The organism is Amycolatopsis bullii, assembly GCF_014654205.1.
Taxonomy (GTDB): Bacteria; Actinomycetota; Actinomycetes; order Mycobacteriales; family Pseudonocardiaceae; genus Amycolatopsis; species Amycolatopsis plumensis.
Window position 1 is genome coordinate 56,726 of record NZ_BNAW01000021.1, and the last position, 56,691, is coordinate 113,416.

At 72.4% G+C, this 56,691-nt stretch carries 52 protein-coding genes (2 of these 52 only partly in view); 24 read left to right on the top strand and 28 right to left on the bottom strand.

From position 1 onward, the window contains the following. The 7 genes from IE317_RS23105 to IE317_RS45495 form a co-directional block, all read left to right on the top strand. On the top strand, positions 1–307 hold the 3' portion of the coding sequence (locus IE317_RS23105; RefSeq protein ID WP_191313387.1) for a lycopene cyclase domain-containing protein. Its footprint begins 47 nt before the window's first position; the window shows 307 of its 354 coding nt (coding positions 48–354); its start codon lies off the left edge, out of view; its stop codon occupies positions 305–307. Further along, positions 304–624, top strand: a complete 321-nt coding sequence (locus IE317_RS23110) for a lycopene cyclase domain-containing protein (RefSeq protein ID WP_191313389.1) — start codon at positions 304–306, stop codon at positions 622–624. The genes IE317_RS23105 and IE317_RS23110 overlap by 4 nt, the downstream gene beginning before the upstream one ends. Beyond that, positions 621–1,352 carry a class I SAM-dependent methyltransferase gene (locus tag IE317_RS23115; protein ID WP_191313391.1) on the top strand — a complete coding sequence of 244 codons (732 nt, stop codon included), beginning with the start codon at positions 621–623 and terminating at the stop codon, positions 1,350–1,352. Before IE317_RS23110 ends, IE317_RS23115 begins: the two co-directional genes overlap by 4 nt. Beyond that, complete coding sequence (locus tag IE317_RS23120; protein ID WP_191313393.1) at positions 1,349–2,890, top strand: NAD(P)/FAD-dependent oxidoreductase; 1,542 nt, start codon at positions 1,349–1,351, stop codon at positions 2,888–2,890. The genes IE317_RS23115 and IE317_RS23120 overlap by 4 nt, the downstream gene beginning before the upstream one ends. Then, positions 2,887–4,128, top strand: coding sequence for an NAD(P)/FAD-dependent oxidoreductase (locus IE317_RS23125; protein ID WP_191313395.1), 1,242 nt, complete (start codon positions 2,887–2,889; stop codon positions 4,126–4,128). The genes IE317_RS23120 and IE317_RS23125 overlap by 4 nt, the downstream gene beginning before the upstream one ends. Before the next feature lie 318 nt (positions 4,129–4,446). Next, the gene (locus tag IE317_RS23130; RefSeq protein ID WP_191313397.1) at positions 4,447–6,321 is read left to right on the top strand and encodes a Calx-beta domain-containing protein; all 1,875 of its coding nucleotides are present in this window, start codon (positions 4,447–4,449) and stop codon (positions 6,319–6,321) included. Between the two features lie 129 nt (positions 6,322–6,450). Continuing rightward, complete coding sequence (locus IE317_RS45495) at positions 6,451–6,552, top strand: 3-hydroxyacyl-CoA dehydrogenase family protein (protein WP_373309099.1); 102 nt, start codon at positions 6,451–6,453, stop codon at positions 6,550–6,552. Here IE317_RS45495 and IE317_RS23140 read toward each other — a convergent pair. Beyond that, complete coding sequence (locus IE317_RS23140) at positions 6,537–7,373, bottom strand: PaaX family transcriptional regulator (RefSeq protein WP_229902871.1); 837 nt, start codon at positions 7,371–7,373, stop codon at positions 6,537–6,539. The two genes, IE317_RS45495 and IE317_RS23140, sit on opposite strands and share 16 nt — an antisense overlap. 159 nt (positions 7,374–7,532) lie before the next feature. On the opposite strand from IE317_RS23140, the gene IE317_RS23145 reads away from it, so the two are divergent. The 3 genes from IE317_RS23145 to IE317_RS23155 all read left to right on the top strand — a co-directional run bounded on the left by IE317_RS23145 (position 7,533) and on the right by IE317_RS23155 (position 10,896). Further along, positions 7,533–8,843: an MFS transporter gene (locus tag IE317_RS23145; protein ID WP_191313399.1), complete on the top strand. Its 1,311-nt coding sequence runs from the start codon at positions 7,533–7,535 to the stop codon at positions 8,841–8,843. Further along, the gene (locus tag IE317_RS23150; protein ID WP_191313401.1) at positions 8,840–10,186 is read left to right on the top strand and encodes an alpha/beta hydrolase; all 1,347 of its coding nucleotides are present in this window, start codon (positions 8,840–8,842) and stop codon (positions 10,184–10,186) included. The genes IE317_RS23145 and IE317_RS23150 overlap by 4 nt, the downstream gene beginning before the upstream one ends. 110 nt (positions 10,187–10,296) lie before the next feature. Continuing rightward, on the top strand, positions 10,297–10,896 hold the full coding sequence (locus IE317_RS23155; RefSeq protein ID WP_191313403.1) for an NAD(P)-dependent oxidoreductase: 600 nt from the start codon (positions 10,297–10,299) through the stop codon (positions 10,894–10,896). Positions 10,897–10,924: 28 nt separating this feature from the next. On the opposite strand, the gene IE317_RS23160 is transcribed toward IE317_RS23155, so the two are convergent. Next, complete coding sequence (locus IE317_RS23160) at positions 10,925–11,827, bottom strand: LysR family transcriptional regulator (RefSeq protein ID WP_191313405.1); 903 nt, start codon at positions 11,825–11,827, stop codon at positions 10,925–10,927. Positions 11,828–11,854: 27 nt separating this feature from the next. Here IE317_RS23160 and IE317_RS23165 point away from each other — a divergent pair, with 27 nt between their 5' ends. Continuing rightward, entirely contained in the window at positions 11,855–12,628 is a 774-nt protein-coding gene (locus IE317_RS23165; protein ID WP_191313407.1) for an inositol monophosphatase family protein, read from the top strand. 10 nt (positions 12,629–12,638) lie between these two features. On the opposite strand, the gene IE317_RS23170 is transcribed toward IE317_RS23165, so the two are convergent. After that, positions 12,639–13,793 carry a serine hydrolase domain-containing protein gene (locus IE317_RS23170; protein WP_191313409.1) on the bottom strand — a complete coding sequence of 385 codons (1,155 nt, stop codon included), beginning with the start codon at positions 13,791–13,793 and terminating at the stop codon, positions 12,639–12,641. A gap of 86 nt (positions 13,794–13,879) precedes the next feature. Here IE317_RS23170 and IE317_RS23175 point away from each other — a divergent pair, with 86 nt between their 5' ends. Further along, entirely contained in the window at positions 13,880–14,536 is a 657-nt protein-coding gene (locus tag IE317_RS23175; protein ID WP_191313411.1) for a response regulator transcription factor, read from the top strand. After that, positions 14,533–15,639: a sensor histidine kinase gene (locus IE317_RS23180; protein WP_191313413.1), complete on the top strand. Its 1,107-nt coding sequence runs from the start codon at positions 14,533–14,535 to the stop codon at positions 15,637–15,639. The genes IE317_RS23175 and IE317_RS23180 overlap by 4 nt, the downstream gene beginning before the upstream one ends. Positions 15,640–15,690: 51 nt before the next feature. Here IE317_RS23180 and IE317_RS23185 read toward each other — a convergent pair whose 3' ends face one another. Continuing rightward, the gene (locus IE317_RS23185; protein WP_229902872.1) at positions 15,691–16,614 is read right to left on the bottom strand and encodes an extracellular catalytic domain type 1 short-chain-length polyhydroxyalkanoate depolymerase; all 924 of its coding nucleotides are present in this window, start codon (positions 16,612–16,614) and stop codon (positions 15,691–15,693) included. Positions 16,615–16,795: 181 nt separating this feature from the next. Here IE317_RS23185 and IE317_RS23190 point away from each other — a divergent pair, with 181 nt between their 5' ends. Both IE317_RS23190 and IE317_RS23195 read left to right on the top strand, forming a co-directional pair. After that, positions 16,796–17,632, top strand: coding sequence for a PaaX family transcriptional regulator (locus IE317_RS23190; RefSeq protein ID WP_191313415.1), 837 nt, complete (start codon positions 16,796–16,798; stop codon positions 17,630–17,632). 77 nt (positions 17,633–17,709) lie between these two features. Then, positions 17,710–19,173 (top strand): hypothetical protein, encoded by a 1,464-nt coding sequence (locus IE317_RS23195; RefSeq protein ID WP_191313417.1) that lies wholly within the window; start codon positions 17,710–17,712, stop codon positions 19,171–19,173. Here the strand turns inward: IE317_RS23195 and IE317_RS23200 are convergent. Continuing rightward, the gene (locus IE317_RS23200) at positions 19,170–19,706 is read right to left on the bottom strand and encodes a 2'-5' RNA ligase family protein (protein WP_229902873.1); all 537 of its coding nucleotides are present in this window, start codon (positions 19,704–19,706) and stop codon (positions 19,170–19,172) included. The two genes, IE317_RS23195 and IE317_RS23200, sit on opposite strands and share 4 nt — an antisense overlap. 135 nt (positions 19,707–19,841) lie before the next feature. On the opposite strand from IE317_RS23200, the gene IE317_RS23205 reads away from it, so the two are divergent. Continuing rightward, positions 19,842–20,363: a MarR family winged helix-turn-helix transcriptional regulator gene (locus IE317_RS23205; protein ID WP_191313421.1), complete on the top strand. Its 522-nt coding sequence runs from the start codon at positions 19,842–19,844 to the stop codon at positions 20,361–20,363. A gap of 116 nt (positions 20,364–20,479) precedes the next feature. Here IE317_RS23205 and IE317_RS23210 read toward each other — a convergent pair whose 3' ends face one another. The 5 genes from IE317_RS23210 to IE317_RS23230 form a co-directional block, all read right to left on the bottom strand. Beyond that, positions 20,480–20,725: an ATP F0F1 synthase subunit C gene (locus tag IE317_RS23210; protein WP_191313423.1), complete on the bottom strand. Its 246-nt coding sequence runs from the start codon at positions 20,723–20,725 to the stop codon at positions 20,480–20,482. A gap of 278 nt (positions 20,726–21,003) precedes the next feature. Next, a complete protein-coding gene (locus tag IE317_RS23215; protein ID WP_229902874.1) occupies positions 21,004–21,453 on the bottom strand; it encodes a MarR family winged helix-turn-helix transcriptional regulator in 450 nt (149 codons plus the stop codon). Positions 21,454–21,534: 81 nt separating this feature from the next. After that, on the bottom strand, positions 21,535–21,696 hold the full coding sequence (locus IE317_RS23220) for a hypothetical protein (RefSeq protein ID WP_191313427.1): 162 nt from the start codon (positions 21,694–21,696) through the stop codon (positions 21,535–21,537). A gap of 194 nt (positions 21,697–21,890) precedes the next feature. After that, positions 21,891–22,685, bottom strand: coding sequence for an SDR family NAD(P)-dependent oxidoreductase (locus tag IE317_RS23225; protein WP_191313429.1), 795 nt, complete (start codon positions 22,683–22,685; stop codon positions 21,891–21,893). A gap of 4 nt (positions 22,686–22,689) precedes the next feature. Next, positions 22,690–23,490, bottom strand: coding sequence for an alpha/beta hydrolase (locus IE317_RS23230; protein WP_191313431.1), 801 nt, complete (start codon positions 23,488–23,490; stop codon positions 22,690–22,692). Positions 23,491–23,752: 262 nt separating this feature from the next. On the opposite strand from IE317_RS23230, the gene IE317_RS23240 reads away from it, so the two are divergent. Beyond that, entirely contained in the window at positions 23,753–24,175 is a 423-nt protein-coding gene (locus IE317_RS23240; protein ID WP_229902875.1) for a hypothetical protein, read from the top strand. Positions 24,176–24,179: 4 nt separating this feature from the next. Here the strand turns inward: IE317_RS23240 and IE317_RS23245 are convergent, their stop codons facing one another. Continuing rightward, positions 24,180–24,719, bottom strand: coding sequence for an ArsR/SmtB family transcription factor (locus IE317_RS23245; RefSeq protein ID WP_191313433.1), 540 nt, complete (start codon positions 24,717–24,719; stop codon positions 24,180–24,182). Between the two features lie 58 nt (positions 24,720–24,777). Here IE317_RS23245 and IE317_RS23250 point away from each other — a divergent pair, with 58 nt between their 5' ends. After that, entirely contained in the window at positions 24,778–26,013 is a 1,236-nt protein-coding gene (locus tag IE317_RS23250) for an MFS transporter (RefSeq protein ID WP_191313435.1), read from the top strand. Positions 26,014–26,115: 102 nt separating this feature from the next. On the opposite strand, the gene IE317_RS23255 is transcribed toward IE317_RS23250, so the two are convergent. After that, entirely contained in the window at positions 26,116–27,501 is a 1,386-nt protein-coding gene (locus IE317_RS23255) for an endo-1,4-beta-xylanase (protein ID WP_191313437.1), read from the bottom strand. Between the two features lie 166 nt (positions 27,502–27,667). On the opposite strand from IE317_RS23255, the gene IE317_RS23260 reads away from it, so the two are divergent. The 3 genes from IE317_RS23260 to IE317_RS23270 all read left to right on the top strand — a co-directional run bounded on the left by IE317_RS23260 (position 27,668) and on the right by IE317_RS23270 (position 33,562). Next, on the top strand, positions 27,668–29,326 hold the full coding sequence (locus IE317_RS23260) for an ArnT family glycosyltransferase (RefSeq protein ID WP_229902876.1): 1,659 nt from the start codon (positions 27,668–27,670) through the stop codon (positions 29,324–29,326). Beyond that, the gene (locus tag IE317_RS23265) at positions 29,323–29,694 is read left to right on the top strand and encodes a hypothetical protein (RefSeq protein WP_191313439.1); all 372 of its coding nucleotides are present in this window, start codon (positions 29,323–29,325) and stop codon (positions 29,692–29,694) included. Before IE317_RS23260 ends, IE317_RS23265 begins: the two co-directional genes overlap by 4 nt. Before the next feature lie 211 nt (positions 29,695–29,905). Further along, entirely contained in the window at positions 29,906–33,562 is a 3,657-nt protein-coding gene (locus IE317_RS23270; protein ID WP_191313441.1) for a glycoside hydrolase family 3 C-terminal domain-containing protein, read from the top strand. Positions 33,563–33,634: 72 nt separating this feature from the next. Here the strand turns inward: IE317_RS23270 and IE317_RS23275 are convergent, their stop codons facing one another. Further along, positions 33,635–35,224: a tannase/feruloyl esterase family alpha/beta hydrolase gene (locus IE317_RS23275; RefSeq protein WP_191313443.1), complete on the bottom strand. Its 1,590-nt coding sequence runs from the start codon at positions 35,222–35,224 to the stop codon at positions 33,635–33,637. After that, positions 35,221–36,612, bottom strand: a complete 1,392-nt coding sequence (locus tag IE317_RS23280; RefSeq protein ID WP_191313445.1) for an MFS transporter — start codon at positions 36,610–36,612, stop codon at positions 35,221–35,223. Before IE317_RS23280 ends, IE317_RS23275 begins: the two co-directional genes overlap by 4 nt. 146 nt (positions 36,613–36,758) lie before the next feature. On the opposite strand from IE317_RS23280, the gene IE317_RS23285 reads away from it, so the two are divergent. Then, a complete protein-coding gene (locus IE317_RS23285; protein ID WP_191313447.1) occupies positions 36,759–38,447 on the top strand; it encodes a helix-turn-helix domain-containing protein in 1,689 nt (562 codons plus the stop codon). Between the two features lie 3 nt (positions 38,448–38,450). On the opposite strand, the gene IE317_RS23290 is transcribed toward IE317_RS23285, so the two are convergent. The 11 genes from IE317_RS23290 to IE317_RS23340 form a co-directional block, all read right to left on the bottom strand. After that, positions 38,451–40,064, bottom strand: a complete 1,614-nt coding sequence (locus IE317_RS23290; protein WP_191313449.1) for a long-chain fatty acid--CoA ligase — start codon at positions 40,062–40,064, stop codon at positions 38,451–38,453. 287 nt (positions 40,065–40,351) lie between these two features. Then, positions 40,352–41,710, bottom strand: a complete 1,359-nt coding sequence (locus tag IE317_RS23295; protein WP_191313451.1) for a DUF6351 family protein — start codon at positions 41,708–41,710, stop codon at positions 40,352–40,354. A 12-nt stretch (positions 41,711–41,722) separates the two neighbouring features. After that, a complete protein-coding gene (locus IE317_RS23300) occupies positions 41,723–42,649 on the bottom strand; it encodes a poly(ethylene terephthalate) hydrolase family protein (RefSeq protein ID WP_191313452.1) in 927 nt (308 codons plus the stop codon). A 26-nt stretch (positions 42,650–42,675) separates the two neighbouring features. Then, positions 42,676–43,587 carry a transporter substrate-binding domain-containing protein gene (locus IE317_RS23305; protein ID WP_191313453.1) on the bottom strand — a complete coding sequence of 304 codons (912 nt, stop codon included), beginning with the start codon at positions 43,585–43,587 and terminating at the stop codon, positions 42,676–42,678. A 19-nt stretch (positions 43,588–43,606) separates the two neighbouring features. Beyond that, positions 43,607–44,830 (bottom strand): 2-hydroxyacyl-CoA dehydratase family protein, encoded by a 1,224-nt coding sequence (locus IE317_RS23310; protein ID WP_191313454.1) that lies wholly within the window; start codon positions 44,828–44,830, stop codon positions 43,607–43,609. Next, positions 44,827–45,831 (bottom strand): 2-hydroxyacyl-CoA dehydratase family protein, encoded by a 1,005-nt coding sequence (locus tag IE317_RS23315; protein ID WP_229902882.1) that lies wholly within the window; start codon positions 45,829–45,831, stop codon positions 44,827–44,829. The genes IE317_RS23310 and IE317_RS23315 overlap by 4 nt, the downstream gene beginning before the upstream one ends. Positions 45,832–45,836: 5 nt before the next feature. Beyond that, on the bottom strand, positions 45,837–47,075 hold the full coding sequence (locus IE317_RS23320; RefSeq protein ID WP_191313456.1) for a CaiB/BaiF CoA transferase family protein: 1,239 nt from the start codon (positions 47,073–47,075) through the stop codon (positions 45,837–45,839). Further along, on the bottom strand, positions 47,072–48,211 hold the full coding sequence (locus IE317_RS23325; protein WP_191313457.1) for a CapA family protein: 1,140 nt from the start codon (positions 48,209–48,211) through the stop codon (positions 47,072–47,074). The genes IE317_RS23320 and IE317_RS23325 overlap by 4 nt, the downstream gene beginning before the upstream one ends. Beyond that, on the bottom strand, positions 48,208–48,993 hold the full coding sequence (locus IE317_RS23330; protein ID WP_229902877.1) for an amino acid ABC transporter ATP-binding protein: 786 nt from the start codon (positions 48,991–48,993) through the stop codon (positions 48,208–48,210). Before IE317_RS23330 ends, IE317_RS23325 begins: the two co-directional genes overlap by 4 nt. Then, positions 48,990–49,865, bottom strand: a complete 876-nt coding sequence (locus IE317_RS23335) for an amino acid ABC transporter permease (protein ID WP_191313458.1) — start codon at positions 49,863–49,865, stop codon at positions 48,990–48,992. The genes IE317_RS23330 and IE317_RS23335 overlap by 4 nt, the downstream gene beginning before the upstream one ends. Next, positions 49,862–50,779 (bottom strand): transporter substrate-binding domain-containing protein, encoded by a 918-nt coding sequence (locus tag IE317_RS23340; RefSeq protein WP_191313459.1) that lies wholly within the window; start codon positions 50,777–50,779, stop codon positions 49,862–49,864. The genes IE317_RS23335 and IE317_RS23340 overlap by 4 nt, the downstream gene beginning before the upstream one ends. 188 nt (positions 50,780–50,967) lie before the next feature. On the opposite strand from IE317_RS23340, the gene IE317_RS23345 reads away from it, so the two are divergent. Next, the gene (locus tag IE317_RS23345; protein WP_191313460.1) at positions 50,968–51,957 is read left to right on the top strand and encodes a PaaX family transcriptional regulator; all 990 of its coding nucleotides are present in this window, start codon (positions 50,968–50,970) and stop codon (positions 51,955–51,957) included. A gap of 40 nt (positions 51,958–51,997) precedes the next feature. Here IE317_RS23345 and IE317_RS23350 read toward each other — a convergent pair whose 3' ends face one another. Beyond that, complete coding sequence (locus IE317_RS23350; protein WP_191313461.1) at positions 51,998–52,585, bottom strand: TetR family transcriptional regulator; 588 nt, start codon at positions 52,583–52,585, stop codon at positions 51,998–52,000. Positions 52,586–52,684: 99 nt separating this feature from the next. On the opposite strand from IE317_RS23350, the gene IE317_RS23355 reads away from it, so the two are divergent. Further along, entirely contained in the window at positions 52,685–53,722 is a 1,038-nt protein-coding gene (locus IE317_RS23355; RefSeq protein WP_191313462.1) for an NAD(P)-dependent alcohol dehydrogenase, read from the top strand. Positions 53,723–53,799: 77 nt separating this feature from the next. On the opposite strand, the gene IE317_RS23360 is transcribed toward IE317_RS23355, so the two are convergent. Further along, on the bottom strand, positions 53,800–55,245 hold the full coding sequence (locus IE317_RS23360; protein WP_229902878.1) for an endo-1,4-beta-xylanase: 1,446 nt from the start codon (positions 55,243–55,245) through the stop codon (positions 53,800–53,802). An 11-nt stretch (positions 55,246–55,256) separates the two neighbouring features. Continuing rightward, positions 55,257–56,691: the 3' portion of an arabinofuranosidase catalytic domain-containing protein gene (locus tag IE317_RS23365; RefSeq protein WP_229902879.1), read on the bottom strand. It continues 14 nt past the right edge of the window; 1,435 of the gene's 1,449 nt are visible here — the last part of the coding sequence; the start codon falls outside the window, past its right edge — the gene reads right to left on this strand; it ends in the stop codon at positions 55,257–55,259.

The following is a 56,691-nucleotide window of genomic DNA, read 5'->3' on the forward strand; positions in this document are numbered from 1 at the left end:
CACGCTGCCACTGGAGATCGCCGGGGCGCGCGTCTACCGGCAGCCCCGGCGGCTGGCGCGCGCGGTGCTGCCGGTCGCGCTCGTGTTCCTCGTCTGGGACGCGCTGGCGATCGCCGGCGGCGTCTGGGACTACGCGCCCGAGCACGTCACCGGGATCCGCGCGCCCTTCGCCGTGCCGCTGGAGGAAATCCTGTTCTTCGTGGTGATCCCCATCTGCGGGGTGCTGACCTACGAGATCGTCCAGCTCACCCTCGCGGTGCTCCGGCGGCTCGGCAGCAGGGTCGGCAGGCAGGAGGCCCGCCGGTGATCCCGTGGGGCTACACCGTGCCGGCGGTCGCCGCGGTGGCCGCGGTCGTGCTGGCCGAGCTGTTCCTGCTGCGCACGGGGTTGTTCCGCCGGCCCGCCTACTGGATCACGATCGTCATCGTGACCGCGTTCCAGATCCCGGTCGACGGCTGGCTGACCAAGCTCTCCGACCCGATCGTGCGCTACGCCCCGCAGCACATCAGCGGCCGGCGCTTCCCGTGGGACATCCCGGTCGAAGACTTCCTCTTCGGCTTCGCGCTGGTGACCGCGGTACTGCTGGTGTGGGAACGATCCGCGGCACGGGAGGAGCGCGCATGAACGCGATGGCGAAGGACGGTCTCCCCCGCGGTGCGGTGCCGTCGGCCTTCGACACCGAAGCGCGGTGGTACGACAAGCTGGTCGGCGCCAACCCGGGGTACCACGAGCACCTCCGGCTGTCGGCCCGGCGGCTCGGACTGCCGCCGGACGGGACGGGCCTGCGGCTGCTCGACGCCGGCTGCGGCACCGGCGCGTCGACGGCGGCGCTGGTGTCCGCCGCCCCCGGGGCGGAGGTCACCGCGTTCGACGCCTCCGGGGAGATGCTCGCCCAGGCCCGGGCGAAGGACTGGCCCGAAGGCGTCACCTTCGTCCACACGCCGGTCGAGGACCTCGACGGCATCTCGGGCCCGTTCGACGCTATCCTGGCGGCGTACCTGCTGCGCAACCTCACCGAGCCGACCCGGCAGCTGCGGCGGCTGCGCGGCCTGCTGCGTCCCGGCGGCCGGATCGCGGTCCACGAGTACTCCGTCCACGACTCGCGGCGCGCCCGGTGGGTGTGGAACGCCGTCTGCGCGGGCGTGATCATCCCGCTCGGGAAGGTCACCACCGGCGACGCGACCCTCTACCGCCACCTGCGCCGCAGCGTCCTGGAATTCGACGGGATCGCCGCGCTCGCCGGCCGGCTCGCCGACGCCGGGTTCACCGACGTCCGCACCGCCTCGATGCCCGGCTGGCAGAACGGCATCGTCCACACCGTCCTGGGCACCAACCCGCAGGAGCACCCGTGACCCGCCCCCTCGGCACCGATCCCCGGATCGAGACGCGGCCGGCCCCGCCCGGCCTGGCCGACGCCGCCCTGCTGGGCCACCGCCCGACCGCGGCGGTGATCGGCGGCGGCATCGCCGGCCTCACCGCGGCCACCGGGCTGGCCGAGCGGGGTGTCACGGTGACGCTCTTCGAACGCGACGACCACCTCGGCGGGCGGGTCGGCGGCTGGGCGGACCGGCTGCCGGACGGCACCGGCGTCACCATGAGCCGCGGTTTCCACGCCTTCTTCCGCCAGTACTACAACCTGCGGTCACTGCTCATGCGCACCGATCCCCGGCTCGACCGGCTGACCCCGCTGGCCGACTACCCGCTGCTGGACGCCCAGGGCCGCACGGACACCTTCGCGGGTCTCCCCCGGACGCCGCCGTGGAACGCGCTGGCGTTCGCCTGGCGCAGCCCGACCTTCACCCCGCGCGATCTGGTGCGCATCAACGGCCGCGGTGCCCTGCCGCTGGCGACGGTCAGCGTCCCGGAGACCTACCACCGGCTCGACACCACCGACGCGGCGAGCTTCCTCGACGCGATCAACTTCCCGGAAGCGGCCAAGCACCTGGCGTTCGAGGTGTTCTCGCGCAGCTTCTTCGCCGATCCGCGCGAACTGTCCGCGGCGGAGCTGGCGACCATGTTCCACCTGTACTTCCTCGGCTCCAGCGAAGGTCTCGTGTTCGACGTGCCTGCCGAGCCGTTCCCGCAGGCGCTGTGGGAGCCCCTCGCCGGGTACCTGGCCGACCGCCGGGTGGCGATCCGGACCGGCACCCCGGTCGCGGCCCTCGAGCGCACTTCCGGCGGGTTCGCGGTCACGACGGCGCACGAGACCGGGCAGTTCGACACCGTCGTGCTCGCCTGTGACGTGCGGGGACTGCGCGAGATCGTCGCCGCGTCGCCGAGCCTCGGCACGCCGGACTGGCGGGCGGCCGTGGCCGGCTTGCGCACGGCACCGCCGTTCCTGGTCCGCCGCCTGTGGCTCGACCGGCCCGTCGAAGCCACCCGGCCGGCGTTCCTGGGCACCGGGAGCGTGCCGCCGCTGGACAACATCAGCCTGCTCAACCGCTACGAGGGCGAGGCACGGCGGTGGGCGGCCCGCACCGGCGGCTCGGTCGTGGAACTGCACGCCTACGCGGCCACCACCGACGACCGGGAGACGCTGGTGAAGGCCGTCGACGACCGGTTGCACTCGATCTACCCCGAAACCCTGGGCGCACGGGTCACCGCGTCGATCTCCCTGTGGCGCGAGGACTGCCCGCTGTTCGGGCTCGGCGACTTCGCAAGCCGTCCGAAGGTCGTCACGCCGGACCCGGCGCTGGTTCTGGCCGGCGACGGCGTGCGGATCGACCTCCCGGTGGCGCTGATGGAACGGGCGGCCGCGACCGGCTGGGCCGCGGCCAACGCGCTCCTGGCGGGGTGGGGACTCGCCGGGCACCCGCTGCGCTCGGTCCCCAACCGCGGCCGGATCGGCCTGCTGAACCGGCTCGCCGCGACGAAGTACTTCGGCCGGTGACCGGGATGCCCGAAGTCGTCATCGCCGGCGCCGGGCTCGCCGGGCTGGCCGCCGCCGTCACGCTGCACCGGGCCGGGGTGCCCTGCGTCGTGCTGGAGGCCTCGGACGACGTCGGCGGCCGCGTGCGCACCGACGTCGTCGACGGCTTCCGCCTCGACCGCGGGTTCCAGATCCTCAACCCGGCCTACCCGGCGATCCGGCGGCTGGTGGACGTCGACGCCCTCGACCTCGGCCGGTTCTGGCGCGCGGTCCGGGTGGCCGACGACGACCGCGTCTCGCTGCTGGGCAACCCGCTGGACACGCCCAAGGCCCTGCGCGACATCGCGGCCCGGCGTTACCTGTCGGCGAAGGACCTGGCCGCGCTCGGCACGCTCTCCGCCCGGGTCGCGGCGGGACCGGTCCAGGCGGTCATCGACCGCGAAGACCGCACGACCGCCGGCGAACTGCGCCGTGCGGGGGTGTCGTCGCGGGCCGTGGAAACCGTGTTCCGGCCGTTCCTGTCCGGGGTGTTCCTGGAACCGGAGCTGAGCACGTCGTCCCGGTTCTTCCAGCTGGTGTGGCGCAGTTTCCTGCGGTCGGCGCCGTCGCTGCCGGCGCTGGGCATGGGCGAGCTCCCGAGGCAGCTCGCCCGGGCCTTGCCGACGTCGGCCGTCCGCCTGGGCACGCCGGTCGAGGAGGTCCGCGCGGGCCGGGTCCGCACGGCGGACGGCGAGGCGTGGACGGCCCGCGCGGTCGTCGTCGCCACCGACGGCTCCACGGCCGCCCGGCTCACCGGTGTCGCGGAGCCGCGCTGGAACAGCGGGACGACGTGGTACTTCGCCCCACCGCAGTCACCGCTGCGCGAACCGGTGATCGTGATCGACGCACGCGGCGGTCCGGTGGTGAACACGAGTGTGGTCAGCGAGGTGTGCCCGACGTACGCCCCACCGGGGGCCGCGCTCGTGAGCGCTTCGGCCCTGACGGCGCTGCCGGAAGACGAAGTGCGCCGGGCGCTGGGCCGGATGTACCGCACCGACGCGACGCGGTGGCCGCTGGTCGCCCGGTACGAGATCGTCCACGGGCTTCCGGCGATGCCACCACCGCACGAACTCCGGCGTGACGTGCGGCTGGGCGAGCGGCTGTACGTGTGCGGCGACCACCGGGACACGAGCTCGCTCCAGGGCGCCCTCGCGTCCGGCACCCGGGCCGCCCGCGCGGTGCTCGCCGACCTCGGCCAAGCGAGCCGGCCGGACCGCTGAGCCCTTCCTCGTTACGACATCCGGGCGGAAATTCGCGGCCCACGCTGTGAAATCCGGCCGGATTCCGGCCAACGGCCCCCACCCATCGTGCCGCTCGACCCCCTCTCCGTCGCTGGATCGAGTGAATCCCATCCGGCGATCTTCGATACTCCGGCGCAGTGGAACCTTCGTCCCCGTAGGCCGAACCGGAAGCCGTGACCCGTTGAGCGCCTTGACACAGGGCGCTCCGAGTGACGTTTCCCCGGCTCGCTAACGAATTCCCGGCTTTTCCGTCTTCCCGAGGCAACCCGCAGTAATCCGGCTTCGGAAAGGAAGTCCATGTCGCGGAGATCCTTGTTCGTCGCGCTGACCACGGTCAGCGCCTTGCTCACCCCGGCCGCCGTCGCGGCCGCGGCGCCGCCGGGAGTCGATCCGGCCACCGTCGACCTCACGCTCTCCGCCGGGCAGAGCACGACCGTCACCAAGCACGTCACCACTTCCCCCGTCCCCCCGAACCCCGACCTCGTGCTCCTCGCCGACACCACCGGCAGCATGGCCGGCGCGATCGCCAACGTCCGCACCAACGCCGGTGCCATCACCGGGGACGTGCTCGCCGCGCAGCCGACCGCCCAGTTCGGCGTCGCCGAGTACAAGGACTTCACCGACTCCGTGCCCTTCAAGGTCAACCAGGGCATCACCGGCGACACCGCCGCGGTGCAGGCCGGGATCAACCAGTGGGCCGCGTCCGGCGGCGGTGACTTCCCGGAGGCCGACCTCAACGCGCTCTACGAGCTGGCCACCGGCGCGGTCACCTACCGCCCGGACGGCACACGCATCATCGCGTGGTTCGGCGACGCGCCGTCGCACGACCCCAGCGGCGGGCACAGCCTGACCCAGACCATCGACGCGCTCAAGGCGGCGAAGGTCCGCGTGGTCGCGGTCAACGTCGGCAACCTGGACGCCGACGGCCAGGCGAGCGCCATCGCCACGGCCACCGGCGGTGTGCTGCTGAACAACGTGCCGTCGGACCAGGTGTCGCAGGCCATCCTCGAAGGCATCAAGTCCATCGAGGTCACGGTGACGCCGAAGGTCACCGACTGCGACCCGCAGCTGACCCTCACCAACGACCCGGCGAGCGTCAAGGTGCCCAGCGGGGACGTCGCGACGTTCACCGAGACCGTCGCCGCCGCGGCCGACGCCGCGCCCGGCACCTACCACTGCACGGTCGACTACCTCGTCGACGGCGTGTCCCGCGGGTTCGTCGAGACGACGACCGTGCGCGTGCTCGGCCTGAGCATCAACGACGTCACGGTGAACGAAGGCTCCGGCGGCGCGCCGGTGCCGGCGACGTTCACCGTGTCGCTGCTCGGCGGCGCGAGCCCGAACCCGGTGACGGTCCACTACGCCACCGCGAACGGCACCGCGACCGCACCGGCCGACTACCAGGCGGCGAGCGGTGACGTGACCTTCGCGCCCGGCGAGACGACCAAGCCGGTGACCGTGCTGGTCAACCCGGACACCGTCGACGAGCCGGACGAGACGTTCACCGTGACGCTCTCGGCTCCGGTCGGCGCCGGGCTGGTCGACCCGACCGGGGTCGGCACGATCGTCGACGACGACCGCGACGGCGTGTTCTCCTGCACCGGCACCGCCGCGAACGTCATCGGCGTCACCGCCGCCGTGGCCAACCCGGCGAACCTGCCCTGCGCCGACGACAGCAAGAGCGTCCTCGACGCGACGCTCAACGCCGGCCTGATCAAGGTGGAGACGCACGCGCTGACGTCCTCGACCGACCTGGCTCCCGACAACCAGTCGGCGGCTCCGGCGGCCGGTGACCACGCGCAGGCGGCGGCCAGGATCGACAAGACGGTGATCAGCACGGTCGGGCTGACCATCGAACTGGGCGTGATCCAGTCCCAGGCGGCGGCGACCTGCCAGCCGTCCCCGGGCGGGCTCGCCCCGGTGCTGAGCGGCAGCTCGAGCGTGGCGTCGCTCAAGATCAACGGCGTCTCGGTCACGGTGGGTTCGGCGCCGCTGACCATCGCGCTGGTCATCGGCTCGCTGAAGCTGAACGGCCAGACCATCGCGAACGGCGTCGTGAAGCAGCAGGCCGTTTCACTGGAGACCCCGCTGGCGAAGATCGTGCTCGCGGAGTCCCAGGCCGACGTGCACGGCACCGCCGCGCACCCGGCGGGCAACCCCTGCCGGCGGTGATCCGCTGAACCACCCGGGGCGGGCGGCCACCGCCCGCCCCGGCTTCACAGCTCGTGGGCCGTCGTGTCGGTCCCAGCGGGTCCGCAGCAACCGGACGCCGGAGTCGAACGCCGAGGTGTCACTCGGCCCGTGCCGATGTACCGCCCGTGCCCGCTGCTGACCGAGCTCGTCGGCTCCGGCAGGCTGGGCCGCAAGACCGGCCGGGGCCTGCACGCCTACCCGGCGGGCTGAGCCGCGGTCGGCAACAGCTCGAGCGTCTCGGCGGCGAGCCGGTCCGCGCCCTCGCGGAAGTCCGCGTCCAGCTTGCGGAACAGCGTCTCGGCCTCGATCGCGGGCCAGTCGCGCGGCAGGTGCCCGGCCGGCAGGTGCGGGTCGCGGCGGACGACGTGCAGCCAGTCCGAGTGCAGCATCAGCTGCCGGGTCAAGTCGTCCGGGAACGCCGGCTTCCCGCCGTCCCACTTGTCCATGAAGTCGTGGTAGCGCGAGGCGATCGTGGCCGTGTCGAAGGCTTTGCGGACGAGCTCGGCCGCTTCGGTGGGCTTCGCCGGGTGCGCCGTGAACACCGTGACGTGCCCGTCGAGGCCGAGCTGCTCGACGATGGCCGCGACGTCCCGGACGCCGGGGGCGACCCACAAGCCGTTCTGCAGCAGGCCGAAACCCGCCCAGGTCAGCTGGCGGCGCAGGTCGTGCCGGTCGCCGCGGCGGGTGTCGGGCAGGGAAAAGCCGACCAGCGTCCAGCCGCCGTCCTCCGACCGGTTGACCGCGCCGGTCTCCCAGATCCGCCGACGGCCGTCCTCGAGGACCGTCGCGAGGCGCTCGCTGAGACCGAAGTAGACCTTCCGCCCGTGCCGGTGGCGGGTCAGCAACCCGCTGCCCGCCATCCGGGTCAGCGTCGAGCGGACCGCCTCCTCCGAGACGCCGACGCGGCCGAACACGTCGATCACGCTGCCCGAGTAGATCGCGCTCGCCCGGTCGAGCAGGTGGATGCCCAGGAACGTGAGCATGACGGACTTCGGGCGGGGCCCGGAGCCGGTCTCGGCGGATGACGTCACGCGCGCCAGCGTAACCCGGACACCCGCCACTTGATGTTGTGCAGAATGTTGACGGCCGTCATGCCCCTGACTAACGTTGGGGCCCGCTCCCCCGTCGTCCACCCCGGACGAACCTGCCCCTCCCGCAGTGCCCCGCCCCCGAAGACGAGGGTGAACCCCATGAGCACTCAGCTCCGCAGAGCGGTCGCGTCGAGCTTCCTCGGCAGTCTCATCGAGTACTACGACTTCCTCCTCTACGCCACGGCGAGCGCGGTGGTCTTCGGCAAGGTCTTCTTCGCCGAGCTCGACCCGGCGCTGGCCACGGTCGCCAGCTTCGGCACGTTCACCACCGGCTACCTCGCCCGCCCGCTCGGCGGCCTGATCTTCGGCCACTTCGGCGACCGACTGGGCCGCAAGCGGATGCTCGTGCTGACCATGACCCTGATGGGCGTCGCGAGCTTCCTCATCGGCCTGCTCCCCGGTTACGACCAGATCGGCCCGGTCGCCCCGATCGGGCTGGTCCTGCTCCGCGTCGTCCAGGGCATCGCGGTCGGCGGCGAGTGGGGCGGCGCGGTGCTGATGTCCGCCGAACACGCGCGGTCCCGCCGCGGCCTGTGGGCCGGCTTCACCAATGCCGGCGCGCCGAGCGGCATGGTCGTGTCGACGCTGGTCATGTCCGCCACCGCCGGGCTCACCTCCGAGGCCGACTTCCTCGCCTGGGGCTGGCGCATCCCGTTCCTGCTCAGCATCGTCCTGCTCGCGATCGGCCTGTTCGTGCGCTCCCGGGTCGACGAGACGCCGGCGTTCCTGGCGACCCGCAAGGAAGAACGGCGGCGGCTGCCGCTGGTCGCCGTGCTGCGGGACCACCCGCGCGTGCTGGCGCTCAGTGTCGGCGTCGGGCTCGCCGCGTTCGTCGTCCAGGCCACGCTGACCACCTTCGTGCTCGCCTACAGCGTCCAGCACGGCCACCCGCGGCAGGACGTGCTCAACGCGCTCACGCTGTCCTCGGCGTGCGCGGTGGCGGGCATCCTGCTGTGGTCGGCGCTTTCGGACCGGATCGGCCGCCGCCCGGTCGTCCTGGCCGGGGTGGCCGCGATGGCGGTGTTCGGGTTCCTGCTCTTCCCGATGGTCCGCAGCGGCAGCGGCTTCCTGCTGGTCCTGGCGCTGGTGCTCGGCCAGGGCGTGATCCACCCGATGATGTACGGGCCGCTGGCCGCGCTGTACTCGGAGCTGTTCGACACCGAAAGCCGGTACACCGGCGCGTCGCTGGGGTACCAGCTGGCCGGGCTCGGCGCCGGGTTCGCCCCGCTGATCTTCGCCGAGCTCCAGCGCGCCAACGGCGGCGGTTCGACCACCCCGGTGTCGTGGACCATCGCCGCGTTCTGCCTCCTCTCCGCCGTCTGCGTGCTGGCGCTGCGGGAGACCCACCGCCGCGACCTCGCCCCCGAGCCGGGTGTGCCCGCGGCCGCCCAACGGGAAGGACTCCGATGAGCCGGTGGCTGCGCCGGGTCGGCGCCCTCGTCGCGACGACGCTGACCGCGTTCGGCCTCACCACGGGAAGCACGGCGCAGGCCGCCACTCCCGCGCACTACACCGGGCAGCTGCCCGACGGCGCGAGCTGGGTGGCGGACGTCCCGGCCTCCTGGAACGGGACCGTCATCCTCTACAGCCACGGCTTCGGCCCCCTCGAAGCACGCGACGCGCCCGACGAGCCGACCGGCCAGGCCCTGCTCGCGGCGGGTTACGCCCTGATCGGCTCGTCCTACAGCGGGCCGTCGCTGTGGGCGCTCGCCTCCGCACCGCGGGACCAGTTCGCTTCGCTCGACCAGCTCGTGCGGAAGATCGGCGAGCCCCGCCGCACCATCGCGTGGGGCACGTCGATGGGCGGGCTGGTCAGCGCACTGGAGGCCGAGTCCGGCAACCGGCGGCTCGACGGCGCGCTGACCACGTGCGGCCTGGTCGCGGGAGCGCTCAACCTCAACAACTACCAGCTCGACGGCGAATACGCGTTGTCCCGCCTGCTCGCCCCCGCCCGGCCGGTGAAGCTCGTGCGCTACACGAGCGCCGAGGAAGCGAGCGCGGCCGGCGCGGCTTTGACGAAGATCGTCACCGACGGCCAGGGCACCGCGGCCGGCCGGGCGCGGATCGCCCTCGGTGCCGCGCTGATGAACATGCCGCCGTGGCTGACCGGGGACAACCCGCCCGGGCCCGCCGACTACGCGGGCCAGGAAGAGCAACAGCAGCAGGCCCTCGCCCAGTTCGTGCTCGGGTTCGTGGTGCCCGGGCGTTACCAGATCGAGCTGGCGGCCGGCGGCAACAGCGCCTTCAACGCCGGCGTCGACTACCGCGCCCTGCTGTCCGGCAGCCCACTGGCGCGGCAGGTCCGGGCGCTGTACCGCACCGCGGGCCTCGACCTTGACGCCGACCTGGCCGAGCTGACCCGCCACGCGGACGTCACGGCCGACCCGCAGGCCGTCGGCACGCTGGCCCGCACGTCGACGGCGACCGGACGGCTGCGCGTCCCCTCGCTGGCCATCCACACCACCGCGGACCACCTGGTCCCGGTCGAGCAGGAGAACTGGTACGCCCACCGGGTGCGCGCGGCCGGGCGGGACTCGTTGCTGCGCCAGGCCTACGTGGGCGCGGCCGGGCACTGCGCCTTCCAGCCGTCGGAGACACTGGCGGCGTTGCACGCCCTGGAGTCCCGCATCACCACCGGCCACTGGCCCGACCTCCGGCCGGAACGCCTCAACGCGGCCGCGGCCGCCCTCGGCGCCCCGGGCCGCTACCTCCGCTACACCCCGGCGCCGCTCACCGGCTCGGACCGCCGCTGAGGCATGGGGGCGGCCGCCTTCCACGACGGCCGCCCCCTTGCGTCACGGTAAATCATCCCTTTCCGAACTGGCATTTGTAGTCAATCCGCCGCGTCCCTAGCGTGGTCGGCATGAACCTCACCGTCCTCGCGGCGTCCGGCCGGACCGGACTCGCGCTCACCCGGGAAGCCCTGCGGCGCGGGCACACCGTCACCGCGATCGCCCGGGATCCCCGGCGCATCGACGTTCCCCCGTCGGCCCGGGTGCACAAGGTGGCGGGGGACGTCGAGGACCCGGCGAGCCTCGCCCTCGCCGGCTCGACCGTCCTTTCCGGACTCGGCACGGACCGGGCGGGGGTGCTGGCGGCGGGCGCCAAGGTGGTGGTCGCGGCCGGGCCGTCGCGGATCATCTGGCTCGGCGCCTACGGCACGGGCAAGTCGGCGCCGGTGGCCGGGGAAGCGGCCGGGGCGCTCGCGAAGCTGCTGGGCGACCGGCTCGGCGACAAGGTCGAGGCCGACGCGACGATCCTCGCCGCCGGCGGCACGGTGTTCCACGCGGGGTTGCTGAGCGACGGCCCGGAAAGCCCGGGCCGGCGCACGGTGGGCCTGGAGGCCGGGCCACCACTGGACCTCGCCGCGGTGATCAGCCGGGCGACGGTCGCCGCGGCGATGCTCGACGAGGCCGAAACCCCGCGCTTCCCGGGCACGATCGCCCTCCCCCTCCCCGAGTGACACCCTCGCCTCGAGCGGGACCGGAACGTCAGGGGCCGGTGGTGATCTCGGTCAGGGCCGCCCGGACCTGGTCGCGGAGCCAGGCGTGGGCCGGGTCGGAATCGTAGCGCTGGTGCCACGTGCAGCAGATCTCCGCCTCCGGTGACTCGGCCGGGAGCGGGCGGGTGATCAGCCCGAACGCGTCGATCAGCGGACGGCTGAGCACCGCCGTGCAGCTGACCAGCGCGTCACTGCGCGCCGCCAGCTGCAGTGCCGTCGCGAGCGTGGCCACCGACGCGATCACCCGGCGGCGCAGGCCTTCGGCGGCCAGCACGTCGTCGATCGGGGCCGTGAGCCGGCCGCGGCGGGAGACCAGCACGTGCGGGTGCGCGGCGAACTCCCGCAGGTCGAGGCCCTCGGCCGCCGGGTGCCCCCGGCGCATCGCCACCACCAGGGGATCGTGGCCGAGCACCTCCGACCGGAACTCGGGCGACTGCGGGCGGGCACCGCCGAGTTCGACGTCGACGCGGCCGTGCCGCAGGTCGTCGGTGTCGGCGGAGTGCTCGGCCAGCACGCGCAGCCGCACGCCGGGCGCCCGGTCCTGGAGCCGGCCGGCCACTGCCGGGACGACCGACGTCGCGAGCGCGTCGTGGCACTGGATCGTGAACGTGCGGTCCAGCTCGCCGAGGTTCAGCTCGCGGGCCGGCTGCAGGACCTCCCGCGCCCGCCGGATCAGCCGGTGCACGTCTTCGCGGACGGCCACCGCGTACGGCGTCGGAACCATCGTGTGGCCGGTGCGGACCAGGATGTCGTCGCCGGTCACCGCGCGGAGCCGGCCGAGGGTGCGGCTGACCGCCGGGGACGACAGGTGCAGCCGCTCGGCCGCGCCCATCACGCTGCCCTCTTCGAGCAGCGCATCGAGCACCGTGAGCAAGTTCAAGTCGAGTTGCACGAACCCAAGACAACCACAGGAGAAATCATGACCCCGGATCTGCTCGCCGCCACCACCGCCGCCGTCCGCGCCGCCGGGGCCCGGATGCTGGCGCGCTACTCCCCCGCGTCCCGCCCGTCCGGCCTGCCCGAGTTGCTGAAGAGCCTGGACGACAACGACTCCGCGGTCGCCGGCGTGCTCCGGCCCGCACTGGCCGAAATCCGGCCGGAGGCGCGCTGGCTCGACGACGAACACGGGTCCGGCCCGCTGCCCGCGGGCGAGTGGTGGCTCATCGACCCCATGGGCGGCAACGTCAACGCGGTGCACGGCATGCCCGACTGGAACGTCGGCGTGAGCCTCGTCCGCGACGGCCGTCCGGTGCTGGCCGTGCTCTTCTTCCCGGTGCTCGACGAAATGTTCACCGCCACCGAGGGCGGCGGCGCCCACCTGAACGGTGAGCGGCTGCAGGTGTCCGCCAAGACGGCGCTGGACGGCGCCCTCGCGGGCACCGGCCAGGCGCAACACGGGTACGCGTTCCTCGACCGGATGGGCCGCTCGTTCACCGCGATGTCGGAAGCGGCGCTGTACGTGCGGATCTCCGTGCCGGTGACCCACCAGCTCGCCCAGGTCGCCGCGGGCCGGATGGACCTGCACTGGCAGTTCGACAACGTCCGGTCCCACGCCGCCGGCGTCCTGCTGGTCCAGGAAGCCGGTGGCGTGGTCACGGACCTCGAGGGCGGGCCGTGGGAAGTGACGAGCGAGGGCTACCTCGCCGCCGCGCCCGGGGTGCACGCCGCCGCGCTGAAGGTCCTCACCGCCTGAGCGCGCCGGTTCACGCGGTGATGATGTCGCGTGCCTTCTTCACGACCGGCGGGGGCCCGCCGTCGTAGTCGTAGTTGCTCAGGATCACCGTCACCCACTCGGTGTCGGGGTACAGCTGGAAGTCGGTCGACGTGCCCGGGGCGCCGCCACCGTGGCCGGTCACCCACTGGTTGCCGACGAGCAGTGTCATCGGGCCGTAGCACTGGAAGGCGGCGTGCGGGCCCGCGGGCGGCCCGCCGGGCTGCGGCGGAAGGGGCACCTTCCCGCTCAGGGTGATCCCGGTGAAGGCGCGGTCGAGCAGCTTCGAACCCTGCAGCGCAGCCGCGAACCGGGCCATGTCGGCACATGTCGTGAACGCGTCCCCGGACGGCGTGCCGACGTACAGCCGCTGGTCGATCGTGTCGGCGCGTTCGCCGGACGGCTGTTTCGCGTAGGGGTGGGCGATGCGGGGGTCGGTGTGCCACTGCGGCCTGGTGCGGAAGTCCGTGGCGGTCATGCCGGCCGGACGGAACACGTGCTCCCGCACGTAGTCGTAGTAGGACTGCCCGGACACCTCGGCCACGATCGCGCCGAGCAAGTGGTAGGCGGCGTTGCTGTAGCGGTACCCGGCTCCCGGCGCGAACTCCGGCGAACTCCGGCGGATGTAGTCGGTCGTGCCGTCCATCACCTGGTCGACGTCGGTCCAGGTGAGCGCTTCGGCCAGGTACCCCGGCATGGCGAAGGTGTCGCCGAGGCCGGAGGTGTGGGTGAGGAGGTGGTGGACTTCCACGGTGTCGGCGATCCCGGCGGGGAAACCGCTCAGGAAAGTGCCCAGCGTGCTGGTGTAGGCGAGCCGGCCGGCCTGCGCGAGCTGGGCGATGGCCACCGCCGTGAACAGCTTCGTCACCGAGGCCATGGCGAAGAGGGTGTCCGGGCCGTTGGGAGCAGCGTCGTTGGCCCGCCCGTAGGACCTGGCCAGCACGGGCCGTCCCCGGTGGACCAGCAGCAGGCTACCGGAGAACGCGTCCACGGCCGCCTGTTCCCGCACGAACCGGTCGAACGCGCGCACGTCGACGGAGGTGGGGGTGACGGCGGGGCCGGAAGCCGCTCCGGCGACGCCACCGGTGGCCAGCAACGCACCGGAAGCGCCGAGCATGCCCAGTGCGGATCGTCGTGTCGTGGTCATGGCCGGAGGTCTACCGAGCACGGCCGATCGCGGGCCGATCGCCCGCCCATACGTGATCCATATGCCGCGCGCGGGACACTGCCCGGGTGCGGGTGCTACTGGTCGAGGACGAGCAACCGCTGGCCAAGTACGTCGCGGCCGGCCTGCGCAAGCACGGGTTCGCCGTCGACGTCGCCTTCGACGGGCGCGCCGCGCTGGACAAGTGCGTGGCCACCCCCTACGACGTCGTCGTCCTGGACCGGGATCTGCCCGTCGTGCACGGGGACGCGGTGTGCCGCGAGCTCGCCGGGCACGGGGCGGCGCGGATCCTGATGCTCACCGCGTCCGGCGCGGTCGAGGACCGGGTCGCGGGGCTCACGCTGGGCGCCGACGACTACCTCGGCAAGCCGTTCGCGTTCTCCGAGCTCGTCGCCCGGGTACGGGCCCTGTCCCGCCGCAGCGCGCCCGCGATGCCGCCGGTCCTGCGCGCCGCCGGCGTGGTGTTCGATCCCGCACGGCGCACCGCGGAGCGCGCGGGCCGGCTCCTGCACCTGACACCCAAGGAGTTCGGCGTGCTCGAGCACCTGCTCGCCGCCGACGGCGCGGTGGTGAGCGCGGAAACGTTGCTGGACAAGGTGTGGGACGAACACGCCGACCCGTTCACCAACGCGGTCCGGATCACCGTCGGCACGTTGCGGCGCAAGCTCGGCGACCCGCCGCCCATCGAGACCGTGCCGGGTGCCGGTTACCGGCTCGTCCCGTGACCGCCCGCAGCCGGCTCACGCTCCTGTACGCCGCACTGGTCCTCGCCGCCGGCGCCCTCCTGACCACCTTGACCTCCTTGCTGCTGCGCCGCGACGGCGGCCACCGGGTATCGGTCATCACCCTCGGCCCGTCGCCGGAGCCGGCCGGGATACCGCCGTTGCCGCCGTCGATCAACGCGGTCACCCTGACCGATTTCGTCGGCCAGGCCGCGATCGCGCTCGCGGTGGTGACCGCCCTCGCCGCAGTCGTGGGGTGGCTGGTGGCCGGGCGCGTGCTCCGCCCCATCCGCACGATCTCCGCCACCGCACGACGCCTCTCGGCGGAGAACCTGTCCGAGCGGATACCGGTCACCCGGCCGCTCGACGAGCTCGCCACCCTGGCCGGCACCGTCAACGGGATGCTCGACCGCATCTCCGACGGCGTCGCCGAACGCGACCGGGTGCTCGTGAGCCAGCGCCTGTTCACCGCCAACGCCGCCCACGAGCTGCGGACCCCGCTGACCACCATGCGCACCGCCATCGACGTCACCCTCGACAGCCGGCCCGGCGTCGAAGAACTGCTGGCCATGGCCGCCGACGTCCGGACCGCCGTCGAGCAGAGCCGGCGCACCCTCGACGGGCTACTGGCGCTGGCCCGCAGCCAGGCCGGCACCGGCGTCCGGGACCGGGTCGACCTCGCCGAGATCGTGGCGAGCAGCCTCGACGGGGTGGCGCTCCCCGTGCGAGCCGACCTGCGGCCGGCGCCGGTCCGCGGTGAACCGGTCCTGCTGGAACGCCTGTGCGGCAACCTGGTCGACAACGCCGTCCGCCACAACCGTTCCGGAGGTCACGTCGAGGTCGCCACCGGCGGCGGTGACGGGCGGGCGTTCCTGCGCATCGGGAACAGCGGTGCGCCGATCGCGCCGGACGCCGTCGACCGGCTCCGGGAGCCGTTCGTCCGCGGCGACGGCACCCGGATCCACACCGGCCGCGGTGCCGGCCTCGGACTGTCCATCGTGGACGCGATCGTCGCCGCGCACCGGGGTGAGATCACCCTCGCCGCTCGCCCGGCCGGCGGCCTGGACGTCGTCGTTCACCTCCCGGCCGCCGACCATCCCGGGTGAGCCGTTCCGCGACCGGGCCGGCGGGGTGCGGCCCCGCCGGCCCCGGTGCGGTCACCCGCCCAGCCCGAAGAAGGCGATCGCGGCGGCGGCCATCCCGGTCGAAGGCAGGCTGTGCCCGGCGCCCTGGATGCTGTACGCCTCCACCTTGTCGGCGTAGCGGCGGCGGTTCCACCCGGCCTGCGGGGTGTCCGACGACGTCGGCGTCTGGCTCAGGCCGAAGACGTCGGTCCACTGCTCGATTTCCTCCTGCAGCAGCGCATAGGGCACGAGCGTGTCGGCGGTGCCGTGCCACAGCTGGACGCGCGGGCGGGAACCGGTGTAGCCGGGGTAGGCCTGCCGGACCGCGTCACCCCACTGCTGGGGCGTGCGGTTCGCGCCGCCGTTGCCGGTGCACTTGCTGCTCCACGGCGGGAAGTCCGCGGCGTTCGCGAAGCAGCCGAAGGGAACGCCCATGAACGCCGCGCCCGCCTTGAACACGTCCGGGTAGAGGGCGAGCATCTCGTTGGTCATCATGCCGCCGGAGGACGAGCCGGTGGCGAAGACGCGGTTCGGGTCGCCGCCGTAGTGCTGTTCGGCGTAGGTCACCATCGAGACGATCGACACCGGGTCGCTGCCGCCGCCCCGGCGCTTCGCCGCGTCGGACCAGGTGTCGAAGCACTTCCCGAAGCCGGCCTGCTGCTGGGCGCTGGGGTAGATGACGAGGAACCCGTAGCGGTTGGCCAGCGAGGCGAATTCGCTCCCGGAGTAGAAGCCGGGCCCCGAGCCGCCGCAGCCGTGCATCGCGACCACGATCGCGGGGTTGGCCGGCCGCGCGTCCGGCACGTAGACGTGCATGCGCATCCCGCCTGGATTGTTCCCGAAGCCGGTCACTTCCACCAGCGAAGCGGCCGACGCCGGGGCCGGGACCACGGCGGTGGTGAGGGCCATCAGCAGGGCACTGGCCATGGTCACGAACGCCGTTCTGAATCCACTCATCGGTGACCTCCGGTCGGCGATCCCCCCTCGCGCCTTGAGGTTAGGCAGATTCGGAACGACCGTCAACAATTCATCAAACATTCCGGGACACCGAAACTTTCGAACTCGGTGATATCCTCGAAATGCCGGACAAACGATTGTTGATCGTCGTGGAAACAGCGAAGAATCAGGCGAGGGACCCATGCTCGAAGCGGCCGGCCGGGCGGACGGCGAGGGTGCGCCGGGCGTGCGGCCGGAGGCCCTGCTGCTGACGCTGTTCGGCGACCACGTGCTGGACCGCGGGATCGCCGTGTCGACCGGCGGGGTCATCGCCACGCTCGACCGGCTCGGCGTCGGCGAGCACGCGACCCGGGCCACGCTGAGCCGGATGAGCCGCCGCGACTTGCTCCACACGGTCCGCCGCGGGCGGCAGGCGTTCCTCGGCCTGACCCCGCACGGCACGGCGGTGCTGCGCGACGGGCAGCGCAGGCTCGACGGCGACGTCGTCGACCGGCACTGGGACGGCCGGTGGACGCTGCTGACGTTCTCGGTACCGGAAACCCGCAGGGCGGATCGGTACGCCCTGCGCACCCGGCTGGGCTGGTTCGGGTTCGGCCCGCTGCGCAGCGGGCTGTGGGTCTCGGCGTCGGCCGCCGACATCGCCCCGGCACTGGCCGAGCTCGACCTGCTCGACCACGCCGAGGTGTTCCGCGCCGAGCCGTTCATGTGGACCGACCCGGCGCGCATCGCCCGCGAGGCCTGGGACCTGCCCCGGATCGCGGCCGGTTACGAGCAGTTCCTCCGCCGCTGGGGCGGCAGCGCGCCCGGAGACCTCGGCGACGAGCTGACGTGCCGCATCCGCCTCGGCGCGGAGTGGCTCCTGCTGATCCGCCGCGACCCGGTCCTGCCGCCGGCACTGCTGCCGCCGGACTGGCCGGGCACGCGAGCGGCGGCCCTGTTCCGCGCCCTGCGGCGGCAGTGGGCGGCGCCGGCCGGGGAACTGGCGGGCGGGCTGCTGGAGTTCCTCGTCGAGCAGTAAGGGGCCCGACGGCGGTTGCCACGTTGCATGCCACGTTGCAAACTGGGGTCCCCCGCTCCCCACCACGGAGGTCAACGGTGACCGACTTCGATCGACGCGACGTTCTGCGTGCCCTCACCGCGCTGGGCGTGACCGGCGTGACCGCGAGCCTGTTCGGCGGCACCGCCGAGGCGGCCGGCCCGGCCGCCGCCACCGAAGCGGCCGGTGAAAGCCCACTGGACCTGAAGTTCTCGGTCACCGAGCAGTTCCGGCCGTTCGACCTGATCGCGCCCAAGTTCGTCCAGCTCGACTCCCCCGCCCGGCCCGGCGCGCTCGTCAGGACCGGCATCCGGCCGAAGGCGCCGTACGGGACGGTGACCGTGCAGGTGCTCGACGACCGCGCGCCCGTCGTCGCCGGGCTGGCCGGAGCCGGGGTTTCGGTGCTCGGCCGCTACGACGCCGCCGCAGGGCAGGCGGCGATCGAGATCACCACGGCCGCCGGTACCGCCGTGGTCAAGACCGCGGCCGCGGACCTGCGGGCGCCGTTCGGCTTCGCCGTGGTGGTCAACGAGAACGCGGTCACGGTGCTGGCCGACCGGGGCACCGGCTGGCGGCCGCTGCTGACCGAGCGCGACCAGGTCCGGGCCCGGATCGACCTGCGCGACCCCGCCGTGCTGGGCCGGCTGGGCTACGCCTACGGCAGCCGCGCGCGGCTGGGCCGGGTCCGGGCCGGGTACTTCGGTCAGGCCGGCGTCCGCGATCCGCACGTCGTGCAGTACGCCGACGGCCGCCCCTACATCCGCCACGGCAAGCTCTACCTGACCATGACGAACGCCGGTCTCGGGTTCTTCCAGCAGGCGCACTGGGCGGTGTGGACGCTCGACCTGGCCGATCCCACCCGGCTGGAGCAGGTGGCGACGCTGTTCTTCGAGCGCGACGGCGTCGTGCTCGGCGACCACGCCGGCCAGATCGTCCGCGACGGCGACCGCTTCATCCTGCTGATGAGCTCCTGGGGCGATTTCTCGTTCAACGGCGTCCACGTGCGCCACACGGTCACCCGCGAGGACGTGCTGTCGGGCGTGCACGTCCTGCCCACCGAGCAGCTGCCGCTGCCGACGACGGTCAGTTCGTGGGACCCGGCCCTGACGAAGATCGGCGGCCGCTGGCACATCGCGTTCGTCGAAAGCCCGGCGCAGCAACCGGCTTTCGTGTTCCACCCGGCCCTGGCGGCGGCCCCGCGCGGCGCGGACTACGACGAGGGGCTCACGCTGCTGGGTGCCGATTTGTCGGTGAAGCAGACGGAGGGAACGATCCTGCAGCGGGTGGGCGGCCGCTGGTACCTGTTCGCCAGCGACGGTGACGCCCGCGAATACCCGGTGTACGACCTGAGCCTGCGCAAGCTCGGCACGCTGAACGCGCCCTACGGCACCAACATCCCGCACCCGATGCTGGTCCGGATCGGCCACCGCTGGTGGCTGCCGACGTTCAACGGCACCCAGTACGCCGAAGACGTCCTCGGCTACGGCGGCCACGGCGACTTCATCCTGATGCAGTCGAGCTAGAGCGCGAAGTCGGCCACCGTGCGCCACGAGCCCGCGTTCGTGGTGCCGGCGATCAGGCGCACCCGGTCGATGCCGGCCCGGATCGGGAGGCTTGCTTCGACCTCGGCGGCCGCCCTCCTCAGCGCGGCGGTGCCGGCTCGGCGGGTGCTGCCGATCGTCAGGTGCGGGATCACGTCGGGATGTTCTCCGCCGTACGGTGGGCATTCGGGGAACCGGCGCCACACCCGTTCGGTGAGCGCCCGGAAGGGCTCGGGCGGGTCGGGGGCCAGCCAGAGCACCTCCTGCCCGAACCACGCGACCCGGGAGAACACGCACTCGAAGGCGCCGGTCCCGGCCACGGCGGCGGTCAGCTCGCCGGCCACCCCCGGGGTCATCCTGTCGGGTGGGAGGAACGGGTAGAGGACCGTGACGTGGGCCGGCACGCCCCACACCGCCGAGTGGTCCAAGGCCTGGCGATGGGCGCCGACCACCGCGTCCGCCGCCGGGATCGGCACGATGACCGCCGTTTCGGTGGCGCCCGCCAGGTTGTCCACCACCGCATGCTCGCACAGCGGCCGCGATCGACCTCAGCGGTCCCGTTTCGACCCCAGCGGCAGGTCGGCGTCACCCTGGGACAGCGGGCGGCGGCAGGCCCAGCTGCCGTCCGTTTGAGGCCGTACGATCGGGCCATGCCGGACGGATACGGCCTCGCCGAAACCGAAAAGGCGATGTCCGCGCACGTCGCCAAGCTGGCGCTCGACCTGCCCGCCGCGGCGGCCCTGTCGAGCCTGAACCGCGCGGCCAACGCCGTCCGCAACCACCTCACCAACGCGGTGCTGCGCGAGCACGACCTGAGCTGGACGGGCTTCGTCGTGCTGTGGTGCGTGTGGATTTTCGACGGCCTCGAAACCCGGCACGCGGCGACCGTCGCGGCGATCTCCAAGGGCACGCTGACCGGCGTCGCCAAGACCCTGGAGGGCCGCGGCCTGCTGCGCCGCGAGATCGACGCCGCCGACCGGCGGCTGGTGCACCTGGTGCTCACCAGCGAAGGCCTGGCCCTGATGGAGGACCTCTACCCGCGGTTCAACGCCGCCGAGGCCGAGGTGGTCGCCCGCATCAGCGGCGGAAGGCTCACCACGATCACCAACGGCCTGCGAACCATGGTCCAGACGGTCGAGGACAAATCCTGGAAGACCCCTCAGGCCGACTGACCCGCGCCCCAGGCGGCCGGCGCGACGGTTGCCGCGGCTCGACCGAGTGGGAGGAGCCGATTTCGCAGCGGCGAGCGTCCGCGCCCGGGCGGGTGCGCCGGGCGCGGGCGGTGGATTCACCGATTGGACGCGATGAAATACACCACGACCCCGATCAACGCGAGCACTTCGCTCAGAACGAAGGTCGAATACCCCAACGTCTGCAGTTTCCCGCGCGCTTCCGGCTGACGTGCGGTACCATTGATGACGGCCGCGAAGATCAGGCCGACACCGATTCCGGGGCCGATGGCCCCCAATCCGTAGCCGATGGCGGCGAGGCCGGGGTTGATGTTGGCGGTTTGGGCCAGAACAGCTTCGGTCATGGACATCCCCTTCACATCGGTCCACGCGCACGCTCGCGTGGAACAGCGGGCTCGTGCGTCACACCGGATATGGCTCAAAGCCGAGGGAAGGCGCCGGAAAGCGGGGATATTGGTCGGATCGAAGGCAGATCTCGCCGGCCGGGTGGGATTGTCGGTCATCGAGTGGTCCGATCACCATCAGGATATCACGGCAAATCGGATAATGCCGCCGACAATGCCGGCAGTGCGCGGCACCACGGAATCGTACTGTCCATTGTGCTCAGTGGAATGCGTCCGCGTCAGGCGGACGGCGCCCCCAGCGCCTTCAGCAGCAACCGGTGCAACGTCTCCTGCTCACCCGGGCTCAGCCGGGCGAGCAGCTCGCCGTTCACCGCGTTCGAGACCTCTTCGACCTTGCCCACCGTGGCGCGGCCGTGCTCGGTGAGGGTGAGGACGTGCCGGCGGCGATCCTCGGTGTCGCGCTCCCGCGACACCCAGCCCGCCGCCTCCAGCCGGTCGAGCACCTTCACGAGGTCACTGCGGTCCAGGCCGAGCCGGTCGGCGACGCGCTGCTGCGACGGCAGGCCGGACTCGCCGATGCAGACCAGGACGTAGTAGTCGCGGAGGGCGACCCCGTGGCCGGCCAGCTCCGCGTCGATCCGGCCGACGCCGCGGCGGTGCAGCCGGCCCATCACGTAGGTGGGCCAGCGCAGCAGCGCCCGCGGCTGGTCGAGCGGGGAGGCGGACATGCGGGCGAGCATAGGGGCGGCCGCGGGCCGGCACAATTGTAGGTGTTCCCCACAGATGGCCGGCCGGCGGACCGCCCCTGCTCAGCGCCGGCGACCGAGCGCTTCGCGCTTGACGAAGCCGATCACGCCGGTCGCGACGAACAGCACCGCGCCCACGATGATCAGCCAGAACAGCCCCTTGACGACGATGCCGAGCACGACCAGGACGGCCCAGATGACGAGCAGGGCGACGAGGATTCCCATGGCGATTCCCTTCTGAACTTGTCCGGGGAAGTACCCCGCCCGCGCGGCGCCTACTCCCGGACACCCCCTTCCGGGGCAGCACCTCGCCGCGGCTTGGCCGGGATCCGCTTCCCCGAGGTGACGAACAGGAGCACCAGGCCGATGGCGGGGGTCGCGAGCCCCGGAAAAGCGCCAGGCAGACGGCACCGGGACGATCAGTGGATTTCCGCGGCGTAGCCGCCGTCGATGGCGAAAGCCGCGCCGGTGATGTTGCCCGCCACCCGGTCGCTGGCCAGGAACGCGACCAGGTTCGCCACCTCCGCGGGCCGGGTGAACCGCCCGGTGACGGCGTGCCCGGCCGCCTCCTCGGCGACCGCGTCCGGGTTCGCTCCCGTCGTCGCGGCCAGGGTTTCGGCCACGCCACCGGCGCCGAGCCACAGGTCCGTCGCGACCGGGCCCGGGGTGATCGTGTTGACGCGGATCCCGCGTGGCCCGAATTCCTTCGACACCGATTTGGTGAAGCTGACCAGCGCCGCCTTCGCCGCGCTGTAGTCGATCACGCCGGGGTCGGGCAGGACCGCGTTGACCGAGGCGACCGTGACGACGCTCCCCCGGCCGGCGGTCACCATCGTGGGGAGCACCGCCCGGGTGGCCCGGACCGCGCTCAGCAGGTTCAGCGTCACCGACCGCGTCCACTCGTCGTCGGTGACCAGCAGGAAGCCGTTCGGCCTCGGCGTGACCGCGCCGACGTTGTTGACCAGGACGTCGATGCGGCCGAACTCGGCCACGGCCAGCTCGGCCAGCCGGCCGGGACCGTCCGCCGTGCCGAGGTCGACGGCGAGCGCGGGCACCTTCCCCGCCCGGACGAGCGCGTCGAGGTCCGGCTCCGGGACCCGCGCGCCCGCCACGACGTGGGCGCCCTCCGCGACGAGGGTTTCGGTGACGGCCAGCCCGATGCCCCGGCTGGCTCCGGTGACGACGGCGACCGCGCCGTCCAGTCCCAGGTCCACGGGCTCAGATCCCCTGCTCGCGCAGCCAGGCGAGCACGGCGTCGGCGACCTCGCGCCAGCCGCCGTCGATGGTGAGCGAGTGGCCGCGGCCCTCGAACTGCTTCAGCTCGGTGACCGCCGTGGAATCCCGGTACTGCTTGAAGGTCGAGCGGGTGACGACGTCCGGGACGGTGTGGTCCGCCGTCCCGGAGATCAGCAGGAGCGGGCCGCGGTCCGCGCGGTGGGTGTCCACCGCGGCCTGGGAGTGCAGGACGAAGTTCGCGGCCGCGGCCTGGAACAGCGGCCGGGCCGGCGACGGGATCGTCCAGCGCCGGTACAGCTCCGCCGATTCCTCGTCGGTCAGGGCGTTGCCGAAGCCGAACCGGAACTCCTTTTCGGTCAGCGACACCGCGCGGTGGAGGTTCGCCGGGTTGCCCAGTGCAGGCAGGCCCGCGCGCAGCTGGGCCAGCGGCAGCGGCAGGACGCCTTTGATCTGCGCGGGGTCGATGGCGACGCCGGCGAGCCCGATCCCCTGTCCCAGCAGCTTTTCGGTGATCAGGCCGCCGAAGGAGTGCCCGATGAGCACCGGCGGCCGCTCGAGGCCGGCGACGATCGAGGCGAAGTGCTCGGTGGCGTCGTCGATGCCGATGTCCGCGACGGCGTCCGGGTTCGCCCGGGCCAGTTCGACGGTTTCCGGCTCGTGCGGCCAGCCGGGCGCGACGGGCGCGTACCCGGCCCCCCGGAAGTGGTCGGCCCAGGGGGTCCACGACGTGGCGTGCAGCCACAGCCCGTGGATGAACACGACGGGGGTGCCCGGTCCGGCCATCGGATCCTCCAGTTTCGTCCCGGTTGTCCCCGAAGCCAACCCGACGGGCGGCCACCGCGTCCAAGACCTGTTGAGCCCGGATCGATAGCCGTGGTGGCATCGTCGGCGTGGACCTCGACCTCCGGCTGGTGCGGTACTTCGTCACCGTCGCCGACGAACTGCACTTCGGCCGCGCGGCGGCCAAGCTCTTCATCAGCTGCTGCGGCTGGAGCCGTTCCGCCTCGTCGGCCGCCCGGGCGATCCGCGCCGCCCGGCGGTGTCGGTGCACGAGCGGCCGCTCGAGGTCTTCGCCGACGCACCCGGCACGGCGCTCTACAACGTCCACGGCCGGTACCTGAGTTCTCTGGAGCAGCACACCGGCCTGGCGCTGCGCTGGCTGGGCAACCCGGGCACGTTCGACACCTGCCAAGCCGCCCTCACCCGGGCCACGGACAGCGCTTACCTGCTGGAGTTCGCCAGCTACGCCCGGCGGTACGCCGAGCTCGGGATCCCGGCGTACCGGCCGCTGGAGCTGCAGCCGGTGTACCCGTGGTCGCTGGCGTGGCGGCAGGGCGAGCAGCCGGACAGCGTCCGGGCGTTCCTGGACGTGGCCCTGGAGGTCGCCGCACGGCAGCACTGGCTGCATCCCGAACGGGCGGACGGGGTGCCGCTGTGGGCGCCGCCGGAGGACCTCGCCGTCGCGTGAGGAGCTACTCCGCCAGGCGGTGCAGCACGATCATCCCGCCGTGGGCCGGTTCGGCGGACCGCTCGTCGTCGGTCGAGACGTACCGCTCGACCAGCGCGACGATGCCGCGCTGCAGCTCCGCCGCGTCTTCGGCGGACAGGTGGACGGCGAAGCGGAGGAAGAGGCGCACCGAGTCGGGGCCCGCCGCCCGCAGCTCGTCCTGGACGGCTTCGATGGGCGCCAGGGCGGCGTCGAACTCGGTGTTCGGCGGGTCGTCCAGCCACCACGACCGCGCCTTCGCGCGGTAGGGCTTCTCCAGCGCGCCGCTGTCGCCGGTGCGGACGGGCGCCGGCTCGAGCAGGCCCGCCTCGAGCAGCTGGCGCACGTGGTACAGCACGGTCCCCGGATCGCGCCCCAGCCGGTCGGCGAGCTGCTTGTTGGTCAGCTCGCCCTGCCAGCACAGCCGCAGGATGCGCAGCCGCAGCGGGTGCGCCAGGGCCTTGGCCTCGCTGACCGTGGCCTCGCGTCGCGGCATCGACGAGGAAGCATCTGCGGGTTCGGCCATGAGCGAAGGTTAGTGCAGACCGATGGACTTTTCTCCATCGATGTGAAATTCTCCACCGATGCGGACACCGCTCGGCGGGAAGTACTGGCGGCTGTGGACGTCGGCCGCGCTGTCCAACCTCGCGGACGGGATCCTCAAGTTCGCCCTGCCGCTGCTGGCGATCGGCTACACGCGATCGCCGCCCCTGGTCGCCGGGCTGACGCTCGCGTTCACGCTGCCGTGGCTGGTCTTCGCGTTGCCGGCGGGCGCGATCGCCGACCGCCGGGACCGCCGCTCCCTGATGCTGCTCGCGAACGCCGTCCGCGCCACCCTGCTCACCGGGCTGCTGGCGGCCGTGCTGCTCGACGCCGGTTCGATCTGGCTGCTGTACGTCGCCGCGCTCGGCACCGGGATCGCGGAAACGTGCTACGACACCGCGTCCCAGGCGATCGTGCCGCAGCTGGTCGGGCGCGACAAGCTGCCGAGAGCGAACAGCCGGCTGTACGCGGCCGAGACGACGGCGCTGGAACTCGCCGGTCCCCCGGTAGCGGGTCTGCTGGTCGCCGCCGCGGCGGCACTGTCGCTGGCGACGCCGATCGTCCTCTGGGTGGCAGCGGTCGTCGTCCTCCTGTCCGTCCGCGGCTCGTTCCGGGCGGCGACCACCGATCGGCGCCCGCACCTGCGCACGGAGATCGCCGAGGGACTGCGGTTCGTGTGGCGCACCGGCATCCTGCGCACGTTCACCGTGATGACGGGGGTCTTCAACTTCGCCAGCAGCGCGATCATGGCCGTCCTCGTGCTGTACGCGGTGGGCCCGGCCTCGGCGATGGGGCTGTCGGAGGCGGCCTACGGCTGGCTGCTCAGCCTCATCGCCGCGGGCTGCCTCGCCGGATCCTTCGTCGCCGAGCCGGCCGAGCGCGTGCTGGGCCCGGCACGCGCCATCGGCCTGGCCTTCTTCCTCGGCGCCGCGTCGCTGGGTGCGCCGGCGTTGACGACCGACCCGGTGCTCATCGGCGCCGCCTTCTTCGCCGGCGGTGTCGGCCTCATCGTCTCCAACGTCACGACGGTCTCCCTGCGCCAGCGGATCACGCCGGACCGGCTTCTGGGGCGCGCCAACAGTTCCCACCGCCTGGTGGCCTACGGCACGCGGCCCCTGGGCGCGCTCGCGGGCGGGCTGCTCGCCCAGGGCTTCGGGCTGCCGACGGTGTTCGCGGTGATGAGCCTGCTGGCCATGTCGACCGTTTTCGGCGCGACGAAGGTGACCGCCGAGGCGGTGGCCGAAGCCGAACGCGACGCCTCGGACAGCCCGGTCTAGCCGTCGCCGGTGACCGCGGCGGCCGCCGGCGGCCCCTCGTGAGTGGGAAACAGGGTTGGAACACTGTTTCCCACTCACGAGGGGGTCAGGGCACCACGGTCGTCAGGCGCTGCAGCTGACGCTGGGCCAGTTCCAGTTCCCGTTCGCCATGATGGTGACGCCCCAGTTGTTGCCGCTGCCGTTCGGCTTCGCGATCAGCACCTGGCTGCTGGGCCAGCTGGCGTTGATGTTCCAGGTGGTGCTGATCCGCGCGGGGCTGGGCACGTTCATCGTGACCGTCCACGACGACGAGCCGCTGACCGAGACGTTGAGGTTGTACCGGTCACCCCAGGACTGCCCCGCCGAAAGCGTTGCGGTGCACCCGCCCCCGCCCGGTGTCGTGGGCGTGGTCGTCGGGGTCGTGGTGTCGGTCGGGGTGGTCGTGGGTGTGGTGGGGGTCGTGGTCGGGCCGGGACCGGCGGCGTTGAGGGCGTTCAGCACCGAGTTGTAGGCGGCCTTCTTGTTGCCGTTGCCGTCGAACAGCAGCGGGCTTTCGGACGAACGCCAGGAATCGCTGTCCCGCACGCCCCACACCGTGATGCCGACGCAGCGCGCGACGTTCATGCACGCCTGGGTCAGCGCCGAGTACTGCGAGGTGTTCGCGTTCGTGACGTCGACCTCGGTGAGCGCCACGTCGACGCCGAGCGCCGCGAAGCTGGAGATCGTCTGCTGGAAATTGCCCGGCACCGAGCTGCCGCCGGTGAAGTGGGCCTGCAGGCCGACGCAGTCGATCGGCACGCCGCGGGACTTGAAGTCCTGGACCATCCGGTAGACGCCCTGGGTCTTGCCGTAGCTCCAGTTGTCGATGTTGTAGTCGTTGTAGCAGAGCTTGGTCGACGGGTCGGCCGCGCGCGCGGTCCGGAACGCGACCTCGATCCAGTCGTTGCCGGTGCTCTGCAGGTTGGACTGCCGCCGGCTGCCGTCTTCGTTGAAAGCTTCGTTGACGACGTCCCAGTAGGCGAGTTTGCCCTGGTAGTGGGCCATCACCTTCTGGATGTGGTTGATCATCGCGTTGCGGAGGTTGCTGCCGCCCATGTTCTGCATCCAGCCCGGTTGCTGCGCGTGCCAGGCGAGGGTGTGCCCGCGGACCCTCGAGCCGTGGCTGACCGCCCAGTTGTAGATCTGGTCACCGGACGAGAAGTTGAACTGGTTCTGGTTGGGCTCGGTCGCGTCCGGCTTCATCTCGTTCTCGGGCGTCACCATGTTGAACTCGCGCGCCGCGATCGTGGTGTAGGCCGAGTTGCTGAGCCGCCCGGCGGCGATCGCCGTGCCGAAGTACCGGCCGGACTGCGCGGCCGCGGCGCCCAGCGTACTGGCCGCGGCGTCGGCGCCGGGCGCCGTCACCAGAACGGTTGCGGTCGCGGCCACACTGGCCACGCCGGCCAGCACTCGAGTGGTCGCCGACCGCCACCAGCGCCTGCGGCGCAGGTCCGACGAACTTTCCGCCATTCCGTGGTCTCCTTCGTGAAAGTTCCCCCGTGTCAGCAGGACAACACGCCGCCGGAGCACCGCGCAAAAAGTTTCGAACGACTTTCGAATCGGCGCGCCCCCGCCTGGCCGAACCGGTGAAAATTACCCGCGGCCAACCACCGCCGCCGCCGGACGTCCCCAGGAGGTGATCATCGAAGCGATCCGGGAGGACGTGCCGCCGCCGGACGGCGCCCGGCCACCGGGCCGGTGGCGGCGGTGGCTGCTCGCCTTCGCCGTGGTCGCGCTGCTCGCCGAGATGGCGATCGCGATGGTCACGACGGCCGTCGAGCAGACCCCGACCATCGACGAACCGGTCTACGTCGGCGCGGCGGTCTTTTCGCTGGAGCACCACAGCCTGCGGTACAACCCCGAGCACCCGCCGCTGGGCAAGCTGCTCATCGCCACCGGGCTCGCCTTCGCGGACGTGCCCGTCGACGCCGGTTTCGCCGGTGACCAGACCCGGCTCGGCCGGTACGTGCTGTACGAATCGGGCCACGACCCGGGCCGGCTGCTGCTCCTGGCGCGGCTGCCGGTGATCGTGCTGACGCTGCTGTTCGGGCTGGTCGTCTTCGCCTTCGCCCGCGATCTGGCCGGGCCGGCCGGCGGCGTGGTGGCGCTGGCCCTGTATGCGCTTTCCCCCGACCTCATCGCACACGGGTCGCTGGCCACCCTCGACGTGCCGGTGGCCGGCTTCCTGGTGACGTCGGCCTGGCTGCTGTGGCGGGCCCGTGAGCGCCCGGGCCGCTACCTCCCGTTCGCGGGACTGGCCTTGGGCGCGGCCGTGGCCACGAAGATGAGCGCGCTGGCCGCGGTTCCGGTGGTGCTGCTGCTGGTCGTGCTGTCCGTCCGGCACACCCGCCGTCCACAGCGGACGTTCCGGCGCCTCGGGACCGGTGTGGCGGCGGCCGCCGGTGTCGCGCTGATCGCGATCGCCGTGGTGTGGATTTCCTACCTGGTCGTCGATCCGCGGCTGCGCTGGGCACCGCCACCCGGCCTGCCGCCGTCCGAAGGCCTGCGCGCGCTCGCCGGCCTGCTGCCGCTGCCCGAGCCGTACCTCGACGGCATGCGCGTCCAGTTCGGCTTCGAAGACCAGGTGTGGACCACGTTCCTGTTCGGCAGCGTGCACGTCGGTGCGCTGTGGTACTACCTCCCGGCCGCGCTGCCGGTGAAGACCCCGCTGGGCACGCTGGCCCTCTGGGTGGCGGGCGTCGTCGCGCTCGTGGCGGTGCCCCGGCTGCGCCCGGCGGTCCCCTACGTGCTTCTCCCCGCTGCCGTGCTGCTGGCCGCGGCCATGACCGGCAGCCGCGACCTGGGTGTCCGGTACGCGCTTTTCGTGCCGATGTTCCTGGTGATCGCGGCCGCGGGGGTGGTCGCCGTCCGCCGCCGGTGGGCGCCGGTCGCCGTGGTGGCCCTGGTCGCGTTCACGGCGGTCAGCTCGCTGCGGGCCTTCCCGTACTACCTCCCGTATTCGAACGAGGCGTTCGGCGGCCCGGAGCAGACCCACCGGCAGCTGCACGACTCGAACGTCGACTGGGGCCAGGACCTGGGCCGGCTGGCGGACCGCCTGCGGCAGCACTACCCGGGTGAGCGGGTGTGGCTGGTGTACAAGGGCAGCGGGGTGCCGTCGTATTACGGCATCGACGCGGCCGATCCGCTGGCCGTCCCGCCGGACGCGGTGCACGGCCTGCTGGTGGTCTCGGATTCGGCGATCGCCAAGGCGGACGGCCGGCTTGCGGAGCTGCTGCGCACGACCACGCCGATCGACGAGGTCGGCCACTCCATCACGATCGGACGTCGCCCGTGAATCCCCAGCCCGAGCTCGGCCCGGTACCGCGTCGACAGCTCCGCTCCGGCCAGGTGTGGCTGATCGGCGTCCCGTTCAACCTGCTGCTGGCCGTGCTGTGCGCGTACCCGGTCCGGTTCGCGATGGTGGCGGCGCAGATCATCGCGGGTGAGCTCGGCTGGGTCCCGGTCGACTCGGCGCTGGTCGACGACGGCGTGGACATCGCGCTCATGTTCTACCTGGCCCCGGCCGTGTTCGCCGGGCTGGTGGTCTTCGGCCTCAACGCCTTGTTCGCGTTCCGCGCGCCGGAGCTGAAGCGGGGCCGCTACTGGCTCGCGGTGGCGCTGCTGATCGTGGTTCCCGACGTCCTGTACTGGAACCTTCGCTAGGGCACCGGCTTCCTCCGGCGGCGATGTCCGGTGAAATTTTCAGCCGCCGCCGGGCTCCGGCCAGCGGTGACGCCGCAGCGGTGGTGAATGGCTTGCCAGAACCGGGACCCTTGCGAACGATGGTGACGGACCAGCCCGTGCACCGGCGGTTCCCCGCGCCCGGCAACGCACCGGAGCACCCAGCCCATCGACCTTCTGCAACGGAGATCCGATGTCCTTGCGCTTCCCCGGACGGCGACGGGTACGGCTGACCGCCGCTCCCCTGCTCGCCGTCACGGTCACCGCGGCCACGCTCGTCCCGGCCGCGTCGGCGGCTCCCGCCCAGCCGGCCACGCTGCCGGTCTACCGCGACACCCACTACAGCTTCGCCGAGCGGGCCGCCGACCTCGTCGCCCGCATGACGCTGCCCGAAAAGGCGCTGCAGCTGCGCACCAACAGCGCACCCGCCATCCCGCGGCTCGGCGTGCAGCAGTACACGTACTGGAGCGAGGGCCAGCACGGGCTCAACACGCTCGGCGCGAACACCGACGACGGCCCGGCGACCGGCGGCGTGCACGCCACGAGCTTCCCGACGAACCTCGCGAGCACCATGTCCTGGGACCCGGAGCTGATCCACCAGGAGACCACGGCGATCTCCGACGAGGCCCGCGGCATGCTGGACAAGTCGCTGTGGGGCGTCGCGCAGAACAACATCGGTCCCGACAAGAACAACTACGGCTCCCTGACCTACTGGGCGCCGACGGTGAACCTCGACCGCGATCCCCGGTGGGGCCGCACCGACGAAGGCTTCGGCGAGGACCCGTTCCTGGTCGCGAAGATGGCCGGCGCGTTCGTCAACGGCTACCAGGGCCAGACCGCCTCCGGCCGGCCGACGACCCCGTACCTCAAGGTCGCGGCCACCGCCAAGCACTACGCGCTCAACGACGTCGAGAACGACCGGCACGCGGACTCCTCGGACACGACCGAGGCCAACATCCGCGACTACTACACCCGGCAGTTCCGGCACCTGATCCAGGACGCGCACGTGTCCGGCCTGATGACCTCGTACAACGCGATCAACGGCACGCCGTCACCGGCCGACACCTACACGGCGAACGCCATCGCCCAGCGCACCTACGGGTTCGACGGCTACACCACGTCCGACTGCGGCGCGGTCGGCGACGTCTACGCACCCGGCAGCCACAACTGGGCGCCGCCGGGGTGGACCACGGCCACCGCAAACGGCGGAACGCGGTGGACGAACACCACGACCGGCCAGCAGGTTTCCGGCGCCGCCGGCGGCCAGGCGTACGCGCTGCGGGCAGGCACCCAGCTCAACTGCACCGGCACGGAAGCCACCGTGGCCAACATCGAAGAGGCCATCAAGGCCGGGGTGCTGTCCGAGGGCGTGCTCGACAACGCGCTGGTGCACGTGTTCACCACGCGGATGCAGACCGGCGAGTTCGACCCGCCGGACCGGGTGGCGTACACGAAGATCACCAAGGACGTCATCCAGAGCGCCGAGCACCAGGCGCTGGCCGCGAAGGTCGCCGCGAACTCGCTGGTCCTGCTGAAGAACGACCCGGTCGCGGGCACCCAGGCCCCGCTGCTGCCCGCCGATCCGGCGAAGCTCGGCAAGGTGGTCGTCGTCGGCGATCTCGCGAACAAGGTCACCCTCGGCGGCTACTCCGGCGAGCCGGCGCTCCAGGTGAACGCGGTGCAGGGCATCACGTCCGCGGTCAAGGCCGCCCGCCCGGACGCCACGGTCACCTTCGACGCGTGCGGCACCTCCACCGGCACGACCACGGCGGCGAGCTGCTCGGCCGAGACGCTGGCCGCGATGAAGACGGCCGACCTGGTCGTGGTGTTCGTGGGCACCGACGGGAGCGTGGCCACCGAGGGCCGGGACCGCACCACGATCGCCATGCCGGGCAACTACGACTCGCTGATCGACCAGGTCAAGGCGGCCGGCAACCCGCGGACCGCGCTGGCCGTCCAGGCGGGCGGCGCGGTGTCCCTCGGCCACGCCGAAGGCATTCCGGGCATCGTGTTCAGCTCGTACAACGGCGAAAGCCAGGGCACCGCGCTGGCCGACGTGCTGTTCGGCAAGCAGAACGCGAGCGGGCACCTGAACTTCACCTGGTACGCCGACGACGCGCAGCTGCCCGCGATGAAGAACTACGGGCTGACGCCGTCGCAGACCGGCGGCCTCGGCCGTACGTACCAGTACTTCACCGGCACGCCGGCCTACCCGTTCGGCTACGGCCTCTCCTACTCGAAGTTCACCTACTCCCGGGTGCACGCGGACACGAAGGCCGTCAACGCGAACGGGCAGGTGACGGTGCACGTCGACGTGACCAACACCGGCAGTTCGCCGGGCGCCACCGTGGCCCAGCTGTACGCGGCCACGGCGTTCAGCGTGCCCGGTGTCGAACTGCCGCGGCAGCGGCTGGCCGGCTTCGAGAAGACGAAGGTGCTCGCCCCGGGCCAGACCCAGCACGTGGCCATCCCGGTGCGGATCAGCGACCTGTCCTTCTGGGACGAGGGGAAGCGCCGCGAAGTGGTGTACCCCGGCCAGTACAAGTTCGGTGTGGGCGCCGACTCGGCTCACCTCGCCGGCACCGCCGCGGTGGCCGTCACCGGTGCCCTCACGCCGAGGACGAAGTACGTGACCGTGCAGCCCGGCCAGGTCGTCTTCGCGCCCGGCCAGCGCCTCGACCTGACCGCGAAGAACCCGTGGATCGCCGACGACACCGCCCAGGCGGCTCAGCACGTGCCCGCCGACCACATCGTCGAAGCGGTGCACGACGACCAGTCGTTCGTCGACCTCGCGAAGGCCCGGATCGCCTACCGCAGCAGCGATCCGCGCGTGGCCCAGGTGAACCGCGACGGCCAGGTGACCATGGTGGCGCCCGGTGTCGCGACCATCAGCGTCACGGTCGACGGCGTCACCGGCACCACGCCGGTCGTCGTGGAGCAGCCGTTCACCCTCACCGCACCGGCGCAGGTCAAGGCAGGGACGACGTACACCGCCACGACCACCCTGCCCAACCCGGCGGGCGCCCGGCCGCTGCGTGACGTCGCCCTGACGCTGAGCGTGCCGGCCGGCTGGACCGTGAAGGCCACCTCGCCGTCCACCTTCGCCACCGTGCCCGCCGGGCAGACGGTGCGCACGACGTGGGAGATCGGCGTGCCGGCCTCGGCGCAACCCGGCAAGTTCGACGTCTCCGCGCAGGCGACGTTCACGTCTGCCAACGGCCGGGGCACGTCGGTCGACGCGACCACCGTGCTGCTGCCGCACCCGCCGTACCCGTCGCTGGCCGCGGCCCGCAACAACGTGGGCATCAGTGACGACGCCACGCCCGGCGCGGGCAACTTCGACGGCGGCAACGCCAGCTTCTCCGCGCAGGCACTGGCCGCGGCGACGCCCAGCCTGACGCCGGGAGCGACGTTCACCCACGACGGGCTGACGTTCACCTGGCCGGACGCGAAGCCGGGTGAGCCGGACAACGTGGTCGCGGGCAGTTCGGCAGGCGGCCAGACGATCGCGCTCTCCGGCTCCGGCACGACGCTGGGCCTGATCGGCGCGGGTGACTACGGCAGCCCGAGCGGAACGGCCACGGTGACGTACACGGACGGGACGACCGAGTCGCACTCGGTGAGTTTCGCGGACTGGTGGTCCAACGCGGCCACCGGCGGCGACATCCTCACCACGCTGCCGTACCTCAACAACAGCAACGGGCGGCTGGACCAGCGGGTGAGCCTGTACTACGCCCCGATCCCGCTGCAGCCGGGCAAGACCGTGCAGTACCTGACCCTGCCCGACGTCAGCGACGGCGCGAACATGGGCACCGCGGCGATGCACATCTTCACCGTCGCCATCGGCTGACCGAGGGCACGCCGTCGTGAGTGGCAAGGAGGGTTGGAACCCTCTTCACCACTCACGACGGCGTGGGGCCGTTCAGCGGGCGCAGGCGAAGCTCGCGGCGCTGTCCGGATCACCCGAGCGGTACCGGGGCCAGCTCGGGTAATCGCACAGCGGCCGCGTGCGCTGGTGGGCCAGGTCGGTGACGACCTGGCTCACCGGCGCGCGCCCGGTGCCGACCCACTTCTCGAGCGCGGTGAGCGAGTCCCAGCCCGCCGCGAACGCCGGCGTCCCGAAGTTGGCGTGGTTGGCGCCGGGAACGACGTAGTAGCGCAGGAACCCGTCGGTTGCGTGGGGACCCACCACGCTGCGCACCCGCTCGTAGTAATCGCTCGTCGAGTACGGCGAGACCAGCTCGTCCGCGGCACCGTGAAGCAGGATCAGCTTGCCGCCGGCGCGGGCGAACGGGCGCAGGTCCGCGTTGTTGCGGTCCTCGACCAGCGACAGGGCGCTGATCCGGCCGAGCCACCGGCCGGGGTGCCGCGGATCGATGTCCAGCGCGTTCTGCCCCGGGTCCCGGGTCAGGAAGTACTTGACCCACTGGTCCCAGTACTGCATGCCGTAACCGCTGGTCACCGGCATCGGGTCGGCCGGGGCGGTGGTGCCGAAGCCGAGGAACGGCGTCCGCATGTCCGCGCCGGAGAGGAACGGGAAGCCGGGGTACTGCGTTTCGCCGCTGGCGATCCGGTACGGCCACCGGAACGGCGACGACATGGCTTTCACCGCCCCGATCTGGGCGTCCGACAGGCACGCCGGGCCGGTGTCGGCCCCGCCCGGGCAGCGCAGCGCGCGCGGATCGAAGCGGCAGCCGGGGTTCGAGACGACCTTGTCGACGACACCGTCCGATCCGTCGCACGCCTTGATGACGCTGTCGTAGAGCAGCGTCTGCTTCGCCGGATCGGGGAACGCCCCCGGACGCGACAGAACCTGCGTCAGATAGCCCAGGTCCAGGATCTCGGCGAGGTTGTTCCAGGCCGGGTAGGCGGAGATCACGCCGTCGAACGCGGTCGGCCACCGCTGGGCGACGACCAGCGCCTCGCGGCCGCCGGTCGACCCGCCGGCGAAGAAGACTTCGGCGGGCGTCGCCGCGTACGCGCGCCGGATGAGGAACAGGCTCGCGTCGCGCGTCTTCTTCAAGGCGTCGCCGGCGGCGAAGTTCCGCAGGGCCTCGTCGTTGATGCCGAACGAACCGTCCAGGGACGGCGGGCGCGCCGGGTTCTGCTGGTGGCCGGAGTCGCTCGCGAAGGTCGCGTACCCCCGGGCCAGCGGCGCCGGCCGGTCGGCGGGGCCGAACGGCACGTTCGCCGCCACGTCGGGGATGGTCCCGTTGTACCCGCCGCCGCCGAACATCAGCGCCTTGTGGTTCCACGCGCGGGGCAGGGCGACGCGCAGCTTGATGGCGGGCGCGGCCGGATCGACCGGGTACAGGTCGGCGTCGACCCGGCAGGACTCCCCGCTCACGACGGAAGCCGTGACCAGGCCGCCGCTCGTCGGCAGGCTGATGACCGACGCCGGAATCCGCAGCCCGGCGAGCGCGGCGCAGTCCGGCGTGGCGGGAGACGCAAGAGCGGGTCCGGGAACACTCGCCGCCAGCACCACGACGGCCGCCACCACGAGCTTCCTCATCGGACGGCCTCCCGGTGGAGGTGCGCACCCGGCACGGCCTGCGGATCGGCCCGGACCTCGGGTGGGTTCGTCTCGGGCAGGAACCACGCGCTGGCGAAGGTGATCAGCCCCATCAGCGTGATGTAGACGGCGACCGGCCACGTGCTCCCGGCCTCGGCGATCAGCGCGGTCATCAGGAACGGCGTCCCGCCGCTGACGATGATCGCGGACAGCTGGTAGGCCAGCGACGCGCCCGAGTAGCGGACGTTCGGTGCGAAGAGCTCGCCGAGGAAACTCGCGATCGGGCCGTAGGTGAGGCACTGGAACACGAACCCCACCGCCACCGCGACGAAGATCAGCGGCAGCGACGCGGTGCCGACGAGCCCGAAGTACGGGAACGCCCAGACGGCCACGCCCAGCCCGCCGATCAGGATCAGCGGGCGGCGCCCCACCTTGTCCGAAAGGTGGCCCGACCACGGGATCGTCAGGAGCATCGCCGCGGAACTGAGCAGTACGACGGCGAGCAGCGCGTCGCGCTGGAGCTTCAGCGTGCCGGTGCCGTAGCTCAGCAGCCCGGAAATGCTGACGTAGAACAGGCTGTTGGTCGCCGACAGCAGGCCGCAGCCGAGCAGGATGGTCCCCCACTTGCTGCGCAGCACCTGGGCGAGCGGCGCCCGGACCACCGGGCCTTCGGCGTCGGCCACGGCTTCCTGCAGCTGCCGGAACTCCGGCGTGTCCTCGACCTTGGCCTGGATGTAGAGCACCACGCCGAACATCACGACGCTGAGCAGGAACGGGATGCGCCAGCCCCAGCTCAGGAACGCCGCGTCCGGCATCAGGCCGCTGGCCACGACGAAGATCAGGTTCGACAGGACGACGGCCACCGGCACGCTGGTCTGCCCGAACGTCCCGGCGAAACCACGCCGCTTGGGACTGGCCGATTCGGTCAGCAGCAGGACGATGCCACCCCACTGCCCGCCGGCCGCCAGACCCTGGACGAACCGCAGGATCACCAGCAGGGTCGGGGCCAGCGCGCCGACGCTCGCCGCGCTGGGCAGGCAGCCGATCAGGAAGGTCGCCGCTCCCATCAGCGCCAGGCAGGCGACGACCACCGGCTTGCGCCCGTACTTGTCCCCGAGGTGCCCGGCGAGCACGCCGCCGACCGGCCGGGCCACGAACCCGGCCCAGAACGTGCTGAAGGCCAGCAGGGTCCCGGTCAGCGCCGAGGCGTGCGGGAAGAACACCTTGGGGAACACCAGCGCGGCCGCGGTGCCGTAGAGGAAGAAGTCGTACCACTCGATCGAGCTGCCAATCAGCCCGGCCGCGAGCAGTTTGCGGAAGGCCCGGCGCGGCGTCGCGGGCACCCCGGTGCCGGACTGCCCTTCGGGCTGGGTGAGCGGAATGGCCATGCGTGCCGCCTTCGTCGAGGAGCGCCGGCAAGTGATGGCGGAGATGTTAGGACGGCGTTACGCTGCCGAATGAGGGGTGGATCACCCACTCCTCCCGCCGCAACGGTGGGTCTTTCGCCCACCTCGATGCCGAGGAGGGCGAGCCCGTGACCCCTGCGGCGGAACCGCGCCGGCAGCGCGAACTGGCGTCGTTGTACGCGACCGTCAAATCGCTCACCGCCCTGGGCGAGCTCGACGAGGTGCTGCAGTCCATCGTGCACCACGCCCACGACCTGATCGGCACCGACTTCACCTACCTGTCGCTGGTCGGTGCGGACGGCAGGCTGTCGGCCCGCGCGTCGGAGGGCACCATCTCCGCGGAGTTCCTCGCAGCGGCCATCCCGGCCACGGTGGGGCTCGGCGGCAAGGTGCTGGCCTCCAAGAGCCCGCACTGGGTGCGCGACTACGCCACCTCGACGCTCATCCAGCACGACCCGAACTTCGACCGCCTGGTCGTCACCGAGGACCTGGTCGCGCTGCTCGGCGTCCCGCTGGTCATCCGCGGTGAAGCCGTCGGCGCGCTGTTCGCCGCGGACCGCTCCGAACGCTCGTTCCAGGCCGAGGAGATCGCGCTGCTGAACGCGTTCGCCGACCACGCCGCGGTCGCCCTCGACAACGCCCGGCTCTACGAAGAGAGCCGGACCGCGCTGCGGGAACTACGGGTCGCGTACGGGAAGATCGAGCGGGCGCAGGCGATCCACGAAGCCCTGACCGGTGTCGTGCTGGACGGCGGGACCCCGGGCGACGTCGCGCAGCACCTCGCCGACCAGCTGGGCGGCACCGTGACGCTGCTCGACCGGGCCGAGAGTCCACTTCGGACCGATCTGGCCGAGGCCGTCGAAGACGCCCGCCGCACGGGCCGCTGCCGGACGTCGCCGGGCGCCGACGGGACGGACCGCAGCGTGGCGGCCGTCCAGGCGGGCGACAGCTACCTCGGCGCGCTCGTGTGGAGCCGGCCCTCGGGCACCGGCGACGACACGGACCTGCGCACCCTCGAGCGCGCCACGCACATCCTCGGGCTGCTCATCCTGAAGGAGCAGGCCGTGGCCGAGGCCGGCGAGCGGCTGAGCGGCGAGCTGCTGACCGAGGTCATGGTCGGCAGTCCCGGGATCGGGCCGGCCCAGCGGGCCCGCGCCCGGGCGCGGGCCATCGACGTCGACCGCCTGGACCTGGTGCTGGTCGCGGACTCCCCCGCGGTGCCGCCGGGTGACCTCGCGCGGCACCTGCACGACATCGCCCGGGACCGCGCCGGACTGGCCGGCGAGCACCTGGGCCGCGCCACCATGATCCTGCCCGGCGCCGACGCGGAGGCGACCGTCGCGGACGTCCACACGAGACTGCGGCGGACGCTGGGCGGGCCCGTCCTCGTCGTCGGGGAATCGGCCAGCGGCCACGACTGGGCCCGGGCCTACGCACTGGCCGGCCGCTGCGGCGCCGTCATGCGCGCGCTCGGGCACACCGACGGCGGCGCCACCACCCGTCAGTATTCCTTGTACGCCATGGTGTTCGACCCCGAGCGCGCCGGCGAGCTCGACCGGTTCCTGGCCGGCTCGATCGGCGCCCTGCTCGAGTACGACCGGCGGCGGGGCACCGACCTGGTCGGCACGCTCGGCGCGTACTACGTCCACCGCGCCAACGTCGCGGCGACCGCCCGCGCGCTGCACCTGCACGTCAACACCCTGCTCAAGCGCCTGGACCGGGCGGGCACCGTCCTGGGCTCCGACTGGCGCCACGAGAACGACCTCGAACTGCAGCTCGGGCTGCGGCTGCACCAGCTCCGGGCCGCCGCTTCCTAAGCGTCAGCCGGGCAGCACCGAGTCGCGCAGGAGGGTCTTCGAGATCTTGCCGGTGCCGGTCTTCGGCAACGCGGGCACGAAGACGATCTCGTCGGGCAGCCACCACTTCGCGACCAACGGCGTGAGGTGCGCCAAGAGCTCGTCGCCCGTGATCCCGCTGCCTTCGCGGAGCACCACGTACGCCACCGGGCGTTCCATCCACCGCGGGTCCGGGCGGGCGATCACCGCGGCTTCGACGACGTCGGGGTGCGAAGTGAGGGCGCTTTCGAGCTCGACCGAGGAGATCCACTCGCCACCGGACTTGATCAGGTCCTTGATCCGGTCCACCAGCCGCAGGTAGCCCTCGGCGTCGAGGGTGGCGAGGTCGCCGGTGCGCAGCCAGCCGTCCTCGGTGAAGCTGCCGTCGGCACCGACCCGGTAGTAGCCGCCCGCCACCCACGGGCCCGCGACCTGCAGCTCGCCGACGGCGTCGCCGTCACGCGGCAGCTCCCGGCCGGTTTCGACGTCGACGATCCGGACGTTCACCAGCGGCAGCGGCTGGCCCTGGGCGGCCCGCACGGCCACCTGGTCCGCCTCCGGGAGGTCCCGGTGCCGGGTGCGGGTGCCGCCGATCGCCCCGACCGGGCTGATCTCGGTCATCCCCCAGGAATGCGTGATGGGCACGCCGATCGCGGCGCGGTAGGTCTCCGACAGCGCCGGCGGGACGGCCGAACCGCCGCCCAGCAGGAACCGCGTGGCGCTGAGGTCGTGGGCCCGCAGCCGGGGGGCCATGCTCGTCCACACCGTGGGGACGGCCCCGGCGACGGTGACCCGCTCGGCCGCTATCAGCCGCAGCAGGTGGTCCGGGTCCGCGGACGGGCCGGGCAGGACCAGGGACGCGCCCGCCGTCATCGCGCCGTAGGGCAGGCCCCAGGCGTTGGCGTGGAACATGGGCACGATCGGCAGCACGACGTCGCTCTCGCAGAGGCCGATCAGGCCGGCGGCGAGCGTCCCCAGGCAGTGCAGGACCGTCGAGCGGTGGCTGTAGAGCACGCCCTTGGGCGGTCCGGTCGTCCCGGAGGTGTAGCAGAGCCCGGACGCGAGGTTCTCGTCCGCGAGCGTGAAGGTCTCTTCGAACGAGCCCGCGAAGGGCGTGGCCGCGGCGACCAGGTCGTCGTAGTGCAGGACACGGGGATCCGCCGGGATCGGCTCGCTGCTGTCGTCCGGCAGAACCACCCAGTGACGCACCTTCGGCAGCCGCTCGGCGCTCGGCCAGATCCGCGGGAGCAGGGCGCGGTCGACGAACACCACGTCGTCCTCGGCGTGCTCGACGATGTATTCCAGGTGCTCCGCCGACAGCCGGATGTTGATCGGGTGCAGCACCCGCTTGGTGACCGGAACGGCCAGGTAGAGCTCCAGGTGGCGCCGGTGGTTGCTCGCGAACGTCGCGACCCGTGCCCCGGCCGGGACGCCGAGTGCGTCCAGCGCGGCGGCGAGCCGCCGGGTGCCGACGGCCACGTCGGCGTACGTCAGCCGCTCGCCCCCGGCCGTGACGACTTCCTTGTGCGCGAACAGCCGCTCGGCACGCTCCAGGAGGTGGGCGATGGTGAGCGGCCGTGGCTGCATCAGCCCGTCCATGGCGCCTCTTCCGGTCGGGGATCTTCGGGTCGCGAGTGACTTTAAGAGCGGTCGCGACCGGGAAGAGAGGGCAGAACCGCCCACTCGTCGGCCCGTTCCGGTGGTGATCACCTCCACGCCGGAAGCCCGTCGCCCCGGCGCTGACCGTGCGCCAACAGGCCTCACCCGTGCTGGGTAAGGCATCACGCGTGATCAGAAGGGCATCACACGAGATGCCCCTCCAGTCACGCGAGATGCCCCTCCAGTCACGAGTGATGCCCCTTCAGTCACGCGTGATGCCTCTCTGATCACGGGGTGGGTGGGTACATGCGGTTGAAGCGGAGCGGGACGTAACTCAGGTAACGGCCCGCGACGCCGTCCGCGGCCGCGGACAGGGCGTTCATCGTGCGGGGGGACGTGTCCGGCCAGTGGCCGGTGCGCAGGCGGGTGAGCATGCGGTCGATCGCCGCCTGCTGTTCGCCCGTCGTGTACGTGCAGTGGCCCGCCGTCTGCACGTACGTCTGCCGGAGCAGGGGCTCGTTGCCCGCGCGGCGGACCAGGGAACCGTACGACGACTGCTGGGCCACCGTCGAAATCTGGTCGCCCGTGCCGTTGACCGTCAGCACCGGGATCCGCAGCGAGCCGGTGAACACGATCCCCTTCCGCAGGTACGCGACCGCCGCCGGATCGGCCGTGACACGCGGTGCCGCGGCGAGCCGGGCGAAGTCGGCCTGCAGGTCGAGGCCCGCCCGCGCGTACAGCCGCCGCACGGCGTTGTGCTGCTCCGGTGCGGCCAGCGCGAACTGGCGGGCGTAGTCGACGCCGGTGTTCCAGGACGGGTTCCCGCCCGCCAGCTGCTCGATCGCCCGGCGGCTGCTCACGGCCTGGCCGAGGTACGGCAGCGGCCCGCCCGCCAGCGCGAGGTACATCCCCTGCTCGATGCCGTCGGCGTCGGCGTCGGATGGCACGGGCGTCGGGGAACCGTCCGCGGCCACGCCCCAGCCGGGCAGCTGGCCGATCGCCGCCGCGAGCGCGATGCGGGCCCGGCCCGCCGGCGTCCCCTGGGCCGACGTCACCGCCGCCAGCCACTGCTGCTGCGTGCCCGGGACGTCGGCCGGCATGCCGGTCACCGGCAGGGCCGTGTCGCGGAACAGCAACGTCTTCAGCGTGAACACCGTGTCGAGCTTCTGGTTCCACTGCCCCACCGCGCCACCGAGGCCACCGCACATCGGGATGGCCGCGTCGAACCGGCCCGGGTGCACCTGCGCGACCCCGGCGGCGACCATCCCGCCCATCGAACGGCCTTCGGCGATCGCGTACCGCGCCGGCCCGAACGCGGCCTCGAACTTCCCGAGCGCCTCGGCCTGGTTGTCGATGGCCCGCGCGATGTTCCAGCTGGTGATCGTGCGCGTGGTGCCGCCCACCGCGTAGCCGCGGCCCACGAGACTCGCGGTGAGCGGGCTGGTCAGGCCGCCCGCGGCGAAGTCGAGGTCCACCAGCACGGCGCCGTTCCACCGGGCCGGCTTGGCGAACGCGTACGGCGTCCCGTCGGCCAGCTGCCCTTCGGTGCACGTGTCCGCCGGGCACGACGAGGCCGCGTGGGCGGTCGCGGGCAGCGTCGCCACCAAGCCGGCCACGGCGAGGCCGGTCCAGAATCTCTTGCTCATGCCTTGCTCCTGTCAGAAGTTCTTGCTGGTGACGGTCCAGCCCGGCGTGCCGCACAGGCCGCAGCCCGCGCCGAGGAAGTAGCCGCGCGCGGTGCGGTTGCCGTTGAGGGTGAAGTCGAACCAGGCGACGAGGACCCGCACGGCTTCCTCGCGGACACTCGGGTCCGGAAGCTCGCCGCGCTGGCCGTAGACGAACCCGGTGTGGCCGGCGGCCGCGTTGGTCGCCCGGACCGCGGGGACGGTGACGAGGTCGTAGTTCTCGCCGCTGTTGGCGTAGGCGACGTCGCCCGGACCGCCGTCGGCGAACAGGACCGGCGTGTGCAGGTTCCGCAGGTTCTCCCGGCCGTAGCCGAGGGTGCCGTCGGCGAAGAAGCCGCTGTCCAGCGACAGCACCGACTTCACCCGCGGATCCGCAGCGGCGACGAGCGCTTCGAGGCCACCGCACGAGTGCCCGGCGACGCCGATCCGCCGCGGGTCGAGCTTGTCGCGCAGCTCGCTCCCCCAGCGGCCGTTCTCCCGCTCGGCCCAGGTGATCGCGTCGGTGATCACCGCCGGCACCGGCGAGCCGTTCTCGGTCAGCGCGGGCTCGGCGAACCCGCCGACCGCCACGACGACGAACCCGTGCGCGGCGAGCAGGGTTTCCAGGGTCAGCAGCTCGTCGTTGCTCGTGTGCCGGCAGGCCCCGTTGCCGAACACCACGACCGGCAGCCGGCCGCGCACCCGGTCGAGGTCGGCGGGCCGGTAGACGGTGTACTCGGCCGCGTAGTCGCCGGTCTTGGCGGCGGCTTCGCGGACGACCGGGTGGAACACCTCGGACGCGGGCGGCGCGGGCGGAGCGGCGACTTCGGCCTCGGTCGTGCCGGGGACGACGGCCGCGGTCACCGCGACGAGCGCCGTCACGGCGGCGACGAGGGCGGGCTTGAGCCAGGCGTTTCCCATCGAATGTCCTTTCCGGACGATCAGTGTCAGCCTCGGGTGGCGGCGTTGAACACGGGCGCGGGCACGGAAACCTGGGTCAGTCCCCAGCGCGCCATGATCCCTACGTAGGTCCCGTTGCCGAACAGCTCCTCGAACGCGTCCTGCAGGACCGGGCCCAGCTTCGACGCCTTCGGTGCGTACAGCGCCAGGTTGTCCTTGGTCGCTCCCTGCGCGTCGGTCTGCGTGACGTACTTGTACGCGCTCTGCCGGTGCGTCACGTCGATCGCCGCGGCTTCGGTCATCCCGGCGGCGTCCGCGCGGCCGGAGCCGAGCGCCAGCAGCGTGCCGTCGGTGTCGTCGAGCCCGACGGCCTGCGTGGCCGGGTGCTTGTTCTCGGTGCAGGAGCGGGACAAGGCGGTCAGCTGCTCGGCGACGACGCTCGCGGCCACCACGGCGACGCGCTTGCCGCAGAGGTCTTCGGGCCGGGCGATCCCGGCCGTCGAACCCGCGGGGAACACGTACGCCGTGCGGGTCGTCATCCAGGTGATCGTGTCGAACTGCTTCTCGCGCTCGGCGGTCGCCTTGACCGGGCCGTCGAAGGCGTCGTACCGCCCGGCCAGCATCCCCTCGAGCGCGGCCGGGAGCCCGCTGACCACGCTGATCCGCGTCCTGACGCCGAGCACCTGGCCGAGCGCGGCCTGCAGGTCGGCGTCGATCCCGGTGACCGTGCCGTCCGGCGCGACCGTGCGGTAGGGCGGGTGCGAGTCACCGGCGAACCGGAGCACCCCGGCGTCCTGGATCGCCCTCGGCAGCGCGTCGTGCAGGGACGGCACCACCGGCAGGTTCGTCCCGGTGGCCAGCGTCGGCGAGCCGGCGCCCGCCGCGCACCCGGCGGACAGGACGAAGGCAGCGGTCGCGAGGATCGCACTTCGGCTGCGCCGGCGAAGTGGAGATCGCACATCAGTCCTTTCCGGACGGTCACGGAAGTTCGTCGAGCCACGCGGTCATCCGCGCGGTGAGGCCGTCGCCGGTGCGGGCGTCGACGTTGTCCGCGTGCAGTTCCAGCACCGGGATCCCGGCCGCGCGCAGGGCGCGGGTGGTGAAGTAGCTGCCCCGCGCGTCGTCGGAGACCAGGTGCACCACCCCGTCGACGCCGTGGTGGCGGGCCTCCTTGACGTACCACTCCGCCGACCACGGCGGCGTGTAGAGCTGGTCGCCGAAGGCGGCGAAGCGGGCGGCCAGCGCGCGCAGCGGGTCGTCGCCGTAGCGCAGGTAGCCGTCCGCGGCGATCGCGAGGTACATCGACCACACGAAGACCGCGCCGTGCGATTCCTGGAACCGCCGGTAGAACTCCAGGTCGAACCACAGCCCGCGGCCGATCCACATCAGCCGCAGCCGCTCGTCCGGGCAGACCGCGAACCCCGCGTCGACGCGGTCGCGGACCTCGTCGTGGAACGCGCGGGCGGCGTCACGCGCCCATTCGGTGCCGCGGTGCCACTGCGGCACCATCACGCTCGGGATGCCGTCGGTGACGGCGATCGGGCAGGGCCGGGCGGCGGCGATGAGGTCGCGGGTGCGGCGGTTCCACTCCTGCTGCTCGTTGACCAGGTCCAGCACCGCACGGAACCGCGTCTCGGAGAACACCCGGCCGGTGGTCTGCTCGAGGAACCGGATCAGCCCGGTCAGCTCGCCGGTCAGCAGGTCGAGGCGGTCGCTGCCGATGGCCTCCTCCCAGCGGTGCGGCATCAGTTCCCACCAGCGCTCGGGAACCTCGTTCTCCGCCGCGCTCTCCAGCGGGTAGTACGTGACCCCGGGTTGCGCGTCCCAGACGTCGAAGATCTTCCGCGCCGCGTCGCCGGTCGTCTCGCCGAGCACGATCGACGGCGTCGGCAGTCCGCCCCACGGCGCCTGCGCAGGATCGTCCTCGAACGCCGACGCCAGCGAAGTGGAGCTGTACTGCTCGATGTAGTCCGGGTAGCCGCGGTCGCGCAGCAGGCCGAGGTAGCGCTGGGTCTGGCGTTTCGCCGCGACGATCGACGCCCACCACTGGTTGACGACGTACGGGATGCCCATCGCGCGGAAGATCTCCTGCGGCGCGTCCGCGTTGACCAGCGCCAGCGGCCCGCCCTCTTCGCGCAGCCCGGCGAACCATTCGCGCTGGTAGGCGGTCGCGGTGGTCGCCGACCCGAGCCGGGCCGTCACGCCGCCGCCCCCGCCGGGACGAGCGCCGCCAGCGCTTCCGGCGTCAGCTCGCCGTACGGCTGCCGCTCGGCCAGCACCGCGGGCAGGCCCGTCGCGGCCCGCTGGTCCGGGAAGTCCCACGGCGGCGCGTCGTCGTGCACGCGGGCGTAGGACAACAGGACCTCGGCACCGCACGCGCGGGCGGCGGCCGCGGTGTGCGCGGCGCGCTGCCGGATCGACGCGCGCGGGGCGGCCGGGCCGTTGTACTGGTAGCGCTCGGCGAGTGCCAGCTCGGTCGGCGCAGCGCAGGTGCGGGCGGACAGCAGCTCGCCCCAGTCGTGGTCCTCTCCCACGACGAGGAAGCCGTTGCGCTCCAAGGTCTCGTACACGCCCGGCGAGTCGTGGGAGCTGCCGGTGAGGAACAGCCGCACCCCGCCGGCCTCCGTCAGTTCGGAAGCGAGCAGGCGGTCGACGAGCGCGATGGCCTCCGTGACCGGCAGCGCGGTGGTCTCGGCGACGACTTCGAGGAACCGGGTACCGCTGAGCCGGTTCGCCCGGCGCTCCGCGGCGAGCCGGCCGAGCGACCGCCGGAGGGTGTCGTGCGCGGTGATCGCCTCGGCGAGGTCGTCGTCGCCGATCGGCCGCCACTGCCCCAGCCAGGCGCGCAGCTGGGCGATCTTCGCGTGGACGTACCGGGTGGTCGTGTGGTGCGGCAGGTGCAGGACGTCGACGAGGCGCACCGGCGGCAGCTGCCACTCCGGTTCGACGCGGTTCAGCTCGCGCAGGGCGTAGAACAACCGCAACGACGCTTCGCAATCGCGAGAGACGACGATCGCCTCGAGCGGCCCGTAGTCCCCGGTGAGGATCCGCGTGAGGATCGACCGGGCGACCGGGTCGACACCGCGGCCCAGGTAGCGGTCGCCCAGAGCGCTGTCCCCACCCGGCTTCCCGGCCAGCCGCAGCGGCCGCAGCCCGGCCGCGGTGATCAGCTCGACCGGCACGTCCGCGCCGACGTACCCCACGGCGTTCAAATGACCGCCTCCGAGACCAGTTCGGCCACCTGTTCTTCGGTGTAGCCGAGCAGCTCGCGGTAGACGTGCTCGTTGTGCTCCCCCAGTCCCGGCGCGGGCCGGTCGAGGGCGACGCGGGCGGCGGAGAACCGGATCGGCACCCCGGTCCCGGCCAGGTCGGCCACGTCGCCGTGGCGCGGGTGCCGCAGCGGCACGACCTCCTCGCGCGCCAGCACCAGGGGGTCGCGGACGGCCTCGCGCGGCTCGCGGACCTCGGCCGCGGGAACGCCCTCGGCGGTGAACGCGGCCAGGATCTCCGCCACGGGCCGCGTCCGGCACCACTCGCGGATCAGCGCGTGCAGCTCGTCGGCGGCGCGGACTCGCTGGTCCCGCGTGCGGTAGCGGTCGTCCTCGGCCAGCTCCGGGCGGCCGATGGCGCGCAGCACGCCGTGGGCGAAGCTGTCGGTCGGCGCGCACAGCGCCACATACCCGTCGGCCGCGGGCAGGATGCCGAACGGCGCCAGCCGCGGCACCATCGACCCGGTGCGCTGCGGCAGGCCGACCGCCTCGAAGGCGTCGAACGGCTCGCAGGCGACCAGCGAGGTCAGCGCGCCGAGCATGGAGACGTCCACGTGCTGGCCCTCGCCGGTGTGCTCGGCCTGCAGCAGCGCGGACACCGTGCCGATGACGGCGAACAGCGGCGCGAGGAGGTCACCGATCGGCAGCCCGAACCGGACCGGGCCCTCGTCGGGCTCGCCCGCGGTCATCATCACGCCGCTCAGCGCCTGGATGATCGAGTCCATCGCCTTGCCCGAGCCCGGGCCGCCCTGGGCGCCGAAGCCGCTGATCGAGGTGTAGACGAGCCGCGGGTTGATCTCGCGGACGCGTTCGTAGGAGATGCCGAGCCGGTCGGTGACGCCCGGGCTGTAGTTCTCCACCAGCACGTCGGCGTCCCGGACGAGGTCGGTGAACACCGCGTGCGAGCGCGGGTTCTTCAGGTCGAGGGTGACGCTGAGCTTGTTGCGGCCCCGCAGGAGCATCGACACCGAAAGGTCGTCGTCGTGCCGGCGGGCGAGGTTCAGCCCGTCGCGGCCGACGTAGGGCGCGTTGTTGCGCGAGGAGTCCCCGCCGGTGGCCGGGTTCTCGACCTTGATCACGGTGGCCCCGAGCCCGGCGAGCAGCAGCGTGGCGTACGGCCCGGCGAGCGCGGTGGTCAGGTCGACGACGGTGCGGCCGGCCAGTGGCTGGTCGGTCATGCGGGAACTCCCTCGGTGAGATCGACGAGCACTTCGCCGCCGCGGGTGGTGAACCGGCCGTTGAGCCGGGCCCCGCGGGTGATGTCCTCGACGTACTGGGTGACCGCCTCGCCTTCCGGCGTGCCGCCGACCGGGACCGGGCGGCCCTGGTCGTCGATCCGGCACGGGACGAACCCGGCTTCGCGCAACCCGGTCTCGTCGAAGCGGCAGAGGGCGATGGCGGTGTTGCGGCTTTCGGGGTGGAACGGGAAGAACGGCATGGCCGGGTCCGGTGCGAAGCCGTACAGCTTCGTCCGCCGCTCGGCCCATGCGCGCAGCTCGTCGGCGCCCACGCCCGCCCCCGGCGTCAGGGCGTGCGTGACGGTGGCGAAGTTGCCGAGCCCGTGGAAGATCGGCCGTCCTCGGTGGACTTCGATGCCGCGCATGATGTGCGCGTGGTGGGCGAACACGGCGTCGGCGCCGGCGTCGATCGCGGCGCGGGCGACCGGGCTCTCGTACATCGCGACTTCGACCGGGGTGTGCCCGACGCCCTTGTGCAGGGCCACCAGCACGACCTCGGCCTCGGCACGCAAGCGGCGCACGTCGTCGGCCATCGCCTCCAGGCTGTCCGGGTCGGCGAAGGTGTAGATCTTCGGCGGCCCGCCCGGGCTCGCGTGGTCCAGCTCGTAGTGGGTGAGGACGTGGACGTACGCGCAGCCGGGCTTGCGCGAGGCCGCCCAGGACTCGCGCGGGCCGACGCAGTTGTAGGACAGCACACCGATCCGCAGGCCACCGCGTTCGACGATCGCCGGGCGCCGGGCTTCGGCGAGGTTCGTCCCGGCACCCGCCGTCACCATGCCCGCCGCGCGGGAGTAGGCGATCGTGTCGGCCAGCCCTCCGGCGCCGGCGTCGAGGACGTGGTTGCCCGCCAGGGTGACCACCTCGAAACCGGCAGCGGCCACGGCTTTCAGCGCCGCGGGATCCGCGGGCGGCGCCGGGACGTCGGTGCTCTGCTGGACCGCCGTGGTCGAGTGCGGCACCTCGACGTGCCCGATCGCGAGATCCATCGCCCGCAGCACCGGCGCGGCCGGGGCGAGGAAGGACTCCGGCTCCGGTTCGTCCAGGATGAGGTCGCCCACGGCGCCGACGGTGATCACGAGACACGCTCCTTTTCGGACAGGTGGCGGGACAGGAAGGCGCGCAGCCGGTCGGTCCGCGGGCGCGCGAACAGCTCGTCCGGCGGGCCCTCTTCGACGATCCGGCCCGCCTCCATGAACACGCACCGGTCGGCCGCCTCGCGGGCGAAGGCCATCTCGTGGGTGACCACGACCATCGTCGTCCCGGCCGCGGCGAGGTCCCGCAGCACGGCCAGCACCTCGTCGACCAGCTCCGGGTCGAGGGCGCTGGTGGGTTCGTCGAACAGCATGATCCGCGGCCGGACCAGCACCGCGCGGGCGATGGCCACGCGCTGCTGCTGCCCGCCGGAAAGCTGCCGCGGGTAGTGCTCTTCACGTCCGGCCAGGCCGATGCGCGCCAGCAGTTCCCGTGCCTCGGTCTCCACACTGGACCGGTCGCGGCCGTGCACGCGGATCGCCGCGTCGGTCACGTTGCGCAGCACGGTGAACTGCGGGAACAGGTTGAACTGCTGGAAGACCATGCTCATCCGGCGCCGCTGGGCGGCGACCCGCCGTTCGGTGAGCGCGCGCAGCCCGCCCGGTGTGCGCCGGTAGCCCAGCAGCTCGCCGTCGAGGTACATCGCGCCGCCGTCGACCGGCTCCAGCTGGTGGGCGCAGCGGACGAGGGTCGACTTGCCGGACCCGGACGGCCCGATGACCACGACCGTCTCGCCCTCCCGGACCTCCAGGCTGACCCCGGCCAGCGCGGCCACCGGCCCGAACTGCTTGCGGACGTCGTCCAGCCGCAGCACCGGCCCGTTCATCGGGCACTCCGGTGGCCGCGGGAGAAGTGCCGTTCCAGCCGGCGTTGCCCGGCCGTCAGCGCGGTGACCACGACGAGGTACCAGAAGCAGGCGACCAGCAGCATCGGCACGATCTCGTAGGTCCGGTTGTAGATCACCTGCACCGAGTGCAGCAGGTCCGACATCGCGATGACCGAGACGAGCGCGGTGCCCTTGAGCACGTTGATGAACTGGCTGCCGGCGGGCGGGATGATCACCCGCATCGCCTGCGGCAGCACGATCCGCACGAGCGTCTGGCCCGGCGGGTAGCCCATCGCGCGGGCCGCGTCGCACTGGCCTGGGTCGACCGAAGCCACCCCGGCGCGGAAGATCTCCGCCAGGTACGCCGATTCCACCAGCGACAGCCCGAGCACCGCGGCGGTCAGCGGCGTGATGACGGTGTTGGCGTCCCAGGTGCCGAACACCGGCCCGAACGGGATGCCGAGCGACAGCTTCGGCAGCAGGTAGGCCAGGTTGAACCAGAAGATCAGCTGGACCAGCGGCGGGATGCCGCGGAACAGCCCGACCCACAGCGTCGCCACCCACCGGGCCGGCGCGAAGCCGCTCAGCTGCATCGCCGCGACCACCCCGCCGGCCAGCGACCCGAGCACCATCGCCGCGACCGCGAGCAGGACGGTGGTGCCCAGGCCCGCCATGACGCTCTTCTCGAAGAGGTACTTCGCGACGACGTCCCACTGGAAGCGGTCGTTGCCGGCCAGGAAGACGGCCAGCTGCGCGGCCAGCACCGCCAGCACGAGCACGAACAGCCAGCGCAGCGGGCGGAACCGGGCGCGCGCCCCGGCGACGTCGTCGCGGGACGGCGTCGTCTCCTCCACTGTGGACACGGCGGTCATTTCGCGGTCGCCGCGTCGAACACCGGCTGCGGGACGGTCACTTCGGACAGGCCCCACTGCTGCATGATCCGGGTGTAGGTGCCGTTGCGGAACAGCTCCTCGAACGCCTTCTGCAGCACCGGGCCGAGTTTTGCCGCCTTCGGCGTGTAGAGCGCGAGGTTGTCCTTCGTGGCGCCCTGTTCTTCGCTCTGCGTCACGTATTCGTACTGGCCCTTCTGCTGGGTGGTGACGTCGATCGCCGCGGCCTGGGTCATCCCGGCGGCCTCGGCGCGGCCGGACTTCGCGGCCAGCAGGGTGGCGTTCGTGTCGTCGAGCCCGACCACCTGCACGGCCGGCTTCTGTGAGCGCTCACAGAACGCGGACAGCTTCGCCAGCTGGTCTTCGACGACGCTGGCGGTGACCACCGCGACGCGCTTGCCGCACAGGTCGGCCGCCTGCTTGATGCCCGCGGCGGAGCCGGTGGGGACCACGTAGGAGGTCCGGGTGGTCATCCACGTGACGGTGTCGAACTGCTTCTCGCGCTCGGCGGTGGCCTTGACCGGCCCGTTGAAGGCGTCGTAGCGGCCACTGAGCATGCCCTGCAGCGCGGCCGGGAGCCCGCTGACGATGGTGGTTTCCGTGCGCACGCCCAGGATCTGGCCGAGCGCCTGCTGGAAGTCGTGGTCGATGCCGGTGACCGTCTTCCCGTCCGGGCCGACCGTGCGGTACGGCGGGTGCGAATCGCCGGCGAACCGGAGGACGCCGGCGTCCTTGACCGCCGGCGGCAGCTGGTCGTGCAGCGCCGGGATCGCGGTGAGCGCCGCGGCGGAGGGGGCGGCGGCCGCCCCGTCGTCGACCGTGCACCCGGCCACCGCGAGCCCGGCGGCGGCCACGGCGAGCGCGCTTCGACGCCATTGACGAAGTGAGGAACCCATGTCGTTTTCTTCCTGCGGGAGGCCGCCAAAGGGGCGGCGCGGAAACCTGGGAGAACGATTGGTTGCTATCTGGGCGCCGATCGTCGCATGATGTGTCGCGTGATTCAACCCCTCGGTTCGGCCGCCCGGCCGGAACTGCCACCATGGACCCCCGCGGCGGACCGGCCGCCGCGAGAGGCAGGAGCGCGATGACAGTGTCGCCCTCGGGGCCGCTGCCCCGCTCACAACAGGGAGCCGAGCCGCAGCTCCTGCTCACCTCCCTGCTCGGCGACTTCTGGTACTGGCGCGACGAGCACATCCCGTCCGCCGCGCTGGTCCAGCTGCTCGGCGAGTTCGACATCAGCCCGGCGAGCGCCCGCGCGGCGATCCGCCGGCTCGCCGCCCGCGGCCTGCTGACGGTGTCGCGCAGCGGCCGGACGACCGCGTACGGCATCCCGGCGCGGACGTCGGAGGTGATCATCGAGCGCACGCACCGGATGCTGACCTTCGGCACGACCGCGCCGGACTGGGACGGACAGTGGACGGTGGTCACGTTCTCCGTGCCGGAGCAGGACCGCGGCCTGCGCACCGCGCTGCGCTCGCGGCTGCGGGTGCTGCGGTTCGCGGCGCTGTACGACGGGGTCTGGATCAGCCCGCACGACCTCGCGGAACCGGCGCTGGCCGCGTTGCGCGAGCTGGACCTGCGCAGCGCGACGGTGTTCCGCGCGACCGAGGTCCCCGGCCCGGCCGCGGCGGCCACGGCCTTCGACCTCGGGCCGCTGGCCCGGGAGTACGAGCAGTTCGTCGAGCGCTACGAAGAGGTGCTGACGGGCTTGGACGCGGGCCTGATCAGCCCGGCGCAGGCGCTGCGCACGCGCACCGAGCTGCGCGTGGACTGGCGCCGGTTCCCGGAGACCGACCCGGACCTGCCGGCGGAACTGCTGCCCGCCGGCTGGGCGCGTGACCGGGCCCAGAAGGTGTTCCTGCAGATCTACGACCGGCTCGGCCCGCTCGCGGAGTCCCGCTTCCGCCAGGTGCTCGCCGACACCGACCCCGCCTTGGCGGAGCTGGCCGACCACCACGACTCGGCCAAGGTGGCGGCGTTGTTCGCCGAGCTGGGCGACCGCCACCCGGCGGGCGACACGCCGTTCGAGCAGGCCGCGGAAGCCCGCAGACTGGACGACGCCCGGCGGCCGTGAGCGGCACTTCCCGGGCCGGGCGTGCCGGAAGGTGCCGCGTTCAGGCCGGCGTGACGGCGCTGCGCACGCACTCCCGCAGCAAGGCTCGGCGCCGGTCGTGAACCTCGGCCGGCTCCGCTTCCGTGGCGGCGTAGACGTTGCTGACCGGTGACCAGGCCATGGACATCGCGATCACCATCGCCATCAGGTCGAAGGGGTCTCCCGCCCGGACCAGCCCGGCGGCCTGGGCCTCGGCAATGGCCCGCAGCTTGCGGTCGTCCAGCCGGTCGGCGTCGGCCACCAGGTGCCCGGCCGGCCGCCGTTCGAGCCGGGCCCAGGTGGCGAGCCGGATGAGGTCCGGGCGGCGCAGGTACTCGTCGTAGAGGCGGACCGCCCACCCCGCGAGGTCGGCGCCGTCGATCGGCACCACGTTCACGATCCGCTCCAGCGAGGCGAAGAAGATCGCGTCGAACAGCCCGTCCTTGCTGCCGAAGTAGGCGTACAGCTGGGCCCGGTTGGTCCGGGCGGCCTCGACGATCCGCTCGACGCGGGCACCGGCGATGCCGTACCGGGCGAACTCGTCGGTCGCCGCGTCCACGATGCGCTGTTTCGTGGCGGCTCCGCGGGAGGTCAGCTGCTTGTCGGCCATGGGCCGAAGCCTACAACAGAACAGTCGGTTTGCTTTGTCCGGCCGACCGGGCTACCGTCGGTAAAGCAAACCGACTGTTCTGTTTTTCGAGGAGCTGCGATGCGGACCACCACCGGCTGGCTGGCCGGCCCGAACGAGCGGACGCTCCGGCGCGCCACGATCCACCGGCGCGACCTGCGCGACGACGACGTGGCGATCCGCGTGGACCACTGCGGGGTCTGCCACACGGACCTGCACTCACTGCACGGCGCCCGGGACGCCGCGCTGGTGCCGGGCCACGAGTTCACCGGCGTCGTCACCGAAACCGGGCCGGCCGTGACGCGGTTCGCGCCCGGCGACGCGGTGGCCGTCGGCAACATCGTCGACTCCTGCGGCGAGTGCGCGATGTGCCGCCGCGGTCAGGAGAACTTCTGCGCCGCGTTCCCGACGCTCACCTACGGCGGAACCGACCGCCACGACGGCTCCCCCACGCTGGGCGCGTTTTCCCGGGAATACGTCGTCCGCGAAGACTTCGCCTACCGGCTCCCCGCGGGTCTGGACCCGGCGGCCGCCGCGCCGCTGCTGTGCGCGGGCATCACGGTCTGGGAACCGTTGCAGGCCCTCGGAACGGGCCCCGGCACCCGGGTCGCGGTGGCCGGGCTCGGCGGCCTGGGCCACCTGGCGGTGAAGTTCGCGGTCGCCCTCGGCGCCGAGACGACGGTCATCAGCCGGTCCGACGGCAAGGCCGCCGACGCGAGCCGCCTCGGCGCCCACGACCTGCTGGTGTCGACGGTCCCACAGCAGCTGGCCGCGGCGAGAGACCGCTTCGACGTCGTCATCGACACCATCGCGGTGCCCCACGACCTCGGCCCGTACCTGCGCCTGGTCGCGCTGGACGGCACCCTCGCCCAGGTCGGCCACCTGGGTACGCTGACGGTCGAGGCGATGGACCTCCTGGTGGGCCGCAAGAAACTGACCTCGGCGGGCAGCGGCGGCCGGCCCGCCACCGCGGCGATGCTCGACTTCTGCGCCCGCCACGGCATCACCGCGGACGTCGAAGCCGTGCCGTCCGCCCGGGTGAACGAAGTGCTGGACCGCCTGTCCGCAGGCGACGTCCGCTTCCGGTTCGTCCTCGACCTGGCCGATCTCGACGCCTGAGCCACCCAGCGCCGACGGGGGCTTCCCCCGGACGGGGACGTCACACGCCTGGTGGCGTCCCCGGCCGGCCTACGGGCCTATCCCACCGCCCACCGCTGGTTCGACCCACCGTTGCAGCTCCAGATGATCACCTTGGTGCCGTTGGCGGTCGCCGCGCCGCTGACGTCCAGGCACAGCCCCGACTGGCCGTTCGTGACGGTCCCGCCGCCGGTGAACGTCCACTTCTGGCCGTTGCCGCCGCTGCAGTTCGCGATGACCGCCGCGGTACCGGCGCTCGTCCCGCCGCCCGCGGTGTCCAGGCAGCGCTTCGTCCCACCGGAGTAGACGCTCAGCTCGCCCGCGCTGCCGCGGGTCCACTGCTGGTTCGCCCCGTTGTTGCAGTCCCAGATCTGCACCTGGGTACCCGCCGTGGTCGATGAGCTCGGCACGTCCAGGCAGCGGTTCGAGGCCACCGCGCGCACCGGGCCGGCGCCGCCGGGGTCGGGGGTGCCGCCGTTGAGCGTGTCGAGGACCGCCGAATACGCCTGCTTCTTCCCGTAGTTGCCGTCGAACAGCAGCGGGGTGTCGCCGGAGCGCCACGAGTACTTGTCCGTCACGCCCCACACGGTGATGCCGGTGCAGCGCGAGACGGCTATGCAGGCCTGGGTGACCTGCCGGTAGACGTTCGCCTGCCCGGATCCCGAGCCGCCGACGTCCAGCTCGGTGATCTGCACGTCGACGCCGAGGTCGGCGAAGCGCTGCAGGTTCGCCTGGTAGCTGCCGAGGTTGGAGTTCGAGCTCAGGTGGCTCTGGAAGCCCACGCAGTCAATCGGCACGCCGCGGCTCTTGAAGTCCCGGACCATGTTGTAGATGCCGGTGCTCTTCGCGTTGATGCCGTCGGTGTTGTAGTCGTTGTAGCAGAGCTTCGCGCCCGGGTCGGCCGTGCGGGCCGCGCGGAAGGCGTCCTCGATGTAGCCGTCACCGAGCTTCTGCTGGAAGGTCGCCTGCCGTCGGGTGCCGTTCTCCTCGAACGCTTCGTTGACCACGTCCCAGGCGATGACCTGGCCCTTCCAGTGCCCGGCCACCTGGCTGATGTGGTTGAGCATGGCCGAACGCAGGTTGTTCGCGTCCAGCCCGCCGACCCACGGCGCCAGCTGCTGGTACCACACCAGCGTGTGCCCGCGGATCTTCATCCCCTTGCTCTTCGCCTGGCTCACGATCCGGTCGGCGGGCGCGAAGTTGAACTGGTTGCGGCTGGGCTCGACCGTGTCCCACTTCATCTCGTTCTCCGGCGTGACGCCGTTGAACTCCGCCGTCCACGTGTTCACGTAGGCCGCTTCGCCGAGGTGAGCGGTCGAGATGGCGGCGCCGAAGTACCGGCCGGTCTGCGCGGCCGCGGCCCCGAGCGTGCTCGCCGCCCCGGCGACGCCGGGCGAGAGCACCAGCGCGGTCGCCGACAGGCCGGCCGCGGCGAGGACGGTGACGGCGGTCCGGAGACGCCGCCGTGGAGGTGCACCGGTGATCATCGAAAGCCTCGATTCCATCCAGGACGGGGTCAGCCCAACGTCCACTGCTGGTTGCTGCCGCCGTTGCACGTCCACAACTCGACCGGGGCGCCCTCGGCCGTCGAAGCGCCGGTGACGTCCAGGCACAATCCGGACTGGGCCCCGGTGACCGTGCCGTTCGAGTTGACGTTCCACTGCTGGTTGGCCTGCCCGTTGCACGTCCAGGTCACCACCTTCGTGCCCGCGCTGGTGCCCTGCCCGGACGCGTCCAGGCACAGCGTCGCCCCGTTGAGGGTGGCCGTCAGCCTGCCGTCCGAGGTGCGCGTCCACGCCTGGTTCGGCTGGCCGGAGCAGCCGGCGATCTGCAGCTGCGTGCCCTGGGTCGCGTTCGGGGCGGACAGGCACTTGCCCGCGCCGACCGCATGCACCGGCCCGGTTCCCGTGTTGCTGCCGCCGGTGCCGTACCCGGCCGCGACGATGTTGGCCTGGACGGCGTTCTCGGTGGCGTCCGACGGGTAGCCGGACGTCATCACGCCCTCGTAGAACGTGCCCGCCGAGCCGATGCTGTTGTCGCCGCCGGTGCCGAGGATGATGGCGCCTTCCTTGCGCATCGGGTTGTACCCGGACACGTTGGGCCGCACGCCGTCGTAGAAGGTCGACACGCCACCGGACTGGGCGTTGCCGCCGCGGATGGCCCACCGGTTCGGACCGCCCTTGACGATCGCCGTCAGGTACCGGTGGCTGATGCTCGGGTCGTTGGCGTTGTAGCGCTGGTTGACGCCGGAGAACAGCCCGTTCTCGAGGTCCGCCATGATCCACGGCCCGTTGCCGGCGCCGTAGCCCCAGACCTTGATGTTGCCGAAGTAGATGGCTTCCATCGTGCCGTTGCCGTTGTCCCGGCTGTTGCGCTCGGCGTTGCCGTAGTCGAAGCAGCAGCCGCCGTTGTAGTGCGTGCCGTCGAAGATCGCGTACATGCCTTCCGGCTGGTCGCCGGTCGCGGTCCCGGTGGCGTTGTTGTTGCGGTATCCGGTACCCGGCGCCACGAACACGCCGTACGCCTTCTGCCCGCCGACCGTGGTCGGCGCGGCCGTCGCGCTGGCCAGGTTGTCGTACCCGCCCGGTGCCGGGCCGGAGAAGCCGCCCGGCGGGGCCTGGGTCAGGTGGTTGTTCCGGCCGGACTGGTCGTAGATCACCGTGATCAGGCACGACGTCCCGGCGCAGAACGAATCCTGGGCCGCGGCGTTCGCGACGCCGCCCGCACTCAGCACGCCGATGTCCCGCGTCGTGTTGTCCGACGCCCGCCGCACCTGGTACAGCGAGCCGCTGTAGGTGCCGTACAGCGCCCGGGTGGTCGAATGCGCGGCCACACAAGGCGTTCCCCCGGCCGCGTAGATGTCACACGGACCTTCGGTGGCGGCCTGCGACGGCGTCGCCGTGCCGGCCACCGCACCCGCGGCGATCACCACGGCCGGCCACAGTCTCGTC

Bases quoted from the DNA above. Each gene is read 5' to 3' on its own strand.
- IE317_RS23115 (WP_191313391.1), top strand. From the start codon at position 621: ATGAACGCGATGGCGAAGGACGGTCTCCCCCGCGGTGCGGTGCCGTCG.
- IE317_RS23130 (WP_191313397.1), top strand. From the start codon at position 4,447: ATGTCGCGGAGATCCTTGTTCGTCGCGCTGACCACGGTCAGCGCCTTG.
- IE317_RS23145 (WP_191313399.1), top strand. From the start codon at position 7,533: ATGAGCACTCAGCTCCGCAGAGCGGTCGCGTCGAGCTTCCTCGGCAGT.
- IE317_RS23150 (WP_191313401.1), top strand. From the start codon at position 8,840: ATGAGCCGGTGGCTGCGCCGGGTCGGCGCCCTCGTCGCGACGACGCTG.
- IE317_RS23155 (WP_191313403.1), top strand. From the start codon at position 10,297: ATGAACCTCACCGTCCTCGCGGCGTCCGGCCGGACCGGACTCGCGCTC.
- IE317_RS23165 (WP_191313407.1), top strand. From the start codon at position 11,855: ATGACCCCGGATCTGCTCGCCGCCACCACCGCCGCCGTCCGCGCCGCC.
- IE317_RS23170 (WP_191313409.1), bottom strand. From the start codon at position 13,793: ATGACCACGACACGACGATCCGCACTGGGCATGCTCGGCGCTTCCGGT.
- IE317_RS23185 (WP_229902872.1), bottom strand. From the start codon at position 16,614: ATGAGTGGATTCAGAACGGCGTTCGTGACCATGGCCAGTGCCCTGCTG.
- IE317_RS23190 (WP_191313415.1), top strand. From the start codon at position 16,796: ATGCTCGAAGCGGCCGGCCGGGCGGACGGCGAGGGTGCGCCGGGCGTG.
- IE317_RS23205 (WP_191313421.1), top strand. From the start codon at position 19,842: ATGCCGGACGGATACGGCCTCGCCGAAACCGAAAAGGCGATGTCCGCG.
- IE317_RS23210 (WP_191313423.1), bottom strand. From the start codon at position 20,725: ATGACCGAAGCTGTTCTGGCCCAAACCGCCAACATCAACCCCGGCCTC.
- IE317_RS23215 (WP_229902874.1), bottom strand. From the start codon at position 21,453: ATGTCCGCCTCCCCGCTCGACCAGCCGCGGGCGCTGCTGCGCTGGCCC.
- IE317_RS23220 (WP_191313427.1), bottom strand. From the start codon at position 21,696: ATGGGAATCCTCGTCGCCCTGCTCGTCATCTGGGCCGTCCTGGTCGTG.
- IE317_RS23230 (WP_191313431.1), bottom strand. From the start codon at position 23,490: ATGGCCGGACCGGGCACCCCCGTCGTGTTCATCCACGGGCTGTGGCTG.
- IE317_RS23245 (WP_191313433.1), bottom strand. From the start codon at position 24,719: ATGGCCGAACCCGCAGATGCTTCCTCGTCGATGCCGCGACGCGAGGCC.
- IE317_RS23250 (WP_191313435.1), top strand. From the start codon at position 24,778: ATGCGGACACCGCTCGGCGGGAAGTACTGGCGGCTGTGGACGTCGGCC.
- IE317_RS23255 (WP_191313437.1), bottom strand. From the start codon at position 27,501: ATGGCGGAAAGTTCGTCGGACCTGCGCCGCAGGCGCTGGTGGCGGTCG.
- IE317_RS23270 (WP_191313441.1), top strand. From the start codon at position 29,906: ATGTCCTTGCGCTTCCCCGGACGGCGACGGGTACGGCTGACCGCCGCT.
- IE317_RS23275 (WP_191313443.1), bottom strand. From the start codon at position 35,224: ATGAGGAAGCTCGTGGTGGCGGCCGTCGTGGTGCTGGCGGCGAGTGTT.
- IE317_RS23280 (WP_191313445.1), bottom strand. From the start codon at position 36,612: ATGGCCATTCCGCTCACCCAGCCCGAAGGGCAGTCCGGCACCGGGGTG.
- IE317_RS23290 (WP_191313449.1), bottom strand. From the start codon at position 40,064: ATGGACGGGCTGATGCAGCCACGGCCGCTCACCATCGCCCACCTCCTG.
- IE317_RS23295 (WP_191313451.1), bottom strand. From the start codon at position 41,710: ATGAGCAAGAGATTCTGGACCGGCCTCGCCGTGGCCGGCTTGGTGGCG.
- IE317_RS23300 (WP_191313452.1), bottom strand. From the start codon at position 42,649: ATGGGAAACGCCTGGCTCAAGCCCGCCCTCGTCGCCGCCGTGACGGCG.
- IE317_RS23320 (WP_191313456.1), bottom strand. From the start codon at position 47,075: ATGACCGACCAGCCACTGGCCGGCCGCACCGTCGTCGACCTGACCACC.
- IE317_RS23330 (WP_229902877.1), bottom strand. From the start codon at position 48,993: ATGAACGGGCCGGTGCTGCGGCTGGACGACGTCCGCAAGCAGTTCGGG.
- IE317_RS23335 (WP_191313458.1), bottom strand. From the start codon at position 49,865: ATGACCGCCGTGTCCACAGTGGAGGAGACGACGCCGTCCCGCGACGAC.
- IE317_RS23340 (WP_191313459.1), bottom strand. From the start codon at position 50,779: ATGGGTTCCTCACTTCGTCAATGGCGTCGAAGCGCGCTCGCCGTGGCC.
- IE317_RS23345 (WP_191313460.1), top strand. From the start codon at position 50,968: ATGACAGTGTCGCCCTCGGGGCCGCTGCCCCGCTCACAACAGGGAGCC.
- IE317_RS23350 (WP_191313461.1), bottom strand. From the start codon at position 52,585: ATGGCCGACAAGCAGCTGACCTCCCGCGGAGCCGCCACGAAACAGCGC.
- IE317_RS23355 (WP_191313462.1), top strand. From the start codon at position 52,685: ATGCGGACCACCACCGGCTGGCTGGCCGGCCCGAACGAGCGGACGCTC.
- IE317_RS23360 (WP_229902878.1), bottom strand. From the start codon at position 55,245: ATGGAATCGAGGCTTTCGATGATCACCGGTGCACCTCCACGGCGGCGT.